The organism is Vibrio sp. 10N, assembly GCF_036245475.1.
GTDB lineage: Bacteria > Pseudomonadota > Gammaproteobacteria > Enterobacterales > Vibrionaceae > Vibrio.
This window is the reverse complement of sequence record NZ_BTPM01000001.1, coordinates 1,728,899-1,786,569: the sequence shown is the minus strand read 5'-3', so window position 1 is coordinate 1,786,569 and position 57,671 is coordinate 1,728,899. Positions and strand designations below refer to the sequence as shown.

Annotated in this window: 42 protein-coding genes (2 of these 42 running past the window's edge); 18 read left to right on the top strand and 24 right to left on the bottom strand. The window is 45.8% G+C overall.

Annotation, left to right across the window (positions count from 1 at the left end; all coding sequences use genetic code 11):
* Positions 1-1,337: the 5' portion of an ATP-binding protein gene (locus AAA946_RS08215; protein WP_338164416.1), read on the bottom strand. 1,006 nt of this gene lie to the left of the window's left edge; 1,337 of the gene's 2,343 nt are visible here — the first part of the coding sequence; it begins with the start codon at positions 1,335-1,337; its stop codon lies beyond the left edge, outside the window.
* A 189-nt stretch (positions 1,338-1,526) separates the two neighbouring features.
* Between AAA946_RS08215 and AAA946_RS08210 the strand changes: the two genes are divergently transcribed.
* Positions 1,527-3,119: an ABC-F family ATPase gene (locus AAA946_RS08210; protein ID WP_338164415.1), complete on the top strand. Its 1,593-nt coding sequence runs from the start codon at positions 1,527-1,529 to the stop codon at positions 3,117-3,119.
* 57 nt (positions 3,120-3,176) lie between these two features.
* Here the strand turns inward: AAA946_RS08210 and AAA946_RS08205 are convergent, their stop codons facing one another.
* The 3 genes from AAA946_RS08205 to AAA946_RS08195 form a co-directional block, all read right to left on the bottom strand.
* Positions 3,177-3,524: a GlpM family protein gene (locus AAA946_RS08205; protein WP_338164414.1), complete on the bottom strand. Its 348-nt coding sequence runs from the start codon at positions 3,522-3,524 to the stop codon at positions 3,177-3,179.
* An 8-nt stretch (positions 3,525-3,532) separates the two neighbouring features.
* Positions 3,533-3,889: an acyl-CoA synthetase gene (locus tag AAA946_RS08200; protein ID WP_338164413.1), complete on the bottom strand. Its 357-nt coding sequence runs from the start codon at positions 3,887-3,889 to the stop codon at positions 3,533-3,535.
* A gap of 156 nt (positions 3,890-4,045) precedes the next feature.
* Positions 4,046-4,870, bottom strand: a complete 825-nt coding sequence (locus AAA946_RS08195) for a formate dehydrogenase accessory sulfurtransferase FdhD (protein WP_338164412.1) — start codon at positions 4,868-4,870, stop codon at positions 4,046-4,048.
* A 135-nt stretch (positions 4,871-5,005) separates the two neighbouring features.
* Between AAA946_RS08195 and AAA946_RS08190 the strand changes: the two genes are divergently transcribed.
* The 11 genes from AAA946_RS08190 to cobB all read left to right on the top strand — a co-directional run bounded on the left by AAA946_RS08190 (position 5,006) and on the right by cobB (position 16,355).
* On the top strand, positions 5,006-5,497 hold the full coding sequence (locus AAA946_RS08190) for a DUF3305 domain-containing protein (protein WP_338164411.1): 492 nt from the start codon (positions 5,006-5,008) through the stop codon (positions 5,495-5,497).
* The gene (locus AAA946_RS08185; RefSeq protein ID WP_338164410.1) at positions 5,487-6,068 is read left to right on the top strand and encodes a DUF3306 domain-containing protein; all 582 of its coding nucleotides are present in this window, start codon (positions 5,487-5,489) and stop codon (positions 6,066-6,068) included. The genes AAA946_RS08190 and AAA946_RS08185 overlap by 11 nt, the downstream gene beginning before the upstream one ends.
* 254 nt (positions 6,069-6,322) lie before the next feature.
* Positions 6,323-7,984, top strand: coding sequence for a 4Fe-4S binding protein (locus AAA946_RS08180; RefSeq protein WP_338164409.1), 1,662 nt, complete (start codon positions 6,323-6,325; stop codon positions 7,982-7,984).
* A 12-nt stretch (positions 7,985-7,996) separates the two neighbouring features.
* Positions 7,997-8,620, top strand: a complete 624-nt coding sequence (locus tag AAA946_RS08175) for a TorD/DmsD family molecular chaperone (RefSeq protein ID WP_338164408.1) — start codon at positions 7,997-7,999, stop codon at positions 8,618-8,620.
* 57 nt (positions 8,621-8,677) lie between these two features.
* Positions 8,678-8,896 (top strand): twin-arginine translocation signal domain-containing protein, encoded by a 219-nt coding sequence (locus AAA946_RS08170; protein ID WP_338164407.1) that lies wholly within the window; start codon positions 8,678-8,680, stop codon positions 8,894-8,896.
* Between the two features lie 9 nt (positions 8,897-8,905).
* A complete protein-coding gene (locus tag AAA946_RS08165; RefSeq protein WP_338164406.1) occupies positions 8,906-11,761 on the top strand; it encodes a formate dehydrogenase subunit alpha in 2,856 nt (951 codons plus the stop codon).
* Between the two features lie 11 nt (positions 11,762-11,772).
* Positions 11,773-12,381 (top strand): formate dehydrogenase FDH3 subunit beta, encoded by a 609-nt coding sequence (gene fdh3B, locus AAA946_RS08160; RefSeq protein ID WP_042501521.1) that lies wholly within the window; start codon positions 11,773-11,775, stop codon positions 12,379-12,381.
* Positions 12,382-12,476: 95 nt separating this feature from the next.
* Positions 12,477-13,466, top strand: coding sequence for a formate dehydrogenase subunit gamma (locus AAA946_RS08155; RefSeq protein WP_445206100.1), 990 nt, complete (start codon positions 12,477-12,479; stop codon positions 13,464-13,466).
* Positions 13,467-13,482: 16 nt separating this feature from the next.
* Positions 13,483-13,914, top strand: a complete 432-nt coding sequence (locus AAA946_RS08150) for a hypothetical protein (RefSeq protein ID WP_338164405.1) — start codon at positions 13,483-13,485, stop codon at positions 13,912-13,914.
* Positions 13,915-14,267: 353 nt separating this feature from the next.
* Complete coding sequence (locus AAA946_RS08145) at positions 14,268-15,488, top strand: ammonium transporter (RefSeq protein ID WP_338164404.1); 1,221 nt, start codon at positions 14,268-14,270, stop codon at positions 15,486-15,488.
* A gap of 132 nt (positions 15,489-15,620) precedes the next feature.
* On the top strand, positions 15,621-16,355 hold the full coding sequence (cobB, locus tag AAA946_RS08140) for a Sir2 family NAD+-dependent deacetylase (protein ID WP_338164403.1): 735 nt from the start codon (positions 15,621-15,623) through the stop codon (positions 16,353-16,355).
* Between the two features lie 224 nt (positions 16,356-16,579).
* Here cobB and AAA946_RS08135 read toward each other — a convergent pair whose 3' ends face one another.
* The 5 genes from AAA946_RS08135 to potA all read right to left on the bottom strand — a co-directional run bounded on the left by AAA946_RS08135 (position 16,580) and on the right by potA (position 21,743).
* The gene (locus AAA946_RS08135) at positions 16,580-17,617 is read right to left on the bottom strand and encodes an extracellular solute-binding protein (protein ID WP_338164402.1); all 1,038 of its coding nucleotides are present in this window, start codon (positions 17,615-17,617) and stop codon (positions 16,580-16,582) included.
* 240 nt (positions 17,618-17,857) lie between these two features.
* Entirely contained in the window at positions 17,858-18,892 is a 1,035-nt protein-coding gene (locus tag AAA946_RS08130) for an extracellular solute-binding protein (protein ID WP_338164401.1), read from the bottom strand.
* Positions 18,893-18,986: 94 nt separating this feature from the next.
* Positions 18,987-19,757, bottom strand: a complete 771-nt coding sequence (gene potC / locus AAA946_RS08125) for a spermidine/putrescine ABC transporter permease PotC (RefSeq protein WP_112460191.1) — start codon at positions 19,755-19,757, stop codon at positions 18,987-18,989.
* A complete protein-coding gene (gene potB, locus AAA946_RS08120) occupies positions 19,757-20,614 on the bottom strand; it encodes a spermidine/putrescine ABC transporter permease PotB (RefSeq protein ID WP_338164400.1) in 858 nt (285 codons plus the stop codon). The genes potC and potB overlap by 1 nt, the downstream gene beginning before the upstream one ends.
* A complete protein-coding gene (gene potA, locus AAA946_RS08115; protein ID WP_338165803.1) occupies positions 20,598-21,743 on the bottom strand; it encodes a spermidine/putrescine ABC transporter ATP-binding protein PotA in 1,146 nt (381 codons plus the stop codon). Before potA ends, potB begins: the two co-directional genes overlap by 17 nt.
* A 296-nt stretch (positions 21,744-22,039) precedes the next feature.
* Here potA and AAA946_RS08110 point away from each other — a divergent pair, with 296 nt between their 5' ends.
* The 4 genes from AAA946_RS08110 (at position 22,040) to ttcA (ending at position 25,404) form a co-directional block, all read left to right on the top strand.
* Entirely contained in the window at positions 22,040-22,897 is an 858-nt protein-coding gene (locus tag AAA946_RS08110; protein WP_338164399.1) for a hypothetical protein, read from the top strand.
* The gene (locus AAA946_RS08105) at positions 22,890-23,684 is read left to right on the top strand and encodes a glucosaminidase domain-containing protein (RefSeq protein WP_338164398.1); all 795 of its coding nucleotides are present in this window, start codon (positions 22,890-22,892) and stop codon (positions 23,682-23,684) included. Before AAA946_RS08110 ends, AAA946_RS08105 begins: the two co-directional genes overlap by 8 nt.
* Positions 23,685-23,701: 17 nt before the next feature.
* Positions 23,702-24,358 (top strand): DUF2987 domain-containing protein, encoded by a 657-nt coding sequence (locus AAA946_RS08100; protein ID WP_338164397.1) that lies wholly within the window; start codon positions 23,702-23,704, stop codon positions 24,356-24,358.
* A 152-nt stretch (positions 24,359-24,510) separates the two neighbouring features.
* Complete coding sequence (gene ttcA, locus AAA946_RS08095) at positions 24,511-25,404, top strand: tRNA 2-thiocytidine(32) synthetase TtcA (RefSeq protein ID WP_112479370.1); 894 nt, start codon at positions 24,511-24,513, stop codon at positions 25,402-25,404.
* 67 nt (positions 25,405-25,471) lie between these two features.
* On the opposite strand, the gene uspE is transcribed toward ttcA, so the two are convergent.
* The 10 genes from uspE to ccoN all read right to left on the bottom strand — a co-directional run bounded on the left by uspE (position 25,472) and on the right by ccoN (position 34,445).
* On the bottom strand, positions 25,472-26,419 hold the full coding sequence (uspE, locus tag AAA946_RS08090; RefSeq protein WP_338164396.1) for a universal stress protein UspE: 948 nt from the start codon (positions 26,417-26,419) through the stop codon (positions 25,472-25,474).
* A 156-nt stretch (positions 26,420-26,575) separates the two neighbouring features.
* A complete protein-coding gene (locus AAA946_RS08085; RefSeq protein ID WP_112460197.1) occupies positions 26,576-27,322 on the bottom strand; it encodes an FNR family transcription factor in 747 nt (248 codons plus the stop codon).
* 91 nt (positions 27,323-27,413) lie between these two features.
* Complete coding sequence (locus tag AAA946_RS08080) at positions 27,414-28,088, bottom strand: sulfite exporter TauE/SafE family protein (protein WP_338164395.1); 675 nt, start codon at positions 28,086-28,088, stop codon at positions 27,414-27,416.
* Positions 28,078-28,284: a cbb3-type cytochrome oxidase assembly protein CcoS gene (gene ccoS, locus AAA946_RS08075; RefSeq protein WP_338164394.1), complete on the bottom strand. Its 207-nt coding sequence runs from the start codon at positions 28,282-28,284 to the stop codon at positions 28,078-28,080. The genes AAA946_RS08080 and ccoS overlap by 11 nt, the downstream gene beginning before the upstream one ends.
* 1 nt (position 28,285) lies before the next feature.
* Positions 28,286-30,655 (bottom strand): heavy metal translocating P-type ATPase, encoded by a 2,370-nt coding sequence (locus tag AAA946_RS08070; protein WP_338164393.1) that lies wholly within the window; start codon positions 30,653-30,655, stop codon positions 28,286-28,288.
* A 3-nt stretch (positions 30,656-30,658) separates the two neighbouring features.
* Entirely contained in the window at positions 30,659-31,138 is a 480-nt protein-coding gene (locus AAA946_RS08065; RefSeq protein WP_338164392.1) for a FixH family protein, read from the bottom strand.
* Between the two features lie 89 nt (positions 31,139-31,227).
* The gene (ccoP, locus tag AAA946_RS08060) at positions 31,228-32,202 is read right to left on the bottom strand and encodes a cytochrome-c oxidase, cbb3-type subunit III (protein ID WP_338164391.1); all 975 of its coding nucleotides are present in this window, start codon (positions 32,200-32,202) and stop codon (positions 31,228-31,230) included.
* Positions 32,202-32,375 carry a cbb3-type cytochrome oxidase subunit 3 gene (locus AAA946_RS08055; protein WP_338164390.1) on the bottom strand — a complete coding sequence of 58 codons (174 nt, stop codon included), beginning with the start codon at positions 32,373-32,375 and terminating at the stop codon, positions 32,202-32,204. Before AAA946_RS08055 ends, ccoP begins: the two co-directional genes overlap by 1 nt.
* Before the next feature lie 10 nt (positions 32,376-32,385).
* The gene (gene ccoO, locus AAA946_RS08050; protein WP_103879746.1) at positions 32,386-33,006 is read right to left on the bottom strand and encodes a cytochrome-c oxidase, cbb3-type subunit II; all 621 of its coding nucleotides are present in this window, start codon (positions 33,004-33,006) and stop codon (positions 32,386-32,388) included.
* A gap of 11 nt (positions 33,007-33,017) precedes the next feature.
* Entirely contained in the window at positions 33,018-34,445 is a 1,428-nt protein-coding gene (gene ccoN / locus AAA946_RS08045) for a cytochrome-c oxidase, cbb3-type subunit I (protein WP_338164389.1), read from the bottom strand.
* Positions 34,446-34,704: 259 nt separating this feature from the next.
* Here ccoN and AAA946_RS08040 point away from each other — a divergent pair, with 259 nt between their 5' ends.
* Positions 34,705-35,061, top strand: a complete 357-nt coding sequence (locus tag AAA946_RS08040) for a hypothetical protein (protein ID WP_338164388.1) — start codon at positions 34,705-34,707, stop codon at positions 35,059-35,061.
* 21 nt (positions 35,062-35,082) lie between these two features.
* Here AAA946_RS08040 and AAA946_RS08035 read toward each other — a convergent pair whose 3' ends face one another.
* From AAA946_RS08035 to AAA946_RS08015, 5 genes are read right to left on the bottom strand one after another with little or no spacing between them, the layout of a single operon-like run.
* Positions 35,083-37,227 carry an ATP-binding cassette domain-containing protein gene (locus AAA946_RS08035; RefSeq protein WP_338164387.1) on the bottom strand — a complete coding sequence of 715 codons (2,145 nt, stop codon included), beginning with the start codon at positions 37,225-37,227 and terminating at the stop codon, positions 35,083-35,085.
* Complete coding sequence (locus tag AAA946_RS08030; protein ID WP_338164386.1) at positions 37,224-38,858, bottom strand: ATP-binding cassette domain-containing protein; 1,635 nt, start codon at positions 38,856-38,858, stop codon at positions 37,224-37,226. Before AAA946_RS08030 ends, AAA946_RS08035 begins: the two co-directional genes overlap by 4 nt.
* A 49-nt stretch (positions 38,859-38,907) precedes the next feature.
* Positions 38,908-40,287: a TolC family protein gene (locus AAA946_RS08025; RefSeq protein WP_338164385.1), complete on the bottom strand. Its 1,380-nt coding sequence runs from the start codon at positions 40,285-40,287 to the stop codon at positions 38,908-38,910.
* Complete coding sequence (locus tag AAA946_RS08020) at positions 40,262-42,496, bottom strand: ATP-binding response regulator (protein WP_338164384.1); 2,235 nt, start codon at positions 42,494-42,496, stop codon at positions 40,262-40,264. The genes AAA946_RS08025 and AAA946_RS08020 overlap by 26 nt, the downstream gene beginning before the upstream one ends.
* Positions 42,497-42,499: 3 nt before the next feature.
* On the bottom strand, positions 42,500-43,846 hold the full coding sequence (locus tag AAA946_RS08015) for an HlyD family type I secretion periplasmic adaptor subunit (protein WP_338164383.1): 1,347 nt from the start codon (positions 43,844-43,846) through the stop codon (positions 42,500-42,502).
* Between the two features lie 621 nt (positions 43,847-44,467).
* On the opposite strand from AAA946_RS08015, the gene AAA946_RS08010 reads away from it, so the two are divergent.
* Positions 44,468-57,671, top strand: the 5' portion of a protein-coding gene (locus tag AAA946_RS08010) for a tandem-95 repeat protein (protein ID WP_445206099.1). The gene runs 11,129 nt beyond the window's last position; 13,204 of the gene's 24,333 nt are visible here — the first part of the coding sequence; its start codon is at positions 44,468-44,470; the stop codon falls past the right edge of the window.

Below are 57,671 nucleotides of genomic sequence, written 5' to 3'. Positions count from 1 at the left end.
TCATCGCCAGGTAGAACATAACGAAAAGCGGCGTCGCCTTTGACTCGCACCAAGTTGTCGTCAGCGCTACTGCCGGTTTGTTTGGCGACTTCGATCTTAAACAGGTATGTCAGGGCTTGATTGAAAAAAGTATACGTGGAGAGCATACCAATTAGGCGGTTTTTCAAGTGGTGTAGGGCAATCCAGAGCGTGGCAATGGCAGTGGCAATCAGCCCAATGACAAACACGTCTTTTTTTGATGCAGCCCAAACGACTATGATCGGTTTCTCAGGGATTCTATCGAGAGAGTCAAACACCACCCGTTTCCACATGATAATCACGCTCAGTGTTATCAAGGTGAACCATAAAGAGAATAGGCTAGTTATCCAATAGTAGATGGTACCCTTACCGAGCGTTTGCGAGGCGATTTGCAGCACCAAGCCCACAACAATAAAGCTCCATACGTAACGTCTAACGGTGGAAAGTCGCAAAGCCGCAACGGTTTTATTGGTAGCTAAACTGTTGCGTTGTACAAACTCAAGAATAAATGAGATCGCTATCGAGCCTCCCAATATCCACCATGTAAATAACTCTATGTAATAGAGCTGCGATAGCGCATCGATACTACTTAGCACCCTCAACGAGACCGTAATGGCGATCAACCATGCGATGGCTTTGCTAGCTTTACTTAAGTACCACACCAATCGAATCCAAATCGGTGGTTTGTTCATTGAAGCGGTGACATGGGATTTGAACTGATCAAATAACCTGCGTTCATTTGCAAGCCACCACATGAGGAGCGAATAAATCAAGAAGACCTGCAGACCAACCCAAATGACCGGCACAGGAGAGATAAAGATTTCTTTGATGAGTGTTTTTAGGCTGCGTAGCTGAAAGAAGAGGAAATATTCGCTATTGAGCTGAGTAATATGCCACTCTTGCTTAAATTGAGTCACCCCATCGGGGCCAAACCCTGTCAGTTGTTCAAAGGTTTTCTCTGAAGCGAGTTCTAATAGCGATTGTTTACTCAAGCTTAAACTGTTCAGCGTTAAATAATGGCTTTGTACCTTAAACCATTGCTCCTCACTTGGATCGTCTCGATAGACGGCCAACGCTTCATTAAACTCAATGATGCTGCGATCTTGTTGGTCCAATGTATAGGACAGCAATCGCCGGACTTTGTTGATGTCTGTCGACGTCATAAACAGCGCTTTGGGTAACTTGGCAATTTCATCTTCTAATGACTGGGCATTTTCAGAGGCAATGGGCACATTGTCATCTTGATAGTCCCAGCGAGCCAGAGCAGGGAAGCTTAGGGTGATGGCCACGACCCATAACCAGAATATCCGTTTCATCATTGTAGGCTTCCCATCCGTAACTGATTGAGTCTATTTGATTTGTTATTTAGTGTAGTTTGACTCTGCCCCCTCTGCTGCTGAGAAGGGAAAAAAGAGCCTGTTTTTGAGTATCAAAGCGGTTCTTGCTTGCATCTCAGACCAAGAGCCTGTAGGGTTGCGCAGTTTTGTTCATTCACATAGGTAACGCTCGTGCTATCGACCGCAAATATCACTCAACAGTTTGGTGCTAAACCGCTGTTTGAAAACATCTCTATCAAGTTTGGCGAAGGCAACCGTTATGGCCTTATCGGCGCAAACGGCTGTGGTAAATCGACTTTCATGAAGATTTTGAGCGGCGAGTTGGAACCTACGAGCGGTAACGTCTCTTACGATCCGAACGAGCGTGTTGCAAAGCTTAACCAGGACCAGTTCGCTTACGAAGAGTTCACGGTTGTTGACACTGTTATCATGGGTCACAAAGAGCTTTGGGCAATCAAGCAAGAGCGCGATCGTATCTACTCTTTAGCAGAGATGAGCGAAGAAGATGGCATGAAAGTGGCCGATCTGGAAGTTCAGTTCGCTGAGCTAGACGGTTACATGGCAGAAGCAAAAGCTGGCGAGCTACTACTAGCTGTTGGTATTCCAGAAGAGCAACACTTTGGCCTAATGAGCGAAGTGGCGCCAGGTTGGAAACTTCGTGTGCTATTGGCTCAGGTTCTTTTTGCTGACCCACACATCATGTTGCTTGACGAACCAACCAACAACTTGGATATGGACACGATTCGTTGGCTAGAAGAAACGCTAAACCAACGTAACTGCACCATGATCATCATCTCGCACGACCGTCACTTCCTAAACTCTGTGTGTACGCATATGGCTGACTTGGACTACGGTGAACTTCGTCTGTTTACAGGTAACTATGATGAATACATGGTTGCGGCTTCACAAGCTCGTGAGCGTCTATTAGCAGACAACGCGAAGAAGAAAGCGCAGATTGCAGAACTAAATACGTTCGTTGCGCGTTTCTCTGCAAACGCATCGAAAGCGAAGCAAGCAACATCTCGTGCTAAGCAAATTGACAAGATCCAGCTAGAAGAAGTGAAGCCTTCAAGCCGTCAAAACCCGTTTATCCGTTTTGACCAAGAGAAAGAGCTATTCCGTAACGCGCTGAATGTTGAAAACCTAAGCCAAGGTTTCGAAGAAGATTTATTCGCTGGCTTTAACGCTATCTTTGAAGTGGGTGAGCGTGTGGCTATCATCGGTGAAAACGGTGTGGGTAAAACAACACTGCTTAACACTCTAGCAGGCGTATTAGAGCCTCGCACAGGTGAGTACAAGTGGTCTGAAAACAGTAACATTGGTTACTATGCACAGGATCACGCACATGACTTTGAAGAAGACATGAACCTAATGGACTGGATGGGTCAATGGCGTCAAGAAGGCGATGACGAGCAAGTTATCCGCAGCTTCCTGGGTCGTATGCTATTTGGTCAAGACGACATTAAAAAGTCGGTTAAAGTCCTGTCTGGTGGTGAGCAAGGTCGTATGCTTCTAGGCAAGATCATGATGCATAAACCAAACATGCTTCTAATGGATGAACCAACCAACCACATGGATATGGAATCTATCGAATCGCTGAACAACGCACTTGAGCAGTACAAAGGAACACTATTCTTCGTATCTCACGACCGTGTATTTGTAGACTCGCTAGCGACTCGTATTCTTGAGATCAAAGATGGGAAGATTAATGACTTCCGCGGCACGTATGCTGAGTTCTTACGATCGAAAGGTATTGATGGTTAATCGTTAGATAGCTTAGATTAAGCCTCGCGGAAGCGAGGCTTTTTTGTTTTTACACGATCAAACCGCAATCACATTCCGTACCCAAACCATCAACAACAAATACGCAAACATCACCCAAACCAACACCGCAGACAACAACGTCCACATCACCGACAAGTGATAGCTAAAGTAATAAACCGCAATTAAATAAGCCGCATAAGGCATGAGCGAATAAAGCCCAAACAGCGCGGTCATACGAAGCGCTTCCATATTACGCTCGGTCGCGACGATGTAGTGGGCGATCAGAGCAAAACTTGGAAATAGTGGTACCAGTCCTGCGATGAAGAAGTTCTTACTTTTCGATAGGATGGCAATCAACATGACCGCTGCGGCGCCAATCAAACACTTTAGAAATAGAGCAACCATGTTACGAACTACGCCAAGTTAAACTGCAGTTCATCATCGGTCATATATTTGTGCTTACTGCCTAGATTTCGTACATGCATAAACATAAAACTCGGGAATGCTGGAGCAAGTAGGTTGTTGGGCTCCCAAAGTTCGCCGCCGACAAATACATAACGACCTTGCTTTTCATCGGTGTGATGTGGGTTGTTAATCTCTGTGGAGAGCTCAGCGCGCACGCCTTCAATCACACACACGATTTGTCCTTTGGCGACCCCCACGACACGAGTGACTAGGTTAGCTTTCATGCCGCATTTCCAAGCTTGGCGTGTAGCCCATTCAAATCCGAGTTTACGGACACCCTTATGAACATTAACGATAAGATTCATGCTGACTCTGCAATGGTTGAGTATTTCGTCTCAGAGTAATTTGAATGCTTGGGGGAGACGAGTGAAGGCTGTGAGGCGATTCTTATTGAGTGAAAATTTAATTAAAAAAGCCCCCTAAATTAGGAGGCTGTTAGTTTCGATTGACTCGCACCAAGCTTAGTTGTTGCCTTTCACATCAAAGTCGACTTTTTCACCGCCGGTAAAGACTTGGAAGCGTAGGCCTTTAGCACGCGCGATTGTCGTAATACCAAACTGTTTGGCAAGATCTAATCCCATTTGAGTCACACCAGAGCGGGACAGCAGAACTGGGATACCCATCTGCGCGACCTTAATCACCATCTCTGAGGTTAATCGACCCGTCGTGTAGAAGATTTTGTCGTCACCCGTTTCTTCATTAATCCACATTTCACCAGCAAGGGTATCAACCGCGTTGTGGCGGCCTACGTCTTCAACAAACGACAACACCTCGTTGCCTTTACAAATCGCACAGCCATGAACCGCACCGGCTTTTTTATAGGTGTCGTTGTAATGAATCAGAGCTTCGAGCGTCGCATAAACCTGAGATTGCTTAAGGGGCGTTTGTGGCACTTGATAGCCTTCAAGTTGCTTCATGACGTTGCCATACATGGTGCCTTGACCACAGCCGGAGGTGACGGTTTTCTTCTTTAGAGCTTCTTCAAGAAAGTCGGTATTTTCTTTGGTAATGACGGCTGCAGAGTGGGTTTCCCAGTCGATGATTAACGACTCAATCGCTGCTGGGTCGGACAGAAAACCTTGGTTTTTTAAATAGCCTAACACTAGAGAGTCAGGCCTTGAGCCGAGCGTCATTAACGTCACAATCTCTTTCCAGTTCAGCATGACAGTTAAAGGGCGTTCGCAGGCGATTTGCTTGGTAAGCTTTTCACCATATTCGTCATAGACGTCGACTTCGATAGTTTGAAGGGGATTTTCGCTTGTTCTAATAATGTTGGGTTTAACCACGCGTATATCCTTTTGGTCGGGCAGTAGCACAAGCCCATTGGCTTGATTATTGCTTAGTTTTCAACTAATGCTTAAACGATTATTACCAATAAAGTTTTGGCACGCAAATAACTTACGCTAATTTAGGGATATGAAATGCAGTCAGAAACTCCTGAATCCATTCCTAACCAATCTTCTACTTTTGATGTTCAGTTGGTTGAAAAGAATGAACATCAATGGCCGATTCAAATCGACCTGTCTGTTGTTGAAAAGCAAGTGGGACGCTGGACGAGCACGCAGCGCGAACTAGATGGCTTTCAACTAGACATCACAGACAACAGCAAACCTCATGCCATTTTAGAGCTGTACCGTGATGAACGGACAGATTATCGGTTTAACTTAAGCTCTCAGAATCCAATGTTGTTCGTCGTGCTTGATAGTCATGACGAAATGAGTCTAAAACCCATATTGGTGACGGCGTCACAGGCAGTGGCTGGGTCATTTATGGATGGGGATTACTTGGTGCTGTCCAAACCGATTCCACTGCCTATTCAGGCATGGATGGAAGCATTCATTGGCAGACATGGCGAACTTCTTGAAGTAAGACGTAAGAAGCGCAAAGGGGCGGGGCGTTCAAGTGGCAAATAGTTTTTTATCGCGTTGGTCACAGCGTAAATTAGAGGAACAATCACAACGTCAGGATGAGCCAGAAGAGGTGGTGGCTAGCGATGAGGAATTGGTCGCGCCCTCTGCTTTAGCATCAGACAGTGAAGCACCTGAAACCCCTGATATGGCGTCAGATAACCAAGAGCTGGCGATTGACAACGATATTGACGTTGACAGCGAAAAAGGTGAAGAAAGCGAACTGACAATATCTCAGCTTCTTGCTAACACGGAGGTCGATAAAGCCATCAAGAAAGCGGCACTGAGAAAACTGTTTATGCAGCCTGAGTTTAATGTGGTCGATGGACTGAATGATTATGACCATGATTATTCGGCGGTAAAACCGCTGGCCAGTGAGGTCGCAGAAACGCTAAGAGGATGGGTGAAAGACATCGAGGAAAATCTGGAACAACAAGAAGAGATTGAGGGCTCTGATGTCATAGCTTCGAACGAAACAGATGTGCAGAGTGATGAAGGTGAGCAGGATGCTCTCGATAGCATGGAGACAAAGTCATCACAGGTAAATGATGACACCTCGGATACAGAAACTTCCTAAAAGATTGAAATTGAGACAAAATTTACCACATAGAAAGTAGGTACATTTTGTCTCAACTTAATTTCTCAATCAGTGAGACAAAATGTCTCACGCGACAAATAGCCTCATACATATTGAGTTGTTTTTATCTAATGCACTAATAAATAAAGTGTTTTTTTCATATTTATAGTTGGAACAGTAATTGCAGTCTAGTGCAAATGGTTCATATGAAACCAATAAACGGAGCATAAAGACTCCAACACTGGAAACAAGCGATGATAAAACAACTATTACAACAAGCGACATCTAAAAATGGACGTGCGCGTTGCTACGCGTTTGAAAATACCGTTGAGTTATCCAACTTAATACCGCCAACAGTAAGCTATGAAAGTCATGGCGACACACTGATTGTCGGGCCAACCGCAATTATCACCAGTACCGCTGAGCAGTTAACAGCGATGCATTCGGTCACACTGCTTTCTACAGACGGCGAGCCTTCTGAGCATAACAATCTTTATTATGCCGACAGCATCGAAATCTCAGGATTCTTAGGTACCTTTAGCGTCCATATCCATAACAAAAACACCCATAGCAATTTAGCGGAAGTGTCAATTGGAAGAGACTGCTTTGATATTGTCGTAGACCATTCTCTTAACGGCTGCATGTCAGAAGAAGTACCTGTGCCTGGCTACTACCCAGTTGGTCGTGGTTACCCAACACTGGCTGACGCACTCGAAGAAATTCCTGGCTTAATGGGTACGTTCGACAAACCGAAGTATTTTCGTCTAGACACAGATATGTGTGCCCATAGCTCTCGCGGAGTAAAAGGCTGTGAGCGCTGTGTAGATGCATGTCCTGCGGGCGCATTGAGTAGCCAAGGTAACGATAAAATCGGTCATAAGATCGAGATAAACCCATACCTTTGCCAAGGTGTCGGAACTTGTGCCACAGCCTGCCCAACGGAAGCCATTCATTATGCGCTGCCAACACCTCAAGAAACGCAAAAGTTTATCGAGCGTACGCTAGCCAATTACCACCAACAGGGCGGCGAGAATGCGATCGTTTTGATCTGCAGCTCACGTCATGAAAGCTATAACGTGATGGCGCTGAAGGTATTACCGGATAACGTGATTCCCGTTGTGGTTGAAGAGCTACCCTCAGTCGGAATTGATACTTGGTTTGCTGCATTGGTTAATGGCGCAACACAAGTGCTATTTGCCGCAAGTCGTCATATGCCTGAAACCATTCAAAGCGTTCTTAATCGTGAAGTGGGAATGGCGCAGCAGCTACTCGAGAACCTCGGTTTGGCGCGTGAAACCATTGACATTTTATACCTAGAATCATTGCGTGAAGGATTGCCTACCTTAGTTGATTTCGATCTAGGTCTTCGCCTTGGAGACGTAGAAGGCAATAAACGTCAAAGGCTATTCCATTCTTTGGATGCGTTATCCGATAAACACGGTGTCACCGATACCGTTCAGCCTCTTCCGACAACCGCACCGTACGGCACCGTGAACTGTGATACCGACAAATGCACGCTATGCATGGGCTGTGTTGCCGTTTGCCCAACGAAAGCACTCTACAACAAAGGTGATAGACCTGCTTTGGATTTTGTTGAGCAAGATTGTGTTCAGTGTGGAATGTGCGAAAAAGCGTGTCCGGAATCGGCACTGTCTCTGACCCAGCAAGTTAATTGGGATAAAGCGTCACGCACCTGTGTTGTGGCATTGCACGAAGAAAAGGCAGCAGAATGCTTAAGCTGCGGTAAGCCTTTCGCACCTCAATCGATGATCACCATGCTACAAGATAAGTTACGCGGTCACTCGCATTTTGCTAATGACGCGGCACTGCGCCGTATTGCGATGTGTGAAGACTGCCGAGTCGTCGATATGTTTGAAAACATGGCTGAAAACCCAGAACAGCAACTGAAATACTAGGAACGGATGTCAATGGATAACGAAAATAACCAACTAAGAAGTGACATTTACCTGCTTATCTCGACGTTATGTCGTGGTGCTCCAGAGCGCGAGTTACTTGATTTCCTTTCTACTTTGGAAATTGAGTCGGGCATTAACCAAATGACCAGTGCTTGGGAAGGGCTCGCAGAGGCGGCAAAGAATGCAGAAGTGAGTGCTGTGGAGGATGAATATCAAGATCTGTTCATTGGTATCGGTAAAGGCGAGGTGATTCCATTTGCGTCATGGCATCTAACAGGCTCATTGATGGATAAGCCGTTGGCTGTTCTTCGTCATGACCTGAGTCTGTTAGGCCTTGAGCGTGAAGAGTTGGTTAAAGAGCCTGAAGATCATATTTCTGCGGTGTGTGAGGTACTCGCGCACCTTATTGACCAACAAAAAGAGACAGAGGCGAAAGCATTCTTTAATCACCACCTGTCTCCTTGGTACACAGATTTGTGCCGTCAGATTGAAACAGCACCCAGTGCTCAGTTTTATCCGTCTGTCGCGGCACTAATGCAAGCATTTTTCGATGTAGAGCAGGTGAGCTATGCGCAAAACCCTGGCACTACGCAGACGAAAATGAAAATAGACGTAAAAAATATAACCACTAAGTAATGTCAGCTAACGAGAGATGCCATCACAACGGATAGGTATCCACTCAGGGAGCAAACTATGAGTAAACAAACCAAACGTGACGATAAAAGTGAATTTAACGAAAATCGTCGAAACCTATTAAAGGGCTTGACCACAGCAGCAGTCGCCGGCGCAGTGATCTCAGGTACCGCACATGCAGCAACTAACACTGAGCTAGTTGATGTGAAATCCGATGACGAGAAGAAAACAGGTTATCGTGAAACACAGCATGTTAAAGATTATTACGACACACTGTAGGAGCAAAGCATGAAACTAACCAAACGCTCCGACAATGTGAGCAAAAATGAAAACAAGCTAGGACTTAGCCGTCGCGCATTTATGCGTAACTCTTCTATTGCGGCAGGTGGTTTAGCCGCAGGTGCTTATGCGTTCGCACCAGGAATGATCAAAAAAGCACACGCCGAATCGGTTCCGGCAGACGCGAAAACGGAAGTCAAACGTACTATCTGTTCTCACTGTTCAGTGGGTTGTGGTATCTATGCCGAAGTACAAAATGGCGTGTGGACTGGCCAGGAGCCAGCCTTTGATCACCCATTTAACGCTGGTGGTCACTGTGCGAAAGGCGCGGCCTTGCGTGAGCATGGCCATGGTGAGCGTCGTCTTAAGTACCCAATGAAACTTGAAGGCGGCAAGTGGAAGAAGTTGAGCTGGGAAGATGCGATTGAAGAGATCGGCAACAAAGTTCTAGAGATCCGCAAAGAGTCTGGTCCAGATTCCGTTTACTGGCTGGGCAGTGCAAAGCACAGCAACGAACAAGCGTATATGTTCCGCAAAATGGCGTCACTTTGGGGTACCAATAACGTCGATCACCAAGCGCGTATCTGTCACTCTACAACAGTATCCGGTGTTGCGAACACTTGGGGTTATGGTGCAATGACCAACTCTTTCAATGACATGCACAACTGTAAGTCGATGCTGTTCATTGGTTCAAACCCTGCTGAAGCGCACCCGGTAGCTATGCAGCATATTTTGATTGCTAAAGAGAAGAACCGTTGCCAAATAGTGGTGGCCGATCCTCGTCGCACGCGAACAGCAGCAAAAGCAAATCACTATTGTTCACTTCGTCCGGGTACTGACGTTGCGTTTATCTGGGGTCTGTTATGGCACATCTTCGCCAACAAGTGGGAAGATCAAGAGTTCATTCGCCAACGTGTATACGGTATGGATGAAATCCGTGCTGAAGTGGCGAAATGGAACCCAGAAGAAGTTGAGCGCGTGACTGGCGTTAGCGAAGCGGATGTTTATAAAGCTGCGAAGATCCTTTCTGAAAACCGTCCAGGCAGCATCATTTGGTGTATGGGTGGTACGCAGCATACTACGGGTAACAACAATACTCGCGCTTACTGTGTACTTGAGCTTGCTCTGGGTAACATTGGTAAGTCGGGCGGTGGTGCAAATATCTTCCGTGGTCACGATAACGTACAAGGTGCAACCGACTTAGGTGTTCTTTCTCACACACTACCTGGCTACTATGGCCTTGCAGAAGGCTCATGGAAACACTGGGCGAAAGTCTGGGATTTGGACTACGAATGGGTGAAAGCTCGTTTTGACCAAAATGAATATCGTGGCAAAAAACCAATGAACAACATGGGCATCCCTGTGTCCCGTTGGATAGATGGTGTATTGGAAAACAAAGACAACATCGAGCAAAACGATAACATTCGTGCCATGTTCTACTGGGGTCATGCGGTGAACTCGCAAACCCGTGGCGTAGAGATGCAAAAAGCGATGCAGAAGTTGGACATGATGGTGATTGTCGATCCATACCCAACTCACGCGGCGGTAATGAACAACCGTACGGATGGTGTTTATCTGCTGCCAGCAACCACCCAGTTTGAAACTTATGGTTCTGTGACTGCCTCGAACCGCTCGCTTCAATGGCGTGACAAGGTTATCGAACCACTCTTCGACTCTAAGCCTGACCATGAGATCATGTACCTTCTCACCAAGAAACTTGGTTTCGAGAAAGAGTTATTCAAAAACGTTGCCGTTGAGAATAATCAGCCAAACATCGAAGACATTACTCGAGAGTTCAACAAAGGGATGTGGACGATTGGCTACACAGGCCAGAGTCCAGAGCGCATCAAAGCGCACCAGCAAAATTGGCACACCTTCCATAAAACCTCATTGGTAGCAGAAGGCGGCCCGATTAATGGCGAAACTTACGGACTGCCTTGGCCATGCTGGGGTACACCAGAGATGAAACACCCAGGTACCCATATCCTTTACGATACGTCGAAAGCCGTTGCCGATGGTGGTGGTAACTTCCGTGCTCGTTTTGGTGTTGAGTTTGAGGGCAATAACTTATTGGCTGAAGATAGCTATTCACTGGGGTGTGAACTTGAAGATGGCTATCCAGAATTTACCGACAAGCTGATCAAGCAGTTAGGTTGGTGGAATGACCTCACCGAAGAGGAAAAAGCGGCAGCGGAAGGTAAGAACTGGAAGACCGACTTGTCAGGCGGTATCCAGCGCGTTGCTATTAAGCATGGGTGTATGCCTTTCGGTAACGCAAAAGCGCGTGCCATTGTATGGACATTCCCGGATCGCGTGCCACTGCACCGTGAGCCACTTTACACACCAAGACGAGATCTGGTTGCTGATTACCCAACGTGGGATGACAGCGAATCCATTTATCGTCTGCCGACCATGTACAAATCGATACAAGACAAAGACGTATCTGGCGAGTACCCAATTGTTCTGACGTCTGGCCGCTTGGTTGAATACGAAGGTGGTGGTGAAGAAACACGTTCTAACCCATGGTTGGCAGAGCTTCAACGCGAGATGTTTGTTGAGGTGAACCCGAAAGACGCTAATGACATCGGTTTCAAAGACGGAGACATGGTGTGGGTTGAAGGTGCAGAGAAAGGGCGCATTAAGGTGAAAGCCATGGTGACACCTCGCGTGAAACCGGGTCTGGCGTTTATACCATTCCACTTCGGCGGTAAGTTCCAAGGAGAGGACCTAACGAACAAATACCCAGAAGGTACCGTGCCTTACGTCATTGGTGAAGCGGCTAACACAGCGACCACCTATGGTTATGACCCAGTGACTCAGATGCAGGAAACCAAAGTCACTCTCTGTAACATTAAGAAAGCGTAAGGAGTCACCTAATGGCTAATATGAAATTCCTATGTGACACCAAACGTTGTATTGAATGTAACGGCTGTGTCACCGCATGTAAAAACGAAAATGACGACGCACTTCAATGGGGTATTCAGCGTCGTCGCGTGGTTACGTTAAATGATGGTCTTCCGGGCGAAAACTCGATTTCAGTGGCGTGTATGCACTGTACCGACGCACCTTGTATGGCGGTATGTCCTGCAGACTGTTTCGAGCGTACAGAAGATGGCATCGTACTTCACAACAAAGATCTATGCATTGGTTGTGGCTACTGTCTGTTTGCTTGCCCATTTGGCGCACCTCAGTTTCCGAAACAAGCCGCTTTTGGTGAGCGCGGAAAAATGGACAAATGTACTTTCTGTGCTGGCGGCCCTGAAACGGAAGATAATTCAGAGGAAGAGCGTGCTAAGTACGGTGCAAACCGTATTGCTGAAGGCAAGCTGCCAATGTGTGCTGAACTTTGTTCAACCAAAGCGCTACTGGCGGGTGATGCAGCGAAAGTTTCAGATATCTTCCGTCAACGTGTTGTGGAACGCGGTGCGAAAGATGCGGGCTGGACCGATGGCAACGACCTAGCTTACGACGCGACTAAAAGCTAATGGAGAGAGCAATGGCTATTTTGTCTAAACAACAAGGTTTGCTTGGCTCTGTCTTCCAATTACTGCTGCCAGTGTTGGCAGCAGTGGTTCTTGTGATGTCGTTTGGCGTACATGCTGAAGAAAGTAAGAGCAATAAAGTTGTTCAAGGTGAGATGACACAGCTTGCTGGTGCTGACTATTGGCGCATGGTGAAAGAAGGGGTAGAGGGGACAACCACCTCTGCGTCTCCTGAACACGGTGTGTTAATCAGTACACCTGGTGAAACGTGGTACATCTTAAAAGAGAAGTGGATGTCTCCGGCTGGCGCGGTCGCCATCTTTGGTAGTATTACCCTTGTGATGTTAGCGTATTTCATTGGCGGTCCGATGAAACTCTCTGGCGCCAGAACGGGCAGAAAACTGCAACGATGGAGTCGAATGGATCGAGCTCTCCACTGGAGTATGGCGTTTGTATTTTTAACGCTGGCCTTCAGTGGTCTTATGCTGGTTTATGGCAAGCACTTTATGAAGCCTTACGTCCCGACAGACTTGTGGGGCTGGACCGTCTATTTGGCGAAACAGTACCACAACTATATGGGCCCTATGTTCCTTGTCCTCCTAGTAGCACTGCTTATTAAGTGGTGGAGTAAATCTATTTTCACAAAAGTGGATGTGCAGTGGTTTATGAAGTTAGGCGGCATGGCCGGTAAGCATAAGGGCAGTCATCCATCGGCGGGGTTCTCTAATGCGGGTGAGAAAGTTCTGTTCTGGATGTTGATCATTGTTGGTGCTGTCGTTGCGGCAAGTGGTCTTATCCTCGATTTTCCAATCTTCGGTCAAACACGTCGTGATATGGAATGGTCAAACCTTATCCATATGCTGGCGGCATTGATCCTGATCTGTGGTTTCATTTTCCATATTTATATCGGCTTGTTCGGTATGGAAGGGGCCTTGGAAGGTATGGTGACAGGTGAAGTTGACGAAACGTGGGCTAAGGAGCATCACGACCTTTGGTATGAGGAAGTCAAACACGAGCTCGATAACCCAACACCTGAACCAGAAAAATCACCACCTAGCGATGCTAAAACACGCAGCGATATGAGTTAAGGGAGAGATCAAGAATATGCACCAACAACACAAAGGTATTTGGATAGCTTACATTCTTAGCCTCTTTACGCCTTTTACGCTATTAATCTCAGGCGTTATCGCTATAGTCTATGCGGGCTATCGCTTGGACAAAGGAGAGGATAGTGATGTGGTTAATTCTCACTATTATGGGTTGATCAGAACCTTCTTTCTCAACCTGACCTTCTTTGTTGTGTTAATTGTCACTGTAGCAACCTCCAATGGCTTGCTTAAAGGCGTAACGCATTATTGGTATCAGGCAACTTGGCTCGACCAGATTGCTAACTTCATCCCTTATGTAGGTATGCTGTTCGCATCGGTTGCGATTGTGGTCTGGATCATTCGTATGTTTGCTGGCATGAACAAACTTAAGCAAAACATACCGATGACGTTTGGAGAAAGTGCTGAGCCAATCAAACATCTGCCATAAGATTTGGTGGGTATATCGAGAAGGGTTGTAGTTAGACTACAACCCTTTTTTTATCTTCTTAGATGAGAGTCAGCAACATAAATGCAACATTACAGTGCACGCCAAATTGGTGCGCTATCCCTTATATGGTGCATTTAAGCCGTGTGGCGTAGCAGTCTTAGAAAACCTTATGAATTATAATTCCTTTAAATTCATTAGGTTATACTAAATTATATTGTTCCTATTAACTTGGAACGTTCTTTGCTCTAACTGTCGTTCAGTAAAAATTGCGCTCACCAAATTGGTGTGAAGCAATACGATGTAGCACGCTTTTGGTGCGTGCCAGTACTAAATGATAAAGGAGTAATCGACTTATGACCCCCTCTGTAGAGCACGTACATGGTGCAGTACAAACACTCACTCAGAGTTCAGATACGCTTTTCTTACTATTGGGTGCCATTATGGTGTTCTTAATGCACGCTGGGTTTGCATTTCTTGAGGTGGGGACGGTAAGGCATAAAAACCAAGTGAATGCCTTGGTGAAAATCTTGGCAGATTTTGGTGTCTCGGCCATTGCTTATTTCTTTATCGGCTATTGGGTTGCTTATGGCGGTACGTTTTTTGCGGATGCGGAAACCTTGTCGACGGGCAATGGCTATGAATTAGTGAAGTTTTTCTTCTTACTTACATTCGCAGCAGCGATCCCCGCCATTGTCTCTGGTGGTATAGCGGAACGCGCTCGGTTCTACCCAGTGTTGCTGGCAACTTTTTTCACGGTGGGTGTTGTTTATCCGCTGTTTGAGGGCATGATTTGGAATGGCAATTTTGGGTTTCAAAGTCTGTTAGAAGTGAGCTTTGGTGCTGGCTTTCATGACTTCGCAGGCTCAGTCGTTGTTCACGGTGTTGGGGGCTGGATTGCGTTAGTTGCCGTGATTTTCCTAGGGATGAGAAAAGGGCGTATTCGTGCTGGTAAACACACCAACTTTGCTCCTTCTAATATTCCTTTCTTAGCGCTCGGTGCCTGGATTTTAAGTGTTGGTTGGTTTGGTTTTAACGTAATGTCAGCACAAACTCTAGAGGGTATTAGCGGTTTAGTCGCAATGAATTCACTAATGGCGATGGTAGGCGGCATCTTAGCTTCTCTGTTTGCCGGGAAAAATGACCCAGGCTTTATTCATAATGGACCTCTAGCAGGTTTGGTTGCAGTTTGTGCCGGTTCTGACCTAATGCATCCTATTGGCGCCCTCATTACTGGCGGTGTTGCCGGTGCTCTGTTTGTTTGGGTATTTACTTATTTACAGAATAAAACGCAGATTGATGATGTGTTAGGCGTATGGCCGCTGCACGGTTTGTGTGGCGCTTGGGGTGGTATCGCTGCCGGTATTTTTGGTCAGCAAGCACTGGGTGGTTTGGGGGGCGTTAGCTTCGCTTCTCAGGTGGTTGGAACCGCGGCGGGTATCGTCATTGCGCTAATCGGTGCCGGTTTGGTGTATGGCATTCTTGATAAAATCACGGGTTTGCGTCTTTCTGAAGAAGATGAATATAAAGGTGCAGATTTAGCGATTCATAAGATCTCGTCAACAAACGAGGACTAAATGCTCGATTAGCTTCGTAACTCACTGAAATATAGTAGGGATTAGACCATGGTCTAATCCCTAAAACTATTGCTGTTATTCGTTCCATGATACTCTTATTGGTACAACAATAAGTCAGCACAAGGAAGGTCTATGAAGTTTCCCTATAAAAATGTCGTTGTTTTGACCGGTGCGGGTATTTCTGCTGAGTCAGGTATTCAAACGTTCCGAGCACAAGACGGGCTTTGGGAAAACCACCGAATAGAAGACGTGGCTACACCCGAGGGTTTTGTTCGTAACCCAGAACTTGTCCAAAACTTCTACAATCAACGTCGTCGCAAACTCCAGCATGACGATATCTTGCCCAATGCTGCACATATTGCGCTAGGTAATCTTGAGCAAGAGTTAGAGGGCAGTGTTACCGTCATTACACAAAATATTGATAACCTTCATGAGCGTGGCGGAAGCGAAAATATCATTCATATGCACGGCGAGCTGTTGAAAGCGCGCTGCGAAGAGTCAGGCCAAGTTATCGATACCAAAGAAGATATCCTGACTGGAGATTTATGCCATTGCTGCCAAATTCCGTCGCAAATGAGACCTCATATAGTATGGTTTGGTGAGATGCCACTTCGAATGGGCGACATTTATGCTGCCATTGAGAAAGCCGATCTTTTCATCTCAATTGGCACCTCGGGCGTGGTGTATCCGGCAGCAGGTTTTGTCCATGACGCTAAAATGCATGGTGCTCATACTATTGAGATTAACCTAGAGCCTAGCGCAGTGCAGAGTGAGTTCGAAGAAAAGCGCTATGGTAAGGCGAGTATTGAAGTGCCTAAGTTAGTCAAAGAGATTTTGGAGTTGCAGACTCAAGGTAATACTGCTTAAAGCTATACCTATTACGTATTGCCTGTTGTGTATTATGCCATACCAACATTCCGTCATCCTCGAGAAATCGAGTATCTCCTGAAGCGCGCTGGGTGGTAACAATCATTGAAGTAGGCTAAGCGCGCGATAGAAGAACCCCTTTTTCAAGGGGATGAGACGTTTAGGAAGACTAGATACAACAAAGCCCTCCAAAGGAGGGCTTTGTTTTTAGGTCAACACTAAAATTAGTTATCGACTTTTAGCTTCTGGAAGTATTCTTCGTAAAGCGCGCCAGCTTCACCAACTTCGTCTTGCCACGTACCTGAGTCCATCACTTCTTGTGGTGGGAATACATTTGGATCTTCGGCGAATTCTTTCGGAAGTAATGGGTAAGCCGTTTTAACCGGTGTTGGGTAACCGATCTCAACCGCAATTTTCGCTGCATTTTCTGGACGAAGTAGGAAGTCAATCATCTTATGAGCAGCTTCTGTGTTCTTCGCACCAGATGGGATTGCTAGGCTATCCATCCAGAAAATCGTGCCTTTTTCAGGCCATACGATATCGATAGAAGCGCCTTCTTGGCGAGCCATGTACGCTGAACCATTCCAAAGCATACCAAGTGAAACTTCACCCGCTAGGTAAGGGTTTGCAGGGAAGTCTGAGTTAAATACCAGTACATTAGGCACTAACTTTCTAAGCTCTTCGTACGCCGCTTTTATTTCATCTGGATTCGTCGTGTTTGGTGAGTAACCAAGCTTAGTGAGTGCAATGTGGAATACTTCACGTGAGTCGTCCATCATCATTAACTGACCGTCCCACTGAGGGTCCCACAAATCACCCCAAGAGCTTACGGCAGAGCGATCAAGCATATCGGTATTGATACCAATGCCCGTTGCACCCCAGATATAAGGAATAGAGAATTTGTTGTCTGGGTCAAAAGGCTTGTCTAGATAGTTAGGATCTAGATCTTGATAATGAGCTAGCTTTTCTTTGTCTATCTCTTGAAGCATGCCTTCTTTACGCATCTTAGATACGAAGTAAGTAGAAGGAACCACGAGATCGTAACCAGAGCCTTGCGTTTTCAATTTCGCATACATGCTCTCATTAGATTCGTAAGTAGAGTAGATGACTTTAATGCCAGTTTCTTTAGTAAAGTCTTCCAGTACTTCGCTAGGAATGTATTCAGACCAGTTGTAGAAGTAAAGTTCTTCGTTGGCTGCAAACGCCGGGGTAGTGAAGAGAGTCGCCGCACATAGTGCGCCTGCATACAATTTGCTTTTCATTACTTTTCCGTTTGTATTGGTAAACAAAGAGTCTCTAAGAGACATGACGATATGGGAAAGTAGGGTTTCCCACACTACTTTGCACGCCATCATTATTTGATGTGCATCACAACATTATATCAGCCAATCATTGATTACTCTATGTCGGAATTTACAAAAATTAAACGTTTAGAAGGATATAGACGCTAAGTTATAGAAAAAGGTGGCATTTGCCACCTTTTTAATACACATAAATTAGAATTACTGACCAGCTTTTAATTTTAGGAAGTAATCTTCATAAATTACTGTGCTGTCACCAACCGCATCTTGCCACTCTACACGATCCAAATCTTCTTGAGACGGGAATAGTGCAGGGCTGTCTTTAAACTTCTCGTTTGACGCTTTTACCGCTGTTAGGTAACCCGTATCGCGAGAGATTTGCTCTGCGATTTCAGGGCGAAGCAAAAAGTCGATCATCTTGTGTGCTGCTTCAACGTTTTTCGCGCCTGAGCTAATCGCGAAGTTATCTACCCAACCAATGCCGCCTTCTTTCGGGAAAATAAGCTTAATTGGTAGACCTTCATTTTGTGCTGCAGCTGCTGAGCCGTTCCAGAGCATACCTAGGCCCACTTCACCAGACATGTACGGTGCACCAGGGTTGTCTGAGTTGAACACCAATACGTTTGGCATGAGTTTTTGCAGTTCTGCGTAAGCTTCGTCGATCTGAGCTTTGTCTGTTGTGTTACCAGAGTAGCCTAATTTACGTAGCGCGATGTGGAACACTTCACGAGTGTCATCCATCATCATTAGCTGGCCTTCAAGCTCTGGCTTCCACAAATCCGCCCAGCTTGTAAACTCTTCAGGATCATACATGTCTGTGTTTACGGCTAGACCTGTAATCGCCACTACGTGTGGGATAGAGTAGTCGTTGTTTGGATCGTATGGCTTATCTAGGTAGTTTGCATCAAGGTTGCTAAAGTTCGATAGCTTTGACTTATCGATTTTTTGTAGCATACCTTCATCGCGCATTTTCGCTACGAAGTAGGTCGATGGAACGACAAGATCATAGCCTTTATTGTGCGTTTTTAGCTTTGCATACAAGGTTTCGTTCGACTCATACGTTGAGTAGATGACCTTGATGCCAGTCTCTTTAGTAAATTGCTCTAGGAGGTTACTGTTGATGTAAGGCCCCCAGTTCATAAATACCAATTCTTTGTCTTCTTTTGCACTAGCTGCTCCAGATAGAAGAGAGAGTGCACATGCACTACCAGCTAGAAAAGTAGCCCATTTTTTCATTGACGTTAGCTCCAAAACAAACGCTGCCTTTATGGCATAGATAAAAAAAGAGCAGAATGACCACGCCATTCTGCTCCAGTAGTAAAATAGCGGTTTACTTAACCTTTTCTCTTGCCAGAAGCTGTGAGGTCACAACCAAGATAAGAGAGACGATTAGCATAATGGTTGCAAGGGCGTTCACCTCAGGTGAAATGCCGACTTTAACCATTGAATAAATCTTTAGAGGCAAAATCTCGTACGTCGGGCCTGTCACAAACGAGCTCACAATCACATCATCGAGTGAGAGAGTGAATGACAATAACCAACCTGCAGCGACTGCCGGTTTAGCCAGTGGCAAGATGATTTGCTTAAGAATAGTCCATTCACCTGCGCCAAGATCCTTTGCAGCTTCAAGCATTTTTACATCGAAGCCTTTCAGGCGGCTATACACAGTCACAACCACGAAAGGCAAACAGAATGTAATGTGTGCAATCAGCAAACTAAAGAAACCGAGTTGCGCACCAAGTACTAAGAAAATGGCTAACAGCGAAATTGCCATCACAATGTCTGGTGACATCATTACAATAAAGAGTAGTCCACTCACTGCGCCTTTACCTTTAAATTGGTAACGGAACAGTGCAACCGCGGTTAAACTACCAATAATGGTTGCAGCGGTTGCCGAAAAAACAGCGACATTGAGCGAATGCCAAGCGGCTTGCATCAAGCTGTCGTTATTAACCAGGGCGTCATACCACTTGGTCGTAAAGCCACCCCATTTCATGCCAAATTTGTTGGCATTGAATGAGTTAGCGATCAAAACAATGATCGGTAGATACAAGAACGCGTACACTACCGTCATAAAACTAAATCTTACAGCGCGTCCCATTATTCGAGCTCCACTTTACGGTTTAAGAGCTTGCCTGCACGGTAGTAGGCATACAACATCACTGCCATTGCAGCGGTGAGGGCGATACTCGTCGCTGCGCCAAACGGCCAGTCACGAGCATTCAATATTTGACTCTTAATCACGTTACCAATCAGAAGGTTCTTCGCTCCGCCTAGCAGGTCAGCGATGTAGAACATACCTAATGCAGGCAGCAGTACAAGCAGACAGCCACCGATGATACCCGGCATGGTCAATGGCAAAATAACTCTCGTTAGCGTTTGCCATTTGTTAGCACCAAGATCGCGCGCAGCCTCGATGTATGTACCGTCCAATTTCTCAATCGCAGAGTAGAGAGGCAGAATCATGAATGGCAACAAAATATAAACCAGACCGATCATTACTGCTGTCTCGGTGTACATAATGCGTAAAGGCTTATCGATAATGTCCAAGGCGATTAAACTCTTATTTAAGATACCTTGGGTACCTAGGACAATCTTCAAACCATAGGTACGGATTAGCGAGTTAGTCCAAAACGGCACTATCACCAAAAACAGCATAAATGGACGCCATTTTTCTGGCATCTTCGCTACGATATACGCGAATGGGTAGCCAACCACCAAACAGATAAAGGTTGCCACGATCGCCATGTAGAACGAGTGGAACAAGACCTTAGCGTATAGAGGGTCGAGTAGTCGTACGTAGTTCTCGAGTGTGAACGTCATTTCAATCAGGTTAGCTTCGTCTCGAGTTAGGAAGCTAGTACCAATGATCATCACATTTGGGATCAGTACGAATAGTACTAACCAGCCGACAATCAGAGTGATAATGGCGTTCTGTAGATTAAACTTCTTGCTCATCTTTTAGCACCACTTCCCAGCTTTCAACCCAAGTAACGGCAACCTTTTGACCTAGCGAGTGGTCGACATCTGGATCGTCTTCGTTAAAGAATTCGCTTACCATTACACGCATACCAGACTCAAGTTCTACGACGGAATCTAGCGTCATACCTTTATAGGTGCGTTCTGCTACGTGACCAACGATGCCTTTATTTTCTGACTCTTTGATCTCTTCGATACGCAAATCTTCTGGGCGAAGCAATACTTGAAGCTTTTCGCCAGATTCAAACGCTTTGTCGTAGTAAACAATGCTCTTCTGGCCTTCGATTTCCGCATTGATACGTTTGTCGTCAATGCGATCAATCGCGGTTGCGTTAAATACGTTGATCTCACCAATGAAGCGAGCAACGAACAAGTTTTTCGGCTCTTCGTAGATCTCACGAGGTGAACCGTCTTGCTCGATCACGCCATCACGCATAACGATAATGCGATCCGACATCGACAATGCTTCTTCCTGATCGTGAGTAACGAAAATAAAGGTAATTCCTAGTTGGCGCTGAAGCTGCTTAAGCTCGATCTGCATTTGCTTACGCAGTTTGTAGTCAAGTGCAGACAGGGACTCGTCCAAAAGCAAAACTTTTGGCTTGTTCACTACAGCGCGAGCAATCGCAATACGTTGCTGCTGACCACCAGAAAGTTGATGTGGTTTACGCTGAGCCATTTTCTCTAGGCGAACCATTTTCAATGCTTCAAGAACACGAGGTTCAATTTCGGCGTTTGGTACTTTTTGCATACGCAAGCCAAATGCCACGTTTTCGAAAACGGTCATATGAGGGAATAGCGCATAGCTCTGGAAAACAGTATTTACGTGCCTCTGTTCAGCAGGGACTTCCGTTACATCTTGGCCAGCGAGGTTGAGTCTGCCACTGTCGACGGTTTCAAAACCGGCGATCATTCTAAGTACTGTGGTCTTACCGCAACCCGAAGGGCCCAGAATAGTGAGAAATTCACCATGATTAACGTTTAAGTTAAGATTTGCGATGATTTCCTTACCATCGAAACTTTTACTCACACCAGCGAGCTGTACGACTGGTGTTCCTTCTGAATGTTTAGCGTTCAACGTCTGTTTTTCTCCACCTCGGCCGAAAATTTAGCGGCCAGTTGCTATACACATTTAAGGCGCGCATCATAATCACCAATTGGGTGAAATCAAAGCATTTTCTTATCCCGAAACGAAAAAATTTTGCAGGTAAAACTAAACATTATTTACCATACTAGGTTTAGAGCGTGTCGAGTTGAATATTTTGCCTTATCAATTGGTTAATTATCACCCAAAAAGACTGAAAAGCAAGGTGATAACAGTGATAAAACAATCTCGTTACCGCTATAATGTCGCAGCCTTTTCAACGAAGAAATGAACTCGATAGAGTGTCACTTGGAAAACATATGAAAAACGATTTTGAAAGAGACTTCAATTTAGGTGGGTCGATTGAGCGCGCTTTATCAGGAAAATATGACCTCAAGGCCGGGGCTGTATTCCAAGAAGCGTGGCAGCAAACCATTAAGCATTTTCTGTCTTTCTCGCCAGCTATTGTCGCCCTCATTCTTGTGCAGGTGGGTATTTTCTATATCGCTCTGCAGTTACAGCTTGGTAACCCAGCGGTTATCCTGCAAGCATTCCAGGATCCAAGCTTACTAGACCAAAGCATTTTCCAAGCTATTTTTGTCGCTAACTTTAGCTATGAAGTGGTAAGTGCGCCGGTTTATGCGGGCATTTCGCTTATGGCAATGAGCCATGCTGCCGGTCTGACAACTAAGCCGAGACATATTGCTAAAGGATTGCAGTTCACTGTACCAGTGATTATTGCAACCATGTTCAGTTTAATGCTTCAAGGCCTAGTTAGCATGATCTTGCCATTCTTGTCTATGTACCTGTCGCTTGCATTTAGCCAATCAATGCTGCTTATTTGTGAGAAAAAAGTACCACCACTGCAATCCTTGCTGTTGTCATTGCGTGCTGTGAATAAAAAGATATTCGTTCTGGCTGGGATTTATACGCTATTGATGCTTATGTTCATCGTTGGTGCGATGTTCTACGGGATTGGCCTGATCTTCGTGCTGCCGTTCTTTTTCCATGTTAAAGGGATTGTGTATCGAGAGATGTTCGGAATCACTCTGAAAATTGTTGCGACCGAAGACAATGGTTCAGATGACCGCAGTGACGATAATAACGATAACGACGACAGCACACCGCCTAAAGATCAAGACAAGCCAAATAAGAACCCTGAGGTATTTGATGCGTAGTTCGCATAAATTTATTTCTCTTGCTGCGCTCCTGACCGGGAGCGCTTTTTTGTTCCTTTCTGAAAAGTCCTCTGATGACAATGAAGACCTAGGGATCATTTTGCCAGCCATCGCTGACGAGAAGCCGGATTTAGCGAGTATTTCAGACACCATACTGAAAAAACAGACCTTCTTCGATTATTTGAGACCGGGGGTTGTTATTGAAAATGCCCGTGTTGAGAAAGAACGGAGACGACTACTAAGTATCAAACAGGCGCTTGACGAACAATCTCTTAGTAGTGAGCAAGAGTCAACAGCCAAGCGACTGGGGAGACTGTATTCATTAGAGCCGACGACCGTAGACTATGAGTGGATAGAGGCGATGCTCGAAAGAGTGGATGTACTTCCAGAGGCATTAGTACTCACGCAAGCAGCTAATGAGTCTGCATGGGGCACATCACGCTTTGCCAATGAAGCCAACAATTACTTTGGTCAATGGTGCTATACGCAGGGGTGTGGGTTAGTTCCGCTCAAACGTAGTGAAGGCATGTCACATGAAGTCGCTAAGTTTAGCTCTCCGCAACAATCCATTCATGGTTATTTCATGAATGTGAATCGTAACAGAGCTTATCAAGACCTAAGAGACATTCGCGCCGGCATTCGGGATAGGGGTGAAGATTTACTATCCGAAGCGACAGCACTTGAACTTACCAACGGACTATTGCGTTATTCGGAGCGAGGTGAGGCATACGTCAAAGACCTGCAAGCCATGATTCGACATAATGACGAGTTCTGGACAAGACAATAATAATCAAAGAATTAGATATGAAAGTAGTAAAATTAGCCCTTGTAGGTTTTGCCGCAGCGACGTTTGCGGTTCCCACTCTTGCTCAAGAGTACATGTTCACTTATTCCAAATTGTTTTCGCAAATGAAAAATAACGCGAAAGAAGGCCATGAAGATGTCAAAGTGGGTTTCTTCTTTGTCGATGCCGACTCAAAAACCTTGTGTCCTATCGAAAAAGCTTGGATGGAAAAAGAAGAGCATTATGAAGAATTACCAGCGAGTCCAATTAATGAACTCATTGTGCCGCTAGATAACAACCTTAAGTCAGCGAATCCTTTGGTGTTTGTACATACACCTAAAGACCGACGCTGTGACTTCTCTATGGTAGTCATGACGACCGAACCAATGTCTGGCAAAGTGACCTATGCTGAAGTTGAAAAACTACTCCCGCAAATGCAAGTGATGCTAGAAGATTTAGGTGGTATGTTTGCTGGCTGGTTCACACCGGATGTTGAAGGCATTACGCTTGAATTTGCACCTGACATGGAAGGCGTAATTTCGTATTCGAATGGCGATTCAGTCGCATTGGACAAAGGCAAAGCTCAGGTGCGTTTGAGTGACATCGGCGAGGGCGGTTATATGACTCTACCTGGTGAGACAGTTCGTATCCTTCCTTATCTTCCTGGCGCTAAATAACCCTCCGCATCTGACTAATATGTTTGACTCCCAAGCGAAAGGGAGTCAAACAACCATTTAATCTTTATCAAAAAGCTCGTATAATCCACGCCCCAGATTATTCCCAGTAGGAAATCCTATCGTCGACCTTGTCGGCAATGTGAGAGCACGTGATGAACCAGACAGATACAAGAAAAGAAACCTTAGAGTTCAACAAACTTCAAAAGCGACTTAGAAGAAATGTTGGCAATGCAATTATCGACTACAACATGATTGAAGAAAATGATGTAGTGATGGCTTGTATTAGTGGTGGTAAAGATTCATTCGCGATGCTGGATATCCTATTGAATCTACAAAAAGCGGCACCGATTAAGTTTGATGTGGTTGCGGTTAACCTTGATCAGAAACAGCCAGGCTTCCCTGAGCACATTCTGCCGGATTACTTTGAAACGCTGAACATTCCTTATTACATCGTAGATAAAGACACTTATTCAGTTGTAAAAGAGAAAATTCCTGAAGGTAAAACGACCTGTGGTCTTTGCTCTCGTCTTCGCCGTGGTACCTTGTACTCGTTCGCTGAGAAAATTGGTGCAACCAAAATCGCCCTTGGTCATCACCTTGATGACATTGTGGAAACCATGTTCCTGAACATGTTCCATGGTTCGCGCTTAAAAGCAATGCCTCCTAAGCTTCGTTCAGACGATGGCCGTAACGTGGTTATTCGCCCGCTGACGTACTGCCGTGAAAAAGATCTGATCAAATACGCAGAGCACAAAGAGTTCCCAATTATTCCTTGTAACTTGTGTGGTTCTCAAGAGAACCTACAACGTCAATCGATTAAAGCGATGTTGATAGATTGGGATAAGAAAACACCGGGTCGTGTTGAAGCTATCTTCAAATCTATTCAAAACGTAAGCCCTAGTCAGTTAGCTGACCGTGAACTGTTTGACTTTGTTAACCTACCACTCGATCGTGAAGGTAACAGAGAAGAGTACGAGTTCAGTGAAGCGACAGTATCGTCGACGAACATTGATGAGTCGATGTTTATTGATGTTACTAACGTTTAAGAGTTAAAAAAACGCCCCTCACTAAGAGGGGCGTTTTACTATCTACCTATCTATTTATTGGTATTCGTTATTCTGGCTGCTTCGGGTCTAAAGGGCTAATATACCCCTCGGGTTTGAGCGCCAATACGTCACAATTAATCTTATCAATCACGTGCTCAGCTGTGTTACCAATAAACACTGCCGACAAACCAGTACGTCCGGTAGTACCTAGAATCACCATGCCGGCATCAAGCTGGCGAGCTACATCTGGAATGATGTCTTCAGGTAGACCTTGCTCTACGATAGTTTGTTCTTCCGCGTAACCATGTTTTTGACGTAGTGCTTTCATAGCCGTTAGGTGGTGGCCACGAACAGCATCAGTATAGGTTGCAGGGTCAAACTCTGGGAGTTCGATAGTGATGTTTGCTGGAGTAACAGGGTAGGCGTTAACAAGATAGCCGGTTGCGTCCAAACGTTCCGTTAAGCTATCCAGCTGCTTGACCATACAGTCGTTTAAATCAATGTGAGTCGGGTTTTCTGAACCTACGTGGACCGACGCAACAATGTTAGCTTTATCTGGCCAGTCAGCGTTTTTCACCAACAATACTGGCACCGGACACTTGCGCAATAAGTGCCAATCCGTTGGAGTGAAGATAACTGATTCAAGAATATCGTGCTTGCGAGTGGCTTTAATGACAATGTCGTGCTGCCCCTCAAAGACTTCCTCCACGATCGCGACATAAGGCCTGTTATGCCAAATGACATTAACGTCGAAATCGAAGCTGTCATCGAGGAAAGGTTTGGCGACACTTCTCATCCATTCTTCTCGTTGGTGTATCACACCACGCCGCATTGCATCACGCTCTTCGTGTGACAGCATGGACGTCATGTCGTAAGAAAAATCGTAGATAGATAAGAAGAAACGGATGTGGCTCCTGGATTTGCTCTTCTTAGCAAGTTGAACCGCACGAGCAAGGGCAGGCTGCTCATCGCTATTGAGATTCGCTACGACGAGGATTTTACTGTAGATGCTCATAGATACTCCCTACCTAATTGGGTCATTACCTATAAACACTTTAGCGCAAATCTATGAATTTTTTTAGAAAAATTGGATTTTGAAGAGAAGAAAATTTGAAGTGGCTCATTGTAGAGCCACTTTGGAAAGGTTGCAAAAACGTCAAGTTAGATACGTTTATTCTTTTGAAACGCCAGCCATTTCCATCAGCGCATCATGGTCGATGATAGTGATATATTTGCCTTTAACACTTAGCACTTCCGCTTTTTGGAAGCGGCCAAGTAGGCGACTAATGGTTTCGACAGTTAGACCTAAATAGTTACCGATATCACCGCGAGTCATTGTCAGACGGAACTCGCGAGGGCTGAAGCCACGTTGTGAGAAACGCGTTGATAGGTTGTATAGGAAAGCGGCAAGACGCTCTTCAGCGTTCTTTTTTGACAGCAGTAGGATCATCTCTTGATCGCCTTTGATTTCATTCGACATCAAACGCATAATTTGCTGACGAAGCTTTGGCATTTTGCCTGAAAGGTCATCGAGAATTTCGTAAGGAATTTCGCATACCATTGAAGTTTCAAGCGCTTGTGCAAAGCTAGGGTGTTCATCACCAGTAATGGCATCGAACCCTACTAGATCGCCAGCTAGGTGGAAAGCAGTGATCTGCTCATCGCCTTGCTCGGTAATGGTGTAACTTTTAATTGTCCCTGAGCGAATAGCGTAAAGAGACTTTAATTCGTCACCTGCTTTGAATAGCTCTTGGCCTTTTTGGATTGGCTTTTTACGCTCAATAATTTGGTCTAGTTGATCAAGCTCAGATTCGTTGAGAGTAAAGGGGATACAGAGCTGACTAATGCTGCAATCTTGGCAATGAATCGCACAGCCGCCAGACTGAACACGTTTTGCTACAGGCTTTTCAGAAATCATAACAACCTTTCACTATTTGATGTACATCAAGATTTTATCATTCATTACCCCCAAAGGGTAGCTAAAAAATCAATGATAAAACAATCATCTATTAGTTTGCGCTAAAAATCATCACCGACTCGTAACCTGTGTATAGCCCATAAACGAGTATCGAAACTGCGGCGATGTTGCGGAAAATGAGTGAATTTTGCAGGGATTTTAATTTTGTAGCGCTCGTGCCTACAAGCAACATAGCGGGGAGGGTACCAAGACCAAACGCCAACATAGTGGCTGCGCCGCCTAAAGCACTTCCAGATACAGCCGCCCAGGTTAATACCGAGTAGACAAGGCCGCATGGCAACCAGCCCCATAAGAAACCAAACGGTATAGCATGAGAACTGTGTTTCAGTGGCAATAGTGTATTGGCGAGAGGTGAGATACGCTTCCATAACGACTGACCCAGAGCTTCAACCTTGAGCAAACCATTCCACCATCGACCCACATAGAATGCGAGTAACACCATAAAGAGTGCGGCGATGATACGAACAAACGCAAGCGATTGATTGAACTGGGAAAGCGATGCAATCCCTGCAATCGTTCCACCCACAACACTACCGATCAACGTGTAACTTAGCAAACGACCAAGGTTGTAATTGATGATAAGTCCCGTGGGGTTTTTATTCGATTGTCCAATGGAAAGGAGGGATGCGATGCCACCGCACATTCCCATGCAGTGGCCGGCGCCTAAAAGGCCGATGGTAAAAGCACCGATTAGGTCAAGGTTCACGCGATTCTTCCTGTTTAGGCTTGTGGCCTGTTTGTTTTGCCTGTGCTTTTTGCTCTGTGTCCTCGTCAAACAAAATATTGTGCCCCTGACGTTCTAGGTCTTCAAATTGTTCACTTTTCACGGCCCATAGGAAGATGGCGACCGCCACACACACCAAAACAATGGCGATGGGAATGAGGATATAGATGCTTTCCATGTTACTTACCTTCTTCTTTAAGCAAGCGCAGTGAGTTTGAAACAACAATGATCGAGCTTGCCGACATGCCTACAACCGCAATATAAGGCGCGACGAGGCCTGCAACTGCTAATGGCAGTATCAAAACATTATACCCTAAAGACCAAGCTAAGTTCTCTCTGATGATTTTGCGAGTTCTTAACGCGAGCTCGCGAGCGGTCAGTATTTTATCTAACCTATCACCAAGTAGAACAAGATCAGCAGAAGCTTTAGCCACATCAGTGCCACCACCCATGGCAATAGACAGATGCGCACCGGCAAGCGTTGGGGCATCATTAATGCCATCCCCAATCATCATAGTGATGTCATCAGAATCAAGGGATTTGAGATAATTTAGCTTATCGCTGGGTGACGCGCTGGCGATAACATCATCAATACCGACTTCTTTCGCAACCGGCTCAGCGTTCGAGCGCGTGTCACCAGTCAGTAGTGTTGTTTTCACAGCAGCTTCACGCATCTTGTTAATGAACTCCACCGCTTCTTTACGAATTGGATCGCGATACTCGAATGTCGCCACATGCTGACCATCTATCGACATATAAACGCTGTTTAGAGCAGTATCGTCACGTCCTAATACGTACTGAGCGTTGCCAATTTTAACCAGTTTCTCGCCAATGACGCCTTGCAAACCTGAGCCGATAACGTTTTCTACATCTGTCACCATAACTGAATGGTTCAGATAGGGTTTGAACGCGCGAGCGATAGGGTGGTTGGCGTGACTCTCTAGCGATGCTGCGATGCTAAGGAGATCTTCTTGTGATTGATCACCAAACGCGTGCGTACGAGCTATTTCAATGTCACCGTGCGTGAGAGTACCCGTCTTGTCGACAACGAGATGGTTCACTTTACATAAGGTTTCGAATACGTGTCCGCGTCGGGACAGGATACCTAACGTCCCCATTCTTGAACTCGAGCAAGTAATTGCGGTTGGCGTAGCCAAAGATAGCGCGCAAGGGCAGGTGGCAACCAGCACTGATAACATGATCCAAAACGCATCATCAGGTTCCGTTTGATGCCAGAAGAACCAAGTGCCTGCCGCAATTACAAGTATGATAGCGACGAAGTAACGCGCGACGATGTCGGCAATTTCGGCAATCTTCGGTTTGCTTAACTGAGCTTCATCTTGCAGTCGAACAATACTGGAAATCATTGAGTCTGCTTTGGTTGACCTAACTTCTAGGTCAAAGGCTTCGTCGCCATTAAGCGTGCCAGCGTAGACAAAGTCGTCCTTGCCTTTTACGACGGGTAGAGATTCACCTGTTAGCATAGATTCATCGATATGAATACGGCCATTAAGCACGACGCCATCCGCTGGAATGTGCTCCCCTGGTAGCACCTTGATTTGGTCACCAATTTGCAATGACTTAACAGGAACTTGTTCGCCATTGAGTTTATTGGCAATGGCTGGAATGAGTTTTAGAAGGTTCCCGCTTGCGGCGGCCGCTTTTCTTCGCGCGCGCATCTCTAGATAACGGCCAATCAGCAAGAAGAAAGTGAACATCGAGATAGACTCGAAGAATACTTCCCCTTGCTCTGTGACTGTCGCGACCAAACTCGCCACATAAGCGAATATCAGAGCGATAGACACTGGGACGTCCATACCAAGTGTTCGCCCTTTGATGCTTCGCCAAGCATTGATATAGAACGGTAAAGCCGAGTAGAGAAGCACGGGCGTTGCGAAAATCAGGCTAACCCAACGAAAGTAGCTTTTAAACTCCGGCTCTAGATTACCAAAGACTTCGAGATACAGTGCTACTGCCAGCATCATCACTTGCATGGTCGCAAGGCCAGCAATACCCAATCGGTAGAGGTATTGCTTCATTGTAGCGTGATAAGCGGCTTCTTGCTTGTCCGCCTCGAATGGTGCAGCTTTGTAGCCAAGGGTGTGGATAGAGGAAAGTAATTGGCTGAGTTGGGTTGCGGTTTTATCCCACTTTAGAAGAGCGCGGTTTGTCGTGGTGTTAACGCGAATAGAAATTACACCTGGCTCGACGGACATGCGCTTTTCGATTAACCATGCACAGGCGGCACAGGAGACACCTTCAAGTGACAATGTCACTTCTTTGGTGTCTTCGTGATTTCGCACAAACTCGGCCTGAACATCTTCATTGTCATAATGAATGAGTGTTCTTAACTGTTCAGGAACTAAGTCAGCCTTTTCGGCGGGGGCAGTACGATATTGGTAGTAGGAGACTAAGCCACTATCAACAATAGTTTGAGCCACACTTTCGCAGCCGGGACAACACATCTCCCGGTCAGCGCCTAAGATTTCTACGTTGAAGTTCGTGTTGGCTGGTACATCTTCACCGCAGTGATAACACGTCTTACTCATAATTTAATCTAACAATAATACTTCAGTTTCAGTGGGGAATGTGACTCGGCCTTGAACCATCCAAGCTTGGTCGTGTGGTTGAAGCTCCACAAACCATGGACCTTGAACATCGTGATCAAGTGTTAGTCGGTAGATACCTTTAGCATCTGCAGTGAGAAGCTTTTCGAAATCACGATCAGGCAACGTACGATGAGTAAATGTGGCAGTAAGAGCAGGGAAGTGTGGTAGTTGACCTTTTTGGAACGCAATCAAAATCGTATCGCCAGAAGACGACACAGCTGCGTTGAGCCCAAGCTCTCTCGCAACGTTTATCTTGGTTAAATCAACATTTATCCCTTTTCCTTTTTTATAGTAATCCTCGGCAACTAAGTTAACTTGGTTGTCCATCAATAGCGAAATTCGATAACCAGTTCCGATCACGACAGATAGAGGCAACGCGATTAGAAACCACGGCCAAAATTGTTTATACCAAGGCTTTACCATAAAAAAGTTCTCAACAGCTGACTAAGAAAGAAATTATAATTTATCTAGAAAAGACAGCCCCTTACAAGGGGCTGTTATTGAAATGTTACTTATTTGTCGGAATTACTTAGGCTCCAAACGTACGCTGATACTAGCTGTACTTTTTCTTCACCTAGGATGTCTTTCCATGCTGGCATCACACCCGAACGACCATTCATAACGGTTTCCGTTACAGCCGCGCGAGAATCGCCAAATAACCATACTTGGTCGGTAAGATCTGGTGCACCAACGGCAGGGTTACCCTTACCATCAGTACCGTGACACGCTGCACAAACCACGAAGCGAGCTTTACCTGCTTCTGCTTCACGAGCATTCACTTTACGGCCTGATAGGCTTAGCGTGTAGCTTACGACTTCACGTACACCATCTTCGCCAAGAGCGTCTTTCCACGCTGGCATCTGACCGATACGACCTTGCATAACAGTAGTAACGATAGCCTCTGGCTCGCCGCCGTATAGCCATGCATTATCTGTTAGGTTAGGGAAGCCAGTTTGACCGCGAGCATCCGAACCGTGACATTGAGAACAGTTTTGTAGGAACAAACGTTGACCTACTTTAATAGCTTCACTGTCAGCTGCGATTTCTGGGATAGGGCGTAGTGCACCATCCGAAGTCTTCGCAAGGCGGTTAAATGCTTCACCGAAGTAGGCATCTGCATCATCAAGTTCTTTTGCGTACTGTACAAGTGTTTTGTTTTCTTGTGCTGCCGCAATGGATGCTTTTGACTCTTCTAGTGAGCGTACTGTTTGGTCCGAACTCTGCCAACCTAGTAAACCTTTGTAGTTACCCAAGCCTGGGTACATCGCAAGGTAAATAGCGGCAAAGATAAACGTACCGACAAACAAATAAGTCCACCACTTTGGTAGCGGGTTGTTTAGCTCACGAATACCATCGTATTCGTGCCCCATATCCTCGCCTTCTTCGACACCCATTTTGTCGCGAACACACCAATATAGGATAGCTGCACAACCAACCAGCGTACCGACTGTGATGACAATAATCCATAGACTCCAGAATGTAGTCATTACTTAGTCACTCCTTTTTCTTCGGAGGTAGCTTTTTGTTCGTCGGCAAACACTAGGTTTGCATCTTCTTCGAAGCGTGCTTTGCGGCTTTTGCCAAAGGCCCACCACACAACACCAATGAAGCTTGCGAACAAAATTATGGTCCAAATACTGTGAATAGTACCGATATCCATAAGCCCCTCCTTATTTCATCGCGTGGCCTAAAGATTGAAGATAAGCAATGATGGCATCCATCTCTGTTTTACCTTCTACGTCTTTAGCAGCGTTTGCGATTTGCTCGTCCGTGTATGGAACACCAAATTGGTTGCGGAAGATTTCAAGTTTCTTCTGCGTCAATTTGCCATCCAGTACGTTTTCCTCTAGCCAAGGGAAACCTGGCATGTTTGATTCTGGAACCAACTCACGAGGATCGATTAGGTGAACACGATGCCACTCGTCAGAGTAACGTCCACCAACGCGAGCGAGATCTGGGCCAGTACGCTTAGAACCCCATAGGAATGGGTGTTCCCAAACGCTTTCACCAGCGACAGAGTAGTGACCGTAACGCTCAGTTTCTGAACGGAAAGGACGGATCATCTGGCTGTGACATACGTTACAACCTTCGCGAATGTAGATATCGCGACCTTCCATTTCCAGTGCACTGTACGCACGAAGATTTTTCACAGGCTCAGTGGTTTGCTTTTGGAAAATCAATGGTGTGATTTCCACAAGTGCACCCAAACTGATTGCGAACACGATTAAGATAGCCAGTAAGCCAACGTTACGTTCAACGACTTCATGGCGATTGTTAGAGTTTGAGCTCATCTTTAATCTCCTTAAGCCGGTTGAGGAGCAGCTTTTAAGCTACCTTTAGTGGCAGTGACTGTCTTATACGTGTTGTATGCCATTAAGAACATACCCGCTAAGAAGATGAAGCCACCAACAAAACGAACGAAGTAGAACGGGTAAGACGCTTGTACAGATTCAACGAAGCTGTAGGTTAGCGTACCGTCCGAGTTCACTGCACGCCACATCAGACCTTGCATTACACCTGAAATCCACATCGCAACGATGTACAGAACTGTACCGATAGTTGCTAGCCAGAAGTGGGTGTTGATAAGGCCGACAGAGTACATACGCTCTTGACCGAATAGGCGAGGTACTAGGTGGTACACAGAACCGATAGATACCATCGCAACCCAACCCAGTGCACCTGAGTGTACGTGACCAATTGTCCAGTCTGTGTAGTGAGACAGTGCGTTAACTGTCTTAATAGACATCATCGGGCCTTCGAACGTCGACATACCGTAGAACGATAGTGAAACGATCAAGAAACGAAGAATAGGGTCGTAGCGCAGCTTATGCCAAGCACCAGACAGCGTCATGATACCGTTGATCATACCACCCCAAGAAGGAGCGAATAGAACCAAAGACATCACCATACCCAGTGACTGAGTCCAGTCTGGTAGAGCTGTATAGTGTAGGTGGTGAGGACCAGCCCAAATATACAGAGAGACAAGCGCCCAGAAGTGAACGATCGATAGACGGTAAGAGTAAACAGGACGTTCAGCTTGCTTTGGTACGAAGTAGTACATCATACCCAAGAAACCGGCTGTAAGAAGGAATCCTACCGCGTTGTGGCCGTACCACCATTGAACCATCGCATCGACGGCACCTGAGTAGACGGAGTAAGATTTACCCATCGAAACAGGAATTGCCATACTGTTCACAATGTGAAGTACCGCAACGGTGATGATGAATGCACCAAAGAACCAGTTCGCTACATAGATATGTGACGTTTTACGCTTGATGAGCGTTCCGAAGAACACAATAGCGTAAGACACCCATACCACTGCAATAGCGATATCGATTGGCCATTCTAATTCTGCGTATTCTTTACCTGAGGTGAAACCCAAAGGTAGAGTAATTGCAGCGGCTAATATAATTGCTTGCCATCCCCAAAAGGTGAATGCGACAAGAGGGCCTCCAAATAATCTCGTTTGACAGGTACGCTGCACAACATAATAAGACGTTGCAAACAGAGCACTGGTACCAAACGCAAAGATTACCGCATTAGTATGCAAAGGACGTAAACGACTGTACGTCAACCACGGCGTATCAAAGTTGAGCTGTGGCCAAACTAATTGAGCGGCAATCAAAACACCTACTGCCATACCAACAATACCCCATAAAATCGTCACTAATGTGAACTGGCGTACGACGGTATAGTTGTAGACTTGTTCAAGCTGCTTTTCTTGGCTCATTAACATGCTTCCAATTTTCTAATTAACTACACTTTACTTCCAACACGACACATGTCGTAATGCTACCCAACCCATCAAAAGAACTAACGTTGAATCAAAACGTTACTTCTCTTGCCGGATTTAACAAAAAGTAGCATTTTCAAGCGACAATAATACTTCAATTAACAAATCAAGAACAGGGTAGTAACCTTACACTTGGTCTGGTTTATGACCATTTATTTCAAAACTTTGAAGTTTGTTACACGGAGAACTCGTCACAATGGCAGCACAGAAGCTAACAAAAGCAAGGCTTGTACAAATAATCATCATGATGTCGGTGCTAATTGCCGCATTTAGTTACCGTACGATGACGCACGATGTGACCAATACGGTAGATTGTTCAGTTAACGAACAATGTGAGTTGAAAGTGGGAGAGGAAAACATCACATTTTTGTATCAATCTTCGACAAAGGTGCTGAACGTCACAAAATCGGAACTTTTAACATTTAAAGTTCAGAATATGGATGATGTGTTAATGAAATCGGTTAAACAATCGACAGTTGATGGGGTTGAAGCGCCGGTGAACATCACAGTAACGTCGTCATCAGGCGAATCAAGACAAGTTGTTATCCGTTAGTTTCGGAAAGTGCCTACGATATCACCCCATAGCGTTCATTACTTTATCTGGCAGACCGAAGTACTTTTGATTGCCGTCAGGTTCAAGCAATAGGCAATGTGTAGAGCTAGTGATGAGCGCAGGATCCATCGTCGTGTATACCACCGTTTTATCTTTTAACGCGCCAGTGAAGAGCTGATTCAAATACCCCGCGTGCTCTGCCTCACATCCTACAAACGGTTCATCAATAATGAATAAGTTCTGGGACATATCGCCAAGGCCAATCGCTATTTTCAGTTTTTGAATGACACCGCTAGGGAGGTTCTTCAATACATCGGTATTTAAGTGACTATCCAGACCATCTCTAAACCATTTAGAAAGCTCGAGAAGGTTAAAGGTATAGTACATCTGTACTTCGGAAATCACGCCATTATGCAGAACATAGTTCGACCGAATAGAACCCTCAAAAAGGTGCATATCAAACGGAATGAAGTTAATCGCCTTTCTGTAGCGATAGTTGTTGAACTGTTTGATATTGTAGCCATCGATATAGACCGCACCTTGATAACGCTCTTCAAGGCCGGCAATGATCATCAGAAGTGTAGTCTTTCCACTCCCAGCAGGGCCTGAAATGGCGGTTTTACTTCCGGGCATGAGCTTAAAACCTAAATTAGTGAGCCCTGTTTGAGCACCCTGGTATCGATGTGTGATGCCACTACCCACCACTTCACCAACGAACTTACGAATAGGTGGACTTTTCTCTAGCGATGTCTTGTCGTCGTTAAGTGACATTAATGCGTTGATCTGAGCGGCTGAAGATTTAATGGTTTGAAACTTGGTAATGGAGTTATATATGCCCATGATGGGACCAAGTGCTTTCCAAACCAAAATAACCGTCGCTAACATAGCGCCGGCATCAGAGTTGCCATCCATCACCGTTATCACGGCGGTAACAATCGAAGCCGTACCGATTGCCTGAATTAAGCCGCCACCAATCGCTTGAATTTTACTGTTGGTCATTGCAACGTGTGCAGCGTCATTCGAGCTCTGTTCGTGTGATGCATTAAATCGCGATTGAATAACGCGAAGAAGAGGCAGTCCCTGAATGGTATTGATACCGCGAAGTAGTTCGTTCCATTGATAGGAGACCATGGCATTCGCTCTAGAGCTGTTGGCCGTTGCTTGAGAATAGATATAGCGCGAATAAATACAGAATACGATCATTAAGAAGATGCCGGCTAAGACCGTAAGCGCCGCGTATCCTGAGAGAATGGTCACCGCTAAAATGAAGATAACGATAAACGGCATGTCGAAGTAACTCAGTGTCGCTTCGGCTGTGACGAGCTTTCTGAACTGATCGATATCTTTTAAACGCGCCAACTGAGAAGATACTCCAGCAGAAGACGTCATTGAGTAGGGCAACCACAATAACTTTGCTATCACATTGCGAGAGATGTGCACGGCCAAATCTTGCCCAGAAGTGGCGAGAATATTCATCCTAACCTTTTTAACGGCATATTCAGCAAATCCTAAAAAGACAGCAAACAGGGTTAGCCAATACAAGGTAGAAACAGAACTAGAAGCGAGAGCGAAGTTATAAACGCTCATGATAAAGAATGGCTGCAAAGCACCAAAGATATTGATAACTAGAGAGAGAAAAATCAGGCTTTTAAACTCATCGTTATAGCGATAGAACGCGTACTTGATCCAATTAGATTTGTCTTGTGACTCCGGTGGCGGTTCTCGAAACAGCTTAGAATACTCAGAGATAACGGTTATTGAGTATGTGGCATTAACCAATGTCACCGTGACACTATTATTGTTCTTGTAATCAAATAACGTAGCCACGCCATCGCGCACGGACAGAAGTATTGCTTCGAGCTTATCTAGCTCGATAAAGCACGGTAAATGTAACCCCTCTGTTTGGGCAAGCTCGGCTTTTTCATATTTAGTAGTGCGGCATTGATAACCTAGTCTTGTTAACGTCGCCTCAAAACCGTCGGAATCTGATTCCCCTGGCATAAAGGCATCGGATAGGAGTTCAGGCGTTCCTTCCCATTCCATAGCGATAAGCGTATAGGCCAGTCCCCGGAGTAAAGGGGAGCCTTGGTAGCGCTCCTGAAACTGCTCGGACTCAAAGTCGGAGAGTCGTTGTCCGATGTTGTTGAAGTCGACAAGAATACTCATGCAGCCACCTCTTCACCGGTTAAACGAATCGATTTGAGCCCATACTTTCTGCTGTCGAGCTTGTTACTGACAATAATTAGGAATTGCTGGTTTGCTTTGGGTATAAGTGTTGAAACCACTCGTTCGCCAAACGCGTTGTCAAAAACAGCGTCGATGTCGTCTAGCACCAGTAATTTTTTTTGGCTTAGCATCGCCCTCACAATTAAGAGAGCGTATTGAACTTGCCTCGAAACAGGCGCGTTTTTGTGTCCGGTAAGTTGAGTGTAGAACCCGTCGGTAAGCGCATCGATCTCATGTTTGATGCCAAGGTTCTTGCAAATAGTAAACGCAGCGCTGTTCAGGATGGGCCTGAAACAGGTTAGGTTATCGATAATGGTTCCTTCTACGAAAGTACTGTTTCCATCGATTCTGTGTACGGCCTCACGCCAGGTGTGATAGTGAACATCATGAAGCGGTTTATGGTTAATGTAGATTTCTGATTTTTCACATTCAACATCTCGAGTGAGACAACGAGTGATGTGGCTCTTGCCACTGCCAGAGAGTCCTCGAATAACCGTGGGTCTACCCAATGCGAACTCGATTCGTTGTCCCGTGGAGAGTTTTACTTCAATGAGATTACCGATATCTTGATCAATTGGAGCGGGGAGTGATTCATCCTGAGTTTCAACCAGCGCAATATCACGTTGCTGCTTGTATTCCAATTCTAATAACTCAGACACTTTCTCAATGTGCAGCTTGTTAAGCTTCCAGCGACCGATCGTACGCATAACCTGTTGGTACGGTGCAAAATATCGGTTAGTCAGCATAATGATGGCAGCCATAACGCCTTGGCTTGCAGACAAATTAATAACCGATGTTGCAAGCAGCACGACAACGCAGGCAATAGATAGCTGCTGAATGAGTGCTAGAACAAGGTTAAATTCAGACTCTAGGTTTTCATACTCGATATTTTTGCGTTCTCGCTCCTTAACCATATCGGTCATTAAGCTTTCTAATCGATATTCCATAGTGCGGCTTTTGTTGTCGAGAGGACTTGAAACAATCTCGATGATTTTGGAATTAGTAAGACCTTCGATCTCTGATTTTTCCTCGAGCGTCACAATCTTTTTACTGGAAATACGTAGCGCGGCGACATAAAGAATGATTGAAGCCACGACCAGCGTTAGACCCGCACCCACATTAATAAGGCCAATAATAATGATGGTTATCACACTCACCACAGCGTTGATGACCGCTCGAACGGTTTCTCCTCCAAAGAAGCTTTTGATTTCAGGAATGGTAGAGATACGCTCTAAGTACTGACCAGGTTCGAGTTGATTAAACTTGTTTATTTCAGCTAAACACACCGACTTAAACACACGGTTGGTCAAATCGGTTTCAAAGTCCTTCATCAGCGTCGACGTAATCACTTCTTCTTGTTTTTTGAGCAGGTAATCAAGATAGATAGCAACAAGGATAATGGCGAATAGTAGAGAGAGGGTATCTTTAGCTTGGTTGGGCAGCACACGGTCGAAGATAATCAAGATTGAAAAGGGTAAGACCAAAGCAAATAGAGTCGACATGATGGTCGAAAAGGTGAGATACACCGTATCGGCAAATGTGATTCGTTGGGAGAAATGCTCACTACTCATCGACCCGTCCTGTTGCTGCTCGCTGTTGAAAGAAAAGTGCTTATAATTTTCAGTTTTTTAAATGCTCAGGTATTACGTCCATATCACGTATGCTGGATTCGTTGACCATTAAGGCCATGATTTTTTCTATGCTCAGCGGGGACAAATTACCCACTGTTTTATCAAGTCGAATAGACTCAATAACATAATCGTATTTTGCGCTCTCATAATCTCGAATAGCACTAAACAACTTGCTCTCTGCAGCCAGTAAGTCAGTGAGGGTGCGCGTACCCAAATCGTAAGCCCTCTTAATTCCATTGTAGGAAGAATAATTGGCGCGAATAATATTTTCGAAGGTGAAAATCGATTGAGAGAGATCGTTGATGTTGAGAATCGAGGTTTCTAGGTCATTTTTGACCGTGTTACGCGTATCGAGAAGCAGCAGCTCATTGCGCTCAATGGTTTTTTCATTCTTCTTATAAGCATAGTAGTCCGAGCCACCGGTCGTAATTGGAACAGTTAAGGTAAGCCCAAGAGACTTAGAGTCGCTAATCCCGGTCGCACCGGGTGTGGTAATTGGGTCGAAATTGTTGGTGTCGTCATGACGATAACTGGCACTTGCAGATAGGCTTGGCGCAAAATTTGATCCCGTTTCTTTGAGTGTTCTAAAGCTTCGCTCTAGTGTTTTTTCAGAGACAATGATGTCGTTGTTGTACTGCATCGCCTGCTCAAGTAGATCGCCGCCTCGCTCAAACGTAATTTCTGACAATATCAGGCTACGCTCGATATCTTGAGTTGGAATGACTGGGTATTGTGTAAGTAACTCCAGTGTATTGAGAATCACATCTTTGTCCTTACCGAGGGTTCTCAAGCGATTGGCTATCCCTTCTTTTTGAGCCACCACCTCATAAAGCTCACTCGCAGCAACATTACCAAGCTCCACATTACGTTGCATTTGTTTGAGTCTCGCGAGTGATGAATCTAACTCAGCTTTAGTAGCGCGAGTTTGAGCGCCGTTTTTCAAGTATTCGAAGTACTGAATGGCAATCCCTTGAATGATCTCCTGAGTTTTGTTTTCGTTTTTAATTTCTTCAATGTTGAAGTCCAGTTTTGCCGTTCCGTACTTGTAGATATCTGCAAGATTAAACAAACTTTGACTAAGAGAGACACTGTAGCCATGATCATTGTAGCTATTCGTGGTGTCATCGGCATTACTGAGAACGGTGCGGTTTCCACTCCAAGTACTCGTCGCATTGGCTGAAATGGTAGGGAGAAATTTAGATCGGCTTACATCGATGTTGTAGGCATTTTCTTCAACACCTTTGCGACTCGCGATAAGCGATACATTGTTGTTCAAACCAATCTGTACCGCCTCCAGCAAGGTTAATGCTTGAGAAGGAAAGCTAACAACGATAAAAGCACAACTAACTAATCTTCTGATAGGCCACATATTTTTTGATCACCTTGAGAATTTCATCGCTTTTGTAAGGCTTGCTGATTACGTAATCCATACCGGCTTCGATACACGCTTTGTGTTCTGCGACACTGGTCAATGCGGTTGCACCGATGATCGTCGAAGGAATGGTAATATCGTTTTCTTTTTCGTGTTCACGTATTAGGCGAGTAGCCTGTATGCCGCCCATACCCGGCATAATACAGTCCATAAAGATGATGTCGGCGCGCTGTTTCTTAACCCATTCGACCGCTTCTGAACCATCACCCACGGTATCGGCGTTGTATTCTTGTTTCATCAAAATACGCTTGAGCAGGAACTGTTGTACCTTGTCATCTTCAACAATTAAGAATGAGCTATTCTCTAAGGTCTCCTCAACCGATTCCGCTTCCAATGCTTCACGCAAATGAGGAATAAATTCGTGCGGCAAGATAGGACTGAAAAAGACTTTGTCGACGAACTCATGAGTGATTTGAGCCAGTTCGGAGGTGCTCGACATCAAAAACAGCTTAGTGCCGGTAGGTTTTAAACGTTTGCTCAGCGTTTTACTGAAAGGCGCGATTTGGATACCTTCAATGGCATCTGTGATGATGACGCCGTCTACTTTCTCTTCTGCTGGGTTTAGACGGAACAGCTCATTGGGATCTTCGCAGACGGTAAACTTGGCACCATTCATAGTGAGCACATTGGTCAATATCTCCAGCGACAACATGCCAGAGCTACAAACGATAAGATTCTTACCTTCTAATGCACTTGAGTTAGGGGCGAAGTAGCTTTGAGCCTCAAGATCCACTTCTACTTGGAAGCGTCGCTGTTTACCAGATTCAAACCATTTAGAACTAAAATGACCCACATTCCCAAGGATTGATTTTGTCCATTCATCATTGCTTCCCATAGAGTCGGCACGTTCAGACCAATGCAGGGAATCAACTTTAGCCATTTTAACGTTCGTGTTGGTAAGAAAAGTAAGTGACAATGTAACTCTTGAGCGATCGACATCGAGACCATTACCAGTCTCTACTTTAAATAACACGTTTCTTTCGGTTTGAATTTGTAAAGCGTTTGATAGCTTTAGGAAAAGCATCCAAAACAGGCTGGTTTGATGACCAAGCACCATAGCAGGCACACTTCCGATGAATGCACACTCGAGTGTTAGGTTCTCACGCTGGAGTTTTGACTTCATGTGGATAGTCAGCTCAGAGACCACATCTAAAAAAGAAAACGCGCTACTGCTTTTGTCTCGCCCTTGAGAGAGCAGTCGATTGTAGTTTTCAGCAAGTTCAGAGAGGGTATTGGCTGCAGAAGTAATATCCTGAGCGAGAACCGCTGTGTTCTCATCTGCATCTTGTACAAGATAATGAATACCGCCCTTTATGGTATTGGTTATCCCGCGAATTTCATAACCGATAAGCCCGTAGAGCTGTTGATTTAAGTCGGCATCTTGCTGCTGCTTATCCACCTTTTCGTGGAGCAATCTCAACTTGGAATAAATGCTACGCTCAATGGGGTCAATCTCTGTCGTACTAAGGATCTCTTCAATTTTTGATGAGTCTAGTCCATCCAAGCGCTCAGCGAGAGACTCAAAACTCTGATTCACAGAACGGCGATCACGAACCGTTTTCTTCAGTCTATTCCAGCCTCCAAGAACGACAGCAATGGCAATAATGGCCAGCATAGGAAAAATGACAACAATAATGTTTACAGAAGAGCGAATATCCTCAACAACTTGTTTGTGTTCAACAAAGAACAGATCGTCAAATCGGTTGCGGATCTCTACATAGTTGTTGCTGAGGGTTGTACGTAGTAGATAGTAGTCTTCACTCTGAGGTGAGTCTGTTGCGAAGTATCGATTGATCGCCAGCTGCACGTTACTGTATTCCACAGCACCAACTAAACTGACTTGCTTTTTGTCTAATGCGGCGAGCGCTTTGAAGGCCGCCATTTGATTCATTAATGACTTAGCGTGTTGGCTAACGTCATTACACTCACCATTTTGAAGACACACATCTAAGGTAATAATTGTAGATTCAAGTGCTGTGTTCAGCTTCTCAGTTTGAGCAATAAGCGGAGTAGTGAAGGCACTTTCTTTAGGAGCGGCTGTGTAGTATTGATAAGCAAACCAGAGACCAATAGCCGAAAGGCATAGTAAAACTACTATGCCTAATTTGATCACTGGGAAGCTGTATACTTTATACCGCGGCTTCATGGTTTAACGCTCGTCAAATGCATCTTCAATAGCCGACATAACGGGTTTTGCCGCGTACTCTATGACGCGTCTATCACCGGTTTTTATATCTGCCGTAAACTCCATAAATGGTGAGAGACTGTACTTAGTCCCGGAACGTTCAAGAAAATCATGCTCAATCGTAATTTTCGCTAAATAGTACTCCGTTTCTTCCTCCTCATAAGAGGAGCGACTGATCGAGGAAATTTTGCCAGGCATAAAGCCGTACTTGGCAAAATTGTAGGTATCGAACTTCAGTTTTACTTCCTGTCCAACTTCAACAAAACCCATCTCTTTACGAGGGATCTTCGCTTCACCGTGTAAGGTATTATTTAACGGTGCAATATCGGCAATACTTTCGCCTGGAGGCACCACCGCGGAGCGAAAATTAAAATGCACCTTATCAACAACGCCATCAACGGGAGAATAAACAACAAGACGATTCACCTTATCCGTATGCTGAGGTTGCTGTATTCGTTTAATATCGAGATCTTTATTGGCTTGAATTATTTGTGCTTGATACTCCGCGTTCCTATTTACAATCAGATCGTTAAGCTGCTTTTCTAACCTTAGCAGCTGAAAATCTTCATTCATGAGAGATTCATCGAGGTTTTCGATTTCCCTTACCATATTAGACTCTTGAACCTGCATATTTAGAACATCTACATAAGAGGCCATTTCTTCGTTGTACAGCGTTTGCTTAATTTCAAGCTGTTTACGAATTAACTTAAGCTGGTTAAGAGAACTGACGCGCCTTTTCTTCATCGACGCAATGAGGCGATCTTTGTGTTCGATATCATGTTTGATCAATGCTTCCGCAGAGACATTTTTAGCGTTCTCTTTACGCCATGTATCCTGATTCACCCGCACGAGATCCGGAAAGTCGGAATAGGGTGTATAGTCGGGTTCTTTCTGAGCGATTAAACCCAAGTAACGGAGCCTATCGAGTTCAAGCTGCGCTATCTCAGCATTCATTGTCGAAAGCTGTGAGTTTCTCTCAATGGCTCTGAGCCGAGCGATTGGCTGACCCTCATAAACAATGTCCCCTGGTTTGACGAGCATTGAATCGAGTATTCCTCCTTCAAGATGCTGAACTTTCTCTATATCTGATTCGAGTAAAAGCTCACCCCTTGATGAAACGACAATATCGATACGAGCTTGAGACGCAATGCCAAGCAGAATCAGAATGATAAAGAAAGTCAAAAGAAGGGTTTTGTGAACGGTTGTCATTGCACTCTTTATTTCAACTGCTTCAACGTAATCAGACTCGGATTTATCCGTATTTTGAATCAAGGCATTTCTAATGTGATGCTCGATGTTACTTTTACTCACAACCGCCTCCCAGACAACAACCTAAACTATAGTATTAAATATACGTGATAACAGCGTCTTAGGTTTAGATTGCACAAATATCACTACAACTAATAGCTAAGTATATTAATGGTCATTTTTCAAAAAAAATTCCTTGTTAATCTGTAGTTTGTGCATAGTTGTGTCGATTATTATTTTCGTTCCGCATTATTTTCTATTCTGTCATCTAAACTTTTTGCTATTTTTTGGTGAAAATCGCCTTGTCTTTCGTGTTTGTTGTCCTTTACTGCGTTCTAGGAAGTGTCTGATTTTAAAAGCTGACAACGCGACGGAGGCAACATGGCTGACAACAACGAAAACAACCCCCTCAATGATGCGGTCGAACAAGTAGAAACCGGTAATGATGGTACGGAGCAGCAACAGGCTCAACAGAACCAACAAAACACGATAGCGACAACCATAGCAACGGGCGCTGATGCAGCCGATGCTGCTGATGACGCTAACCAAGCAATGGAAGATGATCCCAGCGGTGCCGGTACATCCAGTGAAGGCGATGATACTGGTGGTGCCCAATCGGCTCAGCCTGTAGATAGTGATGCAGCTTCGTCCGAAGGCGCTCAATCTGGTGTTGTTGATAGTCAAATGACAGACGGTGGCACTAGTGCTGATGCGGGTTCTAGTGGTGCTGGTGGCGCAGGTGCAGGCGCACAAAGTGTGGGCGGACAAGATTCTGAAGGCTCTGATGGCGGCAGTGATGCTGAAGGACAAACTCAGCAAGCTTCTGGCGCGCCACAAGCTGCAGCCGCTTCACCAACCGCAGTTGCTGGCGAAGGGGATGATTTTGACACGCAAACTGACAGCGAAACGTTTGAAGTTAACGTTCTTGATGAAGGCGAGCAAGCCAACCTAAATCAAGAGCGATTGGATGACGACTTTGACTCCGAAACAACGGAGCAAACGTTCGAAATCCAAGTCGAAGATGTAAACGATGAGGCACAAGTCGAAGATGTTGCTTACACCATTCAAGAGGATGGTTCACTCACCTTTACAGACACACAGCTTTTAGCAGGGGCAACTGACGTAGACGGTGATGATCTTACCGTTGCCGATGTAATTTACACCGGTACCGATGGTGTTTTCACCGACAATGGTGATGGTACATACACTTTCTCTCCAAATGAAAACTTTAATGGCGAAGTTGATCTAAGTTTCTCTGTCAGCGATGGAACTACAACAACGGAAGCCAATATTGATGTCACTGTCGAAGCCGTTAACGATCTACCTGTCGCGGGGTCAACGACTTACTCAGTTAATGAAGATGGCATTATTACTATTAGCGATGACCAATTGTTAGCCAACTCAAGCGATATTGAAGGGGACGTTTCCGTCAGCGATGTTTCCTACTCAGGCACCGATGGTATTTTCACTGACAATGGTGATGGTACCTACAGTTTTGCTCCAAATGAAAACTTCAACGGTAATGTCAGCCTAGATGTCGTTGTGGTGGATGAAGAAGGGGCAACTGCGGAGACTACCGCGGGTATTGATGTTATTGCGGTTAACGATGCACCAGTCTCAGGTGATTTGGCTTATTCAGTTGATGAAGATGGTTCTATTACTCTTACTCAAGAGCAGCTTCTGTCTCAAGCAAGTGATGTGGACGGCGATGATCTCACTGCGGCTAACTTAAGCGCAGGAGACAATGCAACCGTAACGGCTAACGAAGACGGTTCGTTTACGATCACACCAGATGCGGACTTCAATGGTGACATTGACTTAAGCTTCGATATCTCAGATGGCACAGACACCATCGTCGCGAATGCTGATCTCACTGTAAATCCAGTGAATGACGCAGCAGTCGTGGAAGATGTGGGTTACACCATCCAAGAAGACGGTTCGTTAACCTTTACTGATGAGCAGTTACTTGCGGGCGCATCAGATATCGATGGGGATGATCTATCAGTTGCCGACGTGAGCTACTCAGGTACTGAAGGTGTGTTCACCGACAACGGTGATGGTACTTATACTTTCGCACCAAATGAGAACTTCAATGGTGACGTCGACCTAAGCTTCTCAGTAAGTGACGGTACAACCACCACAGAAGCCAATATTGATGTGACTGTAGAGTCTGTCAATGATACCCCAGTGGCCGGTTCAACGACATACTCAGTCGATGAAGATGGCATCATAACCATCTCTGATGAGCAGCTTCTTGCAAATAGCTCAGATGTAGAAGGTGAAGTCGCGGTTGATGATGTGTCTTACTCAGGTACAGACGGTATCTTTACTGATAATGGTGATGGTACTTACAGCTTCGCGCCAAATGAGAACTTTAACGGCAATGTATCTCTAGATGTGACTGTCGCTGACGAAGATGGTGCAACAGCAGAAACCACCGCTGGCATTGATGTTATCGCGGTTAACGATGCACCAGTTTCAGGTGACCTAGCATACTCCGTTGACGAAGACGGTTCGATTACTCTGACGCAAGAGCAATTGCTATCGCAAGCGAGTGATGTGGACGGCGATGATCTGACAGCGGCTAACTTAAGCGCAGGTGACAACGCTACAGTTACTGCCAACGAAGATGGCTCATTCACCATCACACCGGATGCGGACTTCAATGGCGACATTGACTTAAGCTTCGACATCTCAGATGGCACCGACACCATTGTCGCCAATGCAGACCTCACTGTGAATCCAGTGAATGACGCGGCGGTAGTGGAAGATGTTGGCTACACCATCCAAGAAGATGGTTCACTGACGTTTACTGACGAGCAGCTTCTAGCGGGCGCATCAGACATTGACGGTGATGACTTGTCGGTAGCAGATGTTAGCTACTCTGGTACAGAAGGTGTGTTCACCGACAATGGTGATGGCACGTATACCTTCGCGCCAAATGAAAACTTTAATGGTGAAGTCGACCTAAGTTTCTCAGTGAGCGACGGGACAACCACCACTGAAGCCAATATTGATGTGACCGTTGAGTCGGTCAATGATATCCCTGTTGCCGGTTCTACAACTTATTCTGTACAAGAAGACAACTCGATTACCATTACTGACGAGCAGTTATTGGCTAACAGTTCCGATGTTGAGGGTGATGTATCTGTTCAGGATGTCTCTTACTCAGGTACTGATGGTGTCTTTGCTGACAACGGTGATGGTACCTATACCTTCTCGCCAAACGAGAACTTCTCGGGTGAAGTTAGCTTTGATGTAGTTGTAGTAGATGAAGACGGAGCGACAGCAGAGACAAGCGCTGGTTTAACCGTTATCGAGGTCAACGACCCACCAATTGCAGGACCAACGTCTTACACTATTGATGAAGACAGCGTATTGACATTCAGTGAGTCTCAAGTCCTTGCCAATGCATCTGATATCGAAGGCGATGTATCCTTAGTGGGTATCAGCTACGATGGACCACACGGTATCTTCTCCGTCAATGGTGATGGTACTTGTAGCTTTGCTCCAAATGAAAACTTCAACGGCGAAGTTCAATTGAACGTTACCATTCAAGATGAAGATGGTGCCACTGTTGATACAGTGATTAACGTAGATGTGCTTCCAATCAACGACGCTCCGGTATCAGGCGACCTAGCTTACAGTGTTGATGAAGACGGAAGTGTGACATTGTCACAAGAACAGCTTCTATCACAAGCGTCGGATGTGGAAGGTGATGACCTCACGGCTGCGAACTTATCAGCAGGTGATAATGCCACAGTTACTGCCAACGAAGACGGTTCATTTACCATCACACCAGATGCGGATTTCAATGGCGACATTGACTTAAGCTTCGACATCTCAGATGGCACCGACACCATTGTGGCCAATGCAGACCTCACTGTGAATCCAGTGAATGACGCGGCAGTCGTAGAAGATGTGGGTTACACCATCCAAGAAGATGGTTCGTTGACCTTTACTGACGAACAGCTTCTTGCAGGCGCGTCTGACATTGACGGCGATGACCTGTCAGTAGCGGATGTCAGCTACTCAGGCACCGAAGGTGTGTTCACCGACAACGGTGATGGTACGTATACCTTCGCGCCAAACGAGAACTTCAACGGTGAAGTTGACTTAAGCTTCTCAGTGAGCGACGGTACGACCACCACAGAAGCCAATATTGATGTGACTGTCGAGTCTGTCAACGACATTCCTGTTGCTGGCTCAACGACTTACTCAGTCGATGAAGATGGCATCATCACTATCTCGGACGATCAACTTCTAGCGAACAGCTCTGATGTTGAAGGTGAGGTTGCGGTAGATGATGTGTCTTACTCAGGCACAGACGGTATCTTTACTGACAACGGCGATGGCACATACAGCTTCGCGCCAAATGAGAACTTCAACGGTAATGTATCTCTTGATGTAACCGTGGTAGATGAAGACGGTGCAACGGCAGAGACCACTGCCGGTATTGATGTTATCGCAGTCAACGATGCACCGGTCTCAGGTGACCTAGCATACTCAGTTGACGAAGATGGTTCGATTACTCTGACTCAAGAGCAATTGCTATCGCAAGCAAGTGATGTGGACGGCGATGATCTCACTGCGGCTAACTTATCAGCAGGCGATAACGCAACGGTAACGGCCAACGAAGATGGCTCATTCACCATCACGCCAGATGCGGACTTCAATGGTGACATTGACCTCAGCTTCGATATTTCTGATGGCACTGACACTATTGTCGCGAACGCTGACCTCACTGTTAATCCAGTGAATGACGCAGCAGTTGTGGAAGATGTGGGTTATACCATCCAAGAAGATGGTTCGTTAACCTTCACGGATGAGCAACTTCTAGCGGGTGCATCAGATATTGATGGGGACGACTTGTCTGTTGCCGACGTGAGCTACTCTGGTACAGAAGGTGTGTTCACAGACAACGGTGACGGCACTTATACCTTTGCGCCAAATGAAAACTTCAACGGTGAAGTAGACCTAAGCTTCTCAGTGAGCGACGGTACAACGACCACTGAAGCCAACATTGATGTGACCGTTGAGTCGGTCAATGATATTCCAGTTGCAGGTTCAACCACATACTCTGTCGATGAAGATGGCATCATCACGATTTCTGATGAACAGCTTCTAGCGAACAGCTCGGATGTGGAAGGCGAAGTCGCGGTTGATGATGTGTCCTACTCAGGCACGGACGGTATCTTCACTGACAACGGTGACGGTACCTACAGCTTCGCACCAAATGAAAACTTCAACGGTAGCGTATCTCTCGATGTGACTGTCGTTGACGAAGATGGTGCAACAGCAGACACCACAGCGGGCATTGATGTCATCACAGTGAACGACGCACCAGTTTCTGGTGACTTGGCTTACTCCGTTGACGAAGACGGCTCTATCACTGTGACGCAAGAGCAACTTCTTTCCCAAGCGAGTGATGTGGACGGCGATGATCTGACTGCGGCTAACCTAAGTGCAGGTGATAATGCAACCGTAACGGCCAACGAAGATGGCTCATTCACCATCACGCCAGATGCGGACTTCAATGGCGACATTGACTTAAGCTTCGATATCTCTGATGGTACCGACACCATCGTCGCGAATGCTGACCTCACGGTAAATCCAGTGAATGACGCAGCAGTTGTGGAAGATGTAGGTTATACCATCCAAGAAGACGGTTCATTAACCTTTACTGACGAACAGCTACTTGCTGGCGCGTCAGACATTGATGGCGATGACCTATCAGTAGCGGATGTCAGCTACTCAGGCACCGAAGGTGTGTTCACCGACAATGGTGACGGCACATACACATTCGCACCAAATGAAAACTTCAATGGTGAAGTCGACTTAAGCTTCTCAGTAAGCGATGGCACGACCACCACTGAAGCCAGCATTGATGTGACCGTAGAGTCTGTCAACGATATCCCTGTTGCTGGCTCTACCACATACTCAGTCAATGAAGATGGCATCATCACCATCTCTGACGACCAACTGCTTGCTAACAGCTCGGATGTAGAAGGTGAAGTCGCGGTTGATGATGTGTCTTATTCAGGCACAGACGGTATCTTTACTGACAACGGCGATGGCACTTACAGCTTCGCGCCAAACGAAAACTTCAACGGCAATGTATCACTAGATGTGACTGTTGTTGACGAAGATGGCGCAACGGCAGACACCACAGCGGGCATTGATGTCATCGCAGTGAACGACGCACCAGTTTCTGGTGACTTGGCTTACTCTGTCGACGAAGATGGTTCGATTACTTTGACTCAAGAGCAGCTATTGTCACAAGCTAGTGATGTGGATGGCGATGATCTGACAGCTGCGAACTTGTCAGCAGGTGATAACGCCACTGTGACTGCCAACGACGACGGTTCATTCACCATCACACCGGATGCGGACTTCAATGGCGACATTGACTTAAGCTTCGATATCTCTGATGGTACCGACACCATTGTGGCCAATGCAGACCTCACTGTTAACCCAGTGAATGATGCGGCGGTTGTGGAAGATGTGGGTTACACCATTCAAGAGGATGGTTCGTTGACCTTCACGGATGAGCAGCTTCTAGCGGGCGCATCAGACATTGACGGTGATGATTTGTCTGTTGCCGACGTGAGCTACTCTGGCACAGAAGGTGTGTTCACTGACAACGGTGATGGTACGTATACCTTTGCGCCAAACGAGAACTTCAATGGTGAAGTAGACCTAAGCTTCTCGGTAAGCGATGGTACAACAACCACGGAAGCCAACATTGATGTGACCGTTGAGTCGGTCAATGACATTCCAGTGGCCGGTTCAACGACGTACTCAGTCGATGAAGACGGCATCATTACTATCTCTGACGAGCAGCTTCTTGCAAATAGCTCAGATGTAGAAGGTGAAGTCGCGGTTGATGATGTGTCTTACTCAGGTACAGACGGTATCTTTACTGATAATGGTGATGGTACTTACAGCTTCGCGCCAAATGAGAACTTTAACGGCAATGTATCTCTAGATGTGACTGTCGCTGACGAAGATGGTGCAACAGCAGAAACCACCGCTGGCATTGATGTTATCGCGGTTAACGATGCACCAGTTTCAGGTGACCTAGCATACTCCGTTGACGAAGACGGTTCGATTACTCTGACGCAAGAGCAATTGCTATCGCAAGCGAGTGATGTGGACGGCGATGATCTGACAGCGGCTAACTTAAGCGCAGGTGACAACGCTACAGTTACTGCCAACGAAGACGGCTCATTTACCATCACACCAGACGCGGACTTCAATGGCGACATTGACCTCAGCTTCGATATCTCTGATGGTACCGACACCATTGTGGCCAATGCAGACCTCACTGTTAACCCAGTGAATGATGCAGCGGTTGTGGTAGATGTGGGTTACACCATCCAAGAAGATGGTTCGTTAACCTTTACTGATGAGCAGCTACTCGCTGGCGCATCTGACATTGATGGCGACGACCTATCAGTCGCAGATGTCAGCTACTCTGGCACAGAAGGTGTGTTCACTGACAACGGTGATGGTACGTATACCTTTGCGCCAAACGAGAACTTCAATGGTGACGTGGATTTAAGCTTCTCGGTAAGTGATGGCACGACTACCACAGAAGCCAACATTGATGTGACGGTTGAGTCGGTCAATGATATCCCTGTTGCCGGTTCTACAACTTATTCTGTACAAGAAGACAACTCGATTACCATTACTGACGAGCAGTTATTGGCTAACAGTTCCGATGTTGAGGGTGATGTATCTGTTCAGGATGTCTCTTACTCAGGTACTGATGGTGTCTTTGCTGACAACGGTGATGGTACCTATACCTTCTCGCCAAACGAGAACTTCTCGGGTGAAGTTAGCTTTGATGTAGTTGTAGTAGATGAAGACGGAGCGACAGCAGAGACAAGCGCTGGTTTAACCGTTATCGAGGTCAACGACCCACCAATTGCAGGACCAACGTCTTACACTATTGATGAAGACAGCGTATTGACATTCAGTGAGTCTCAAGTCCTTGCCAATGCATCTGATATCGAAGGCGATGTATCCTTAGTGGGTATCAGCTACGATGGACCACACGGTATCTTCTCCGTCAATGGTGATGGTACTTGTAGCTTTGCTCCAAATGAAAACTTCAACGGCGAAGTTCAATTGAACGTTACCATTCAAGATGAAGATGGTGCCACTGTTGATACAGTGATTAACGTAGATGTGCTTCCAATCAACGATGCACCGGTCTCAGGTGACCTAGCTTACTCGGTTGACGAAGACGGTTCGATTACTCTTACCCAAGAACAATTGCTATCACAAGCAAGTGATATCGACGGCGATGATCTGACTGCGGCTAACCTAAGCGCAGGTGACAATGCAACTGTAACGGCCAACGAAGACGGCTCATTTACCATCACACCAGACGCGGACTTCAATGGCGACATTGACCTCAGCTTCGATATCTCTGATGGTACCGACACCATCGTGGCGAATGCAGACCTCACTGTGAACCCAGTGAATGACGCAGCGGTCGTGGAAGACGTGGGTTACACCATCCAAGAAGATGGTTCGTTGACCTTTACTGATGAGCAGCTTCTTGCAGGTGCGTCTGATATTGATGGCGATGACCTATCCGTTGCAGATGTCAGCTACTCTGGTACAGAAGGTGTGTTCACCGACAATGGTGACGGTACGTATACCTTCGCGCCAAACGAGAACTTCAATGGTGACGTGGACTTAAGCTTCTCAGTGAGCGACGGTACAACGACCACTGAAGCAAACATTGATGTGACCGTAGAGTCTGTCAATGACATTCCGGTTGCAGGTTCAACCACATACTCAGTGAATGAAGACGGTATTATCACTATCTCTGATGATCAATTACTTGCTAACTCAAGTGATGTGGAAGGCGAGGTGAGTGTCAGTGATGTGTCGTACTCAGGTACTGATGGCATCTTCACTGACAACGGTGACGGTACTTATAGCTTTGCACCAAACGAAAATTTCAACGGTAATGTTTCTCTTGATGTCACTGTTGTTGACGAGGACGGCGCAACAGCAGATACAACTGCTGGTATTGAAGTGATCGCGGTCAACGATGCACCTGTCTCTGGTACCGTCGCATACTCGGTTAATGAAGACGGCTCTATCACGCTAAATCAAGACCAATTACTTGCTCAAGCGTCAGACGTTGAGGGGGACGCATTAACAGCTTCCAACCTGAGCGTCGGTGGAGATGCCACCGTCGTCGATAACGGTGATGGAACCTTTACCATTACGCCAGATGCCAACTTCAATGGAGAAATTGATCTCAACTTCGATATCTCGGACGGTACAGACACTATTGTTGCGTCAGGTGGCTTGACCGTTAACCCAGTTAACGACGCCCCAGAAGTATCGGGCATTGTCGCTCAGGTGGATGAAGATAACAGTATCACCATCACTCAAGAACAATTATTGGCGAATGCTTCGGATGTAGACGGCGACGATCTCGTTGCGAGTAATTTGCAATTGTTTGGTACTGAAGCAGAAATCGTTCAGAACGAGGATGGCTCGTTCACTATCACTCCAGAAGAAAACTTCAATGGTGAGTTGGACTTCACTTACACCGTTTCCGATGGTGAAGAGAATGTTGTTACGACTCTAGATCTAACTGTCAATCCAGTAAATGACGCGCCTGATGCGGGCGATGAAATCTACATTCAAGCGGAAGAAGACCAAACCGTTGGCGTTAGTATGCGCGAAGAGCCAGCGATTCGTCTCGACCAACAACCTGAGTTCGGTATTGTTCAAGCAAACATTGAGGATGAGTGGGTCACTCTAGAAGTTGGGCAAGAAGTTTCTCCAGACACTGAGATTCGCTTTGTTCCGGATGAGACTGCGGTAGCGGATTCTACATCAACGACGCAACTTGGTACCTTCGATGACAACGCTAAGGTCAGCGACTGGGGTGATGAAGTTGATTCTCATACTCGCCAATTTACCGATGGTGACTTAACCATTACCACACAAAGTACCGATGGTCCGCTTGGAGCTTGGAACGGTGACACCCATATCGGTCATGGTATTGGGGATACTGACAGACAAGGCCTAAGTGGTGATGAACAACTTGTCGTCACGGTCGAAGGTCAGGACATTAACGAAATCAGCTTCAATCTAGATGGTCTAGGCGGCTGGTTTATGGAAGAGTCTAGACACTTCACAGAGGTCGAGATCCGAGCGTTTGATGCGGATGGAAATCTCATAGATTCTGAAACTTACCATAAAGATGATCGTAATAGTTATGAGCACGAATATACGTTAACGACTGATGAACCTGTGGCTCGTTTCGAACTCGGTACTATTCAAGGTAACGGTACTTACGTCGTTCAAAACATGTCGGTTTCTCAGACACTACCTGATGATGTGGTATTTACATCTATCGGTATCGACGGTACTGAAGTTACAGAAACCATTAGTCTGAATGTTCGTGAGGGTGATCAAGAGATCGATCTAACAGCCGACTTACCAGCCGTAACCACGACAGAAGAGGGAGCGGATGGTTTTGCTTCTATCGTCATTACCGAAGAGCAGTTATTGGCGCAAGCCAGTGATATCGACAGTGATGAACTTGATATCATCAACTTAGCTCTCGAAGATGACAACGCAACCTTAACCGACAACGGTGATGGCACTTGGACTGTTACACCAAATGAAAACTTCTCGGGTGATATTGACCTAACGTATCAAGTCACCGACGGCGAGTTGGTCGACGATAATACTATCCACATCAACTTCGCAGAAGTAAATGATGCGCCAGTGGTATCTGGTCCAGTTATCTTGAGTACCGAAGAAGACAACTCCATCACATTTACCGATGAAGATCTGCTTGCGAATGCTTCCGATGTCGAGGGTGATGAATTAAGCATCTACAACGTCAGCTACAACGGGGATAGTGGTGAGTTAACTGATAACGGAGATGGTACATACACATTCGTTCCAAACGAAAACTTCAATGGCGATGTGGATCTCAGCTTTGGTGTGAGTGATGGCGAAGATGTCACTATGAATCAAATTGATTTGGCGGTGATTCCAGTGAACGACGTTCCTGTTTCTGGTGCTCCGCTGAATTTGGATATGCTGAACGATGGCACCATCACAATTAGTACATCGAGCTTATTAAGCGGTGCAACTGATGTAGATGGAGACATCCTACATGTAGAAAACCTTGTCCTAACCAATCAATTGGACGGGACACTGGTTGATAATGGCGACAATACCTTCAGCTTCACACCATCTGAAGGCTTTACTGGCAATGTCTCATTGTCGTTTGATATCAGTGATGGCCAAGCTTCGGCGCCAAGTTCACTAAACATAGATGTTGTTGACTCCAACGTTGGTCCAGAAGTAACAAGCCCACTATCTGCTTCGGTAGAAGAAGATGGCACCATCACTATCACTCAAGAAGAGTTGCTTGCTAACGCGAGTGACCTTGATGGCGACGATCTCACTGCAGTCAATCTAAGCACTAACGATGAGAATGCTACCATTGTTCAAAATGAGGATGGCAGTTTCACTATCACCCCAAGTGAAGACTTCTATGGCGATATTGACTTCACTTATGATGTTACAGACGGAATCGCTACGGTAGGGACCGAGTTAAACCTAACCGTAACGCCTGTAAACGATGCACCTGATGTACCCGATTTGTCATTCAATGTCTTGGAAGACGAATCGATTATTGTCACAGCAGAAGAGTTGCTTGCCCAAGCAACAGACGTTGAGGGTGATGATCTAACGGTCGTCAACGTTAACTCTGATGATCCAAATGTATCGGTAACTGACAATGGTGATGGTACTTATACCTTAACGCCAGCACCAGATTATAGTGGTAGTGCCGGTCTTACGTTTGATGTCAGTGATGGTACCGATACGGTTACCGCTGACATCGCATTGAAAGTTCAGTTCGTTAATGATGCGCCTGAAGCTGAGCCAGTCGTCGCGGAAATGGATGAAGATGGTGTTATCTTGGTGACACAAGATATGCTGCTTGAGAATGCGACTGACAGAGACGGTGATTTCTTAGTTGCAGAAAACCTTGAAACCAATGACCCGAACGCAACGATCGTTAATAACGGTGATGGTACGTTTAGTGTTACGCCGTCACAAGATTTCAATGGCGATATCGTGTTTAGCTACAACGTCTCTGACGGTGAGCTAGATACAACCAGCGAGCTTACACTGACGGTTAATCCAGTCAATGACGCACCAGACGTTGCTCCGCTTAACGTTGAAATTCAGGAAGACAATACATTTGTCTTCACGGAAGAGCAGCTTCTTGCCCAGGCGACGGACGTCGAAGGTGATGAACTGAGTATTACCGATGTGAGTTACAGCGGTGATGAAGGATCTCTCGTCGATAATGGAGATGGTACATACACCTTTACGCCGGAAGAGCACTTTAGCGGTAATCTAGATATAGGCTTTACGGTATCAGATGGGGAAGCTGAAGTTGCCCAAACTATCGGTGTGAGTGTCGAAGCAGTAGCCGATGCACCGGACTTGGAAGTGACTACTGGTGATGGTGACGCCGTCACAGATGAGGCTATTGTTGTCGAACCAGGTAGCACCACCGAACTAAACATCGGTGCAGCGCTTGTAGACCAAGACTTGTCTGAAACACTAACGTTGGAAGTAGGTGGGTTACCAGAAGGGACTGTGATTCGCTATGACAACGAGGGTGTTCTTGATGACCAGTCTGGCGGTATTACCAGTTATGAAACCACGGATATCACTGTCACTTTCGAAGGTGAAGGCGCTGGTTTCCAAAATACAGCTGGTTACTACACTGTTGATGAAGATGGCAATATTACCGACGTAAACATTGGGTTTGAGAACGCATCCCAAGTTGGTTCCGGTGGCGACTTGATTCCTGGTCAATCGTCAATCACGTTTGAAGTAGAAGAAGGCGAAAGCTTCAACCTGTTTGTCATTCCAAATGGCTTCAATCGCAATGACTTCGACTCGATGCAAGATGGGACCTTTATGTTCCGTGATGCAGACGGCAATCCAGCTACCATTGATTCTGTTGACCCGCAACTGGTTCATATTGATCCAGATGGCAATGAAACCGTTATCCAAAGTCAATTTGGAGACTCGGTATTCCATGGCGGTACGAATACCAACCTGAACCAAGATGGCGTTGAACATACGAGAACAACGTTAAATGATGATGGCGAGATTGTTTATGGTATCGAAGATCTCTATGGAGGTGGTGATCGCGACTATGATGACTTCACCTTTACCGTAGACGTCGGTGAAACCAACAGCCAAATCTTGCAAGGTGAGATCGTTATTGGTGAAGATGGTACAGCCGTGCTTCCAACTCTGGTCATCGATCAAAACATCGAAATCACCTTCCCAGAGGATTATACCGGCTCCACTGCGTTAGAAATCAAAGCGACCGCAACAGAGCTTTCTAACGATGATGAAGCGAGTACGATTCAAGTCGTTAACTTTGAAGTTGACCATGCGCCTGAATCAGACTCGGTCTCTGCACAAGTCGACGAAGATGGTTCAATCACCATTACTCAAGAGCAGCTACTGGCGAATGCCACCGATCTCGATGGCGATGCTCTAACTGCGCTTAACTTGAGCACGGAAGATGAAAACGTCACTGTTGTGGATAATGGCGATGGCACCTTTACCATCACGCCTGACGCAGACTTCAATGGCGATGTAAACCTCAGCTTCGATGTCAGCGATGGCGACCAAATCGTATCGACAAATCTAGACTTAACCGTTAACCCTGTTAACGACGCTGCAGTGGTTGAAGATGTCGGTTATACCATTCAAGAAGATGGTTCATTAACCTTTACTGATGAGCAGCTATTAGCTGGCGCATCAGACATTGATGGCGATGACTTGTCTGTCGCCG

What these genes read in the sequence shown, in the direction of transcription:
- AAA946_RS08025 (WP_338164385.1), bottom strand. Translation starts at nt 40,287, where the DNA reads ATGTGGCCTATCAGAAGATTAGTTAGTTGTGCTTTTATCGTTGTTAGC.
- AAA946_RS08030 (WP_338164386.1), bottom strand. Translation starts at nt 38,858, where the DNA reads ATGAGTAGTGAGCATTTCTCCCAACGAATCACATTTGCCGATACGGTG.
- uspE (WP_338164396.1), bottom strand. Translation starts at nt 26,419, where the DNA reads ATGAGCATCTACAGTAAAATCCTCGTCGTAGCGAATCTCAATAGCGAT.
- AAA946_RS08130 (WP_338164401.1), bottom strand. Translation starts at nt 18,892, where the DNA reads ATGAAAAAATGGGCTACTTTTCTAGCTGGTAGTGCATGTGCACTCTCT.
- AAA946_RS08105 (WP_338164398.1), top strand. Translation starts at nt 22,890, where the DNA reads ATGCGTAGTTCGCATAAATTTATTTCTCTTGCTGCGCTCCTGACCGGG.
- ccoN (WP_338164389.1), bottom strand. Translation starts at nt 34,445, where the DNA reads ATGAGCCAAGAAAAGCAGCTTGAACAAGTCTACAACTATACCGTCGTA.
- ttcA (WP_112479370.1), top strand. Translation starts at nt 24,511, where the DNA reads ATGAACCAGACAGATACAAGAAAAGAAACCTTAGAGTTCAACAAACTT.
- ccoP (WP_338164391.1), bottom strand. Translation starts at nt 32,202, where the DNA reads ATGACTACATTCTGGAGTCTATGGATTATTGTCATCACAGTCGGTACG.
- potB (WP_338164400.1), bottom strand. Translation starts at nt 20,614, where the DNA reads ATGAGCAAGAAGTTTAATCTACAGAACGCCATTATCACTCTGATTGTC.
- AAA946_RS08150 (WP_338164405.1), top strand. Translation starts at nt 13,483, where the DNA reads ATGCACCAACAACACAAAGGTATTTGGATAGCTTACATTCTTAGCCTC.
- AAA946_RS08155 (WP_445206100.1), top strand. Translation starts at nt 12,477, where the DNA reads ATGTCGTTTGGCGTACATGCTGAAGAAAGTAAGAGCAATAAAGTTGTT.
- AAA946_RS08035 (WP_338164387.1), bottom strand. Translation starts at nt 37,227, where the DNA reads ATGAGTATTCTTGTCGACTTCAACAACATCGGACAACGACTCTCCGAC.
- AAA946_RS08055 (WP_338164390.1), bottom strand. Translation starts at nt 32,375, where the DNA reads ATGGATATCGGTACTATTCACAGTATTTGGACCATAATTTTGTTCGCA.
- AAA946_RS08145 (WP_338164404.1), top strand. Translation starts at nt 14,268, where the DNA reads ATGACCCCCTCTGTAGAGCACGTACATGGTGCAGTACAAACACTCACT.
- AAA946_RS08180 (WP_338164409.1), top strand. Translation starts at nt 6,323, where the DNA reads ATGATAAAACAACTATTACAACAAGCGACATCTAAAAATGGACGTGCG.
- AAA946_RS08175 (WP_338164408.1), top strand. Translation starts at nt 7,997, where the DNA reads ATGGATAACGAAAATAACCAACTAAGAAGTGACATTTACCTGCTTATC.
- AAA946_RS08100 (WP_338164397.1), top strand. Translation starts at nt 23,702, where the DNA reads ATGAAAGTAGTAAAATTAGCCCTTGTAGGTTTTGCCGCAGCGACGTTT.
- potC (WP_112460191.1), bottom strand. Translation starts at nt 19,757, where the DNA reads ATGGGACGCGCTGTAAGATTTAGTTTTATGACGGTAGTGTACGCGTTC.
- AAA946_RS08085 (WP_112460197.1), bottom strand. Translation starts at nt 27,322, where the DNA reads ATGATTTCTGAAAAGCCTGTAGCAAAACGTGTTCAGTCTGGCGGCTGT.
- AAA946_RS08165 (WP_338164406.1), top strand. Translation starts at nt 8,906, where the DNA reads ATGAAACTAACCAAACGCTCCGACAATGTGAGCAAAAATGAAAACAAG.
- AAA946_RS08020 (WP_338164384.1), bottom strand. Translation starts at nt 42,496, where the DNA reads ATGAAGCCGCGGTATAAAGTATACAGCTTCCCAGTGATCAAATTAGGC.
- AAA946_RS08070 (WP_338164393.1), bottom strand. Translation starts at nt 30,655, where the DNA reads ATGAGTAAGACGTGTTATCACTGCGGTGAAGATGTACCAGCCAACACG.
- cobB (WP_338164403.1), top strand. Translation starts at nt 15,621, where the DNA reads ATGAAGTTTCCCTATAAAAATGTCGTTGTTTTGACCGGTGCGGGTATT.
- AAA946_RS08040 (WP_338164388.1), top strand. Translation starts at nt 34,705, where the DNA reads ATGGCAGCACAGAAGCTAACAAAAGCAAGGCTTGTACAAATAATCATC.
- AAA946_RS08135 (WP_338164402.1), bottom strand. Translation starts at nt 17,617, where the DNA reads ATGAAAAGCAAATTGTATGCAGGCGCACTATGTGCGGCGACTCTCTTC.
- ccoO (WP_103879746.1), bottom strand. Translation starts at nt 33,006, where the DNA reads ATGAGCTCAAACTCTAACAATCGCCATGAAGTCGTTGAACGTAACGTT.
- AAA946_RS08065 (WP_338164392.1), bottom strand. Translation starts at nt 31,138, where the DNA reads ATGGTAAAGCCTTGGTATAAACAATTTTGGCCGTGGTTTCTAATCGCG.
- AAA946_RS08110 (WP_338164399.1), top strand. Translation starts at nt 22,040, where the DNA reads ATGAAAAACGATTTTGAAAGAGACTTCAATTTAGGTGGGTCGATTGAG.
- fdh3B (WP_042501521.1), top strand. Translation starts at nt 11,773, where the DNA reads ATGGCTAATATGAAATTCCTATGTGACACCAAACGTTGTATTGAATGT.
- AAA946_RS08190 (WP_338164411.1), top strand. Translation starts at nt 5,006, where the DNA reads ATGCAGTCAGAAACTCCTGAATCCATTCCTAACCAATCTTCTACTTTT.
- AAA946_RS08200 (WP_338164413.1), bottom strand. Translation starts at nt 3,889, where the DNA reads ATGAATCTTATCGTTAATGTTCATAAGGGTGTCCGTAAACTCGGATTT.
- AAA946_RS08170 (WP_338164407.1), top strand. Translation starts at nt 8,678, where the DNA reads ATGAGTAAACAAACCAAACGTGACGATAAAAGTGAATTTAACGAAAAT.
- ccoS (WP_338164394.1), bottom strand. Translation starts at nt 28,284, where the DNA reads ATGGAAAGCATCTATATCCTCATTCCCATCGCCATTGTTTTGGTGTGT.
- AAA946_RS08205 (WP_338164414.1), bottom strand. Translation starts at nt 3,524, where the DNA reads ATGGTTGCTCTATTTCTAAAGTGTTTGATTGGCGCCGCAGCGGTCATG.